53 protein-coding genes (1 of these 53 running past the window's edge) are annotated in these 57,671 nt (G+C 57.0%); 29 read left to right on the top strand and 24 right to left on the bottom strand.

Features of this window, described 5'->3' with window-relative positions:
* From cpdA to parE, 3 genes are all read left to right on the top strand, one after another.
* Positions 1-273 carry the 3' end of a 3',5'-cyclic-AMP phosphodiesterase gene (cpdA, locus tag FCN80_RS16360; RefSeq protein WP_136991245.1) on the top strand. 555 nt of this gene lie to the left of the window's left edge, so only the last 273 of its 828 coding nucleotides appear in the window; its start codon lies beyond the left edge, outside the window; the stop codon is at positions 271-273.
* The gene (yqiA, locus tag FCN80_RS16355; RefSeq protein WP_136991244.1) at positions 273-854 is read left to right on the top strand and encodes an esterase YqiA; all 582 of its coding nucleotides are present in this window, start codon (positions 273-275) and stop codon (positions 852-854) included. Before cpdA ends, yqiA begins: the two co-directional genes overlap by 1 nt.
* Positions 855-948: 94 nt before the next feature.
* On the top strand, positions 949-2,844 hold the full coding sequence (gene parE, locus FCN80_RS16350) for a DNA topoisomerase IV subunit B (protein WP_136991243.1): 1,896 nt from the start codon (positions 949-951) through the stop codon (positions 2,842-2,844).
* Positions 2,845-2,930: 86 nt separating this feature from the next.
* Here the strand turns inward: parE and FCN80_RS16345 are convergent, their stop codons facing one another.
* The 7 genes from FCN80_RS16345 to dgcN (FCN80_RS16315) all read right to left on the bottom strand — a co-directional run bounded on the left by FCN80_RS16345 (position 2,931) and on the right by dgcN (FCN80_RS16315) (position 11,253).
* On the bottom strand, positions 2,931-3,752 hold the full coding sequence (locus FCN80_RS16345; protein WP_136991242.1) for a M55 family metallopeptidase: 822 nt from the start codon (positions 3,750-3,752) through the stop codon (positions 2,931-2,933).
* A gap of 13 nt (positions 3,753-3,765) precedes the next feature.
* On the bottom strand, positions 3,766-4,824 hold the full coding sequence (locus FCN80_RS16340) for a DmpA family aminopeptidase (RefSeq protein ID WP_136991241.1): 1,059 nt from the start codon (positions 4,822-4,824) through the stop codon (positions 3,766-3,768).
* Positions 4,825-4,828: 4 nt separating this feature from the next.
* Positions 4,829-5,725: an ABC transporter permease subunit gene (locus FCN80_RS16335; protein WP_136991240.1), complete on the bottom strand. Its 897-nt coding sequence runs from the start codon at positions 5,723-5,725 to the stop codon at positions 4,829-4,831.
* The gene (locus tag FCN80_RS16330) at positions 5,722-6,654 is read right to left on the bottom strand and encodes an ABC transporter permease (RefSeq protein ID WP_136991239.1); all 933 of its coding nucleotides are present in this window, start codon (positions 6,652-6,654) and stop codon (positions 5,722-5,724) included. The genes FCN80_RS16335 and FCN80_RS16330 overlap by 4 nt, the downstream gene beginning before the upstream one ends.
* Before the next feature lie 53 nt (positions 6,655-6,707).
* Positions 6,708-8,249 carry a glutathione ABC transporter substrate-binding protein gene (locus FCN80_RS16325; RefSeq protein WP_136991238.1) on the bottom strand — a complete coding sequence of 514 codons (1,542 nt, stop codon included), beginning with the start codon at positions 8,247-8,249 and terminating at the stop codon, positions 6,708-6,710.
* Positions 8,246-10,126: an ABC transporter ATP-binding protein gene (locus tag FCN80_RS16320; RefSeq protein WP_136991237.1), complete on the bottom strand. Its 1,881-nt coding sequence runs from the start codon at positions 10,124-10,126 to the stop codon at positions 8,246-8,248. Before FCN80_RS16320 ends, FCN80_RS16325 begins: the two co-directional genes overlap by 4 nt.
* 119 nt (positions 10,127-10,245) lie before the next feature.
* On the bottom strand, positions 10,246-11,253 hold the full coding sequence (dgcN, locus tag FCN80_RS16315; RefSeq protein WP_136991236.1) for an N-acetyltransferase DgcN: 1,008 nt from the start codon (positions 11,251-11,253) through the stop codon (positions 10,246-10,248).
* Positions 11,254-11,582: 329 nt separating this feature from the next.
* Here dgcN (FCN80_RS16315) and FCN80_RS16310 point away from each other — a divergent pair, with 329 nt between their 5' ends.
* From FCN80_RS16310 to FCN80_RS16265, 10 genes are all read left to right on the top strand, one after another.
* Positions 11,583-12,539: a LysR family transcriptional regulator gene (locus tag FCN80_RS16310; protein ID WP_136991235.1), complete on the top strand. Its 957-nt coding sequence runs from the start codon at positions 11,583-11,585 to the stop codon at positions 12,537-12,539.
* A 315-nt stretch (positions 12,540-12,854) separates the two neighbouring features.
* The gene (locus tag FCN80_RS16305; RefSeq protein WP_136991234.1) at positions 12,855-13,619 is read left to right on the top strand and encodes an IclR family transcriptional regulator; all 765 of its coding nucleotides are present in this window, start codon (positions 12,855-12,857) and stop codon (positions 13,617-13,619) included.
* A 27-nt stretch (positions 13,620-13,646) separates the two neighbouring features.
* Entirely contained in the window at positions 13,647-15,266 is a 1,620-nt protein-coding gene (locus FCN80_RS16300; RefSeq protein WP_136991233.1) for an OPT/YSL family transporter, read from the top strand.
* Positions 15,267-15,287: 21 nt separating this feature from the next.
* Positions 15,288-16,226 (top strand): DUF1177 domain-containing protein, encoded by a 939-nt coding sequence (locus FCN80_RS16295; RefSeq protein WP_136991232.1) that lies wholly within the window; start codon positions 15,288-15,290, stop codon positions 16,224-16,226.
* Position 16,227: 1 nt separating this feature from the next.
* The gene (locus tag FCN80_RS16290) at positions 16,228-16,908 is read left to right on the top strand and encodes an AroM family protein (RefSeq protein ID WP_136991231.1); all 681 of its coding nucleotides are present in this window, start codon (positions 16,228-16,230) and stop codon (positions 16,906-16,908) included.
* Positions 16,909-16,931: 23 nt separating this feature from the next.
* Entirely contained in the window at positions 16,932-17,624 is a 693-nt protein-coding gene (pepE, locus tag FCN80_RS16285) for a dipeptidase PepE (RefSeq protein ID WP_136991230.1), read from the top strand.
* A 12-nt stretch (positions 17,625-17,636) separates the two neighbouring features.
* Positions 17,637-18,275: an aspartate/glutamate racemase family protein gene (locus FCN80_RS16280; RefSeq protein ID WP_136991229.1), complete on the top strand. Its 639-nt coding sequence runs from the start codon at positions 17,637-17,639 to the stop codon at positions 18,273-18,275.
* 239 nt (positions 18,276-18,514) lie between these two features.
* Entirely contained in the window at positions 18,515-19,129 is a 615-nt protein-coding gene (locus FCN80_RS16275) for a methylthioribulose 1-phosphate dehydratase (protein WP_136991228.1), read from the top strand.
* On the top strand, positions 19,126-19,815 hold the full coding sequence (mtnC, locus tag FCN80_RS16270; RefSeq protein WP_136991227.1) for an acireductone synthase: 690 nt from the start codon (positions 19,126-19,128) through the stop codon (positions 19,813-19,815). Before FCN80_RS16275 ends, mtnC begins: the two co-directional genes overlap by 4 nt.
* Complete coding sequence (locus FCN80_RS16265) at positions 19,812-20,357, top strand: 1,2-dihydroxy-3-keto-5-methylthiopentene dioxygenase (RefSeq protein WP_136991226.1); 546 nt, start codon at positions 19,812-19,814, stop codon at positions 20,355-20,357. Before mtnC ends, FCN80_RS16265 begins: the two co-directional genes overlap by 4 nt.
* An 80-nt stretch (positions 20,358-20,437) precedes the next feature.
* On the opposite strand, the gene mtnA is transcribed toward FCN80_RS16265, so the two are convergent.
* Positions 20,438-21,466 (bottom strand): S-methyl-5-thioribose-1-phosphate isomerase, encoded by a 1,029-nt coding sequence (mtnA, locus tag FCN80_RS16260; RefSeq protein ID WP_136991225.1) that lies wholly within the window; start codon positions 21,464-21,466, stop codon positions 20,438-20,440.
* A gap of 99 nt (positions 21,467-21,565) precedes the next feature.
* Here mtnA and mtnK point away from each other — a divergent pair, with 99 nt between their 5' ends.
* A complete protein-coding gene (mtnK, locus tag FCN80_RS16255; protein ID WP_136991224.1) occupies positions 21,566-22,765 on the top strand; it encodes an S-methyl-5-thioribose kinase in 1,200 nt (399 codons plus the stop codon).
* 169 nt (positions 22,766-22,934) lie between these two features.
* Positions 22,935-23,018 carry a small membrane protein YohP gene (locus FCN80_RS27610; RefSeq protein WP_445081508.1) on the top strand — a complete coding sequence of 28 codons (84 nt, stop codon included), beginning with the start codon at positions 22,935-22,937 and terminating at the stop codon, positions 23,016-23,018.
* A 121-nt stretch (positions 23,019-23,139) separates the two neighbouring features.
* On the opposite strand, the gene glpT is transcribed toward FCN80_RS27610, so the two are convergent.
* The 3 genes from glpT to FCN80_RS16240 all read right to left on the bottom strand — a co-directional run bounded on the left by glpT (position 23,140) and on the right by FCN80_RS16240 (position 26,780).
* Positions 23,140-24,495, bottom strand: coding sequence for a glycerol-3-phosphate transporter (gene glpT / locus FCN80_RS16250; RefSeq protein WP_136991223.1), 1,356 nt, complete (start codon positions 24,493-24,495; stop codon positions 23,140-23,142).
* A 520-nt stretch (positions 24,496-25,015) separates the two neighbouring features.
* Complete coding sequence (locus tag FCN80_RS16245; RefSeq protein ID WP_136991222.1) at positions 25,016-25,990, bottom strand: leucine-rich repeat domain-containing protein; 975 nt, start codon at positions 25,988-25,990, stop codon at positions 25,016-25,018.
* 478 nt (positions 25,991-26,468) lie between these two features.
* A complete protein-coding gene (locus tag FCN80_RS16240; RefSeq protein WP_136991221.1) occupies positions 26,469-26,780 on the bottom strand; it encodes a putative quinol monooxygenase in 312 nt (103 codons plus the stop codon).
* A gap of 239 nt (positions 26,781-27,019) precedes the next feature.
* Here FCN80_RS16240 and parC point away from each other — a divergent pair, with 239 nt between their 5' ends.
* The 3 genes from parC to ftsP all read left to right on the top strand — a co-directional run bounded on the left by parC (position 27,020) and on the right by ftsP (position 31,716).
* Entirely contained in the window at positions 27,020-29,308 is a 2,289-nt protein-coding gene (gene parC, locus FCN80_RS16235; RefSeq protein WP_136991220.1) for a DNA topoisomerase IV subunit A, read from the top strand.
* 145 nt (positions 29,309-29,453) lie between these two features.
* Complete coding sequence (locus FCN80_RS16230) at positions 29,454-30,191, top strand: 1-acylglycerol-3-phosphate O-acyltransferase (protein ID WP_136991219.1); 738 nt, start codon at positions 29,454-29,456, stop codon at positions 30,189-30,191.
* 106 nt (positions 30,192-30,297) lie between these two features.
* Positions 30,298-31,716, top strand: coding sequence for a cell division protein FtsP (ftsP, locus tag FCN80_RS16225; protein ID WP_136991218.1), 1,419 nt, complete (start codon positions 30,298-30,300; stop codon positions 31,714-31,716).
* 51 nt (positions 31,717-31,767) lie between these two features.
* Here ftsP and dkgA read toward each other — a convergent pair whose 3' ends face one another.
* On the bottom strand, positions 31,768-32,604 hold the full coding sequence (dkgA, locus tag FCN80_RS16220; RefSeq protein ID WP_136991217.1) for a 2,5-didehydrogluconate reductase DkgA: 837 nt from the start codon (positions 32,602-32,604) through the stop codon (positions 31,768-31,770).
* A 245-nt stretch (positions 32,605-32,849) separates the two neighbouring features.
* Here dkgA and FCN80_RS16215 point away from each other — a divergent pair, with 245 nt between their 5' ends.
* The gene (locus tag FCN80_RS16215) at positions 32,850-33,761 is read left to right on the top strand and encodes an AraC family transcriptional regulator (RefSeq protein ID WP_136991216.1); all 912 of its coding nucleotides are present in this window, start codon (positions 32,850-32,852) and stop codon (positions 33,759-33,761) included.
* Between the two features lie 68 nt (positions 33,762-33,829).
* On the opposite strand, the gene FCN80_RS16210 is transcribed toward FCN80_RS16215, so the two are convergent.
* Both FCN80_RS16210 and metC read right to left on the bottom strand, forming a co-directional pair.
* Positions 33,830-34,495 (bottom strand): DedA family protein, encoded by a 666-nt coding sequence (locus FCN80_RS16210; protein WP_136991215.1) that lies wholly within the window; start codon positions 34,493-34,495, stop codon positions 33,830-33,832.
* A gap of 108 nt (positions 34,496-34,603) precedes the next feature.
* The gene (gene metC, locus FCN80_RS16205) at positions 34,604-35,812 is read right to left on the bottom strand and encodes a cystathionine beta-lyase (RefSeq protein ID WP_136991214.1); all 1,209 of its coding nucleotides are present in this window, start codon (positions 35,810-35,812) and stop codon (positions 34,604-34,606) included.
* A 573-nt stretch (positions 35,813-36,385) separates the two neighbouring features.
* On the opposite strand from metC, the gene exbB reads away from it, so the two are divergent.
* The 3 genes from exbB (at position 36,386) to alkB (ending at position 38,504) form a co-directional block, all read left to right on the top strand.
* A complete protein-coding gene (exbB, locus tag FCN80_RS16200) occupies positions 36,386-37,309 on the top strand; it encodes a tonB-system energizer ExbB (RefSeq protein WP_136991213.1) in 924 nt (307 codons plus the stop codon).
* A 6-nt stretch (positions 37,310-37,315) separates the two neighbouring features.
* Positions 37,316-37,741, top strand: a complete 426-nt coding sequence (gene exbD, locus FCN80_RS16195) for a TonB system transport protein ExbD (RefSeq protein ID WP_136991212.1) — start codon at positions 37,316-37,318, stop codon at positions 37,739-37,741.
* 112 nt (positions 37,742-37,853) lie between these two features.
* Complete coding sequence (gene alkB / locus FCN80_RS16190) at positions 37,854-38,504, top strand: DNA oxidative demethylase AlkB (protein ID WP_136991211.1); 651 nt, start codon at positions 37,854-37,856, stop codon at positions 38,502-38,504.
* Positions 38,505-38,531: 27 nt separating this feature from the next.
* Here the strand turns inward: alkB and FCN80_RS16185 are convergent, their stop codons facing one another.
* Together FCN80_RS16185 and FCN80_RS16180 are read right to left on the bottom strand one after the other, a co-directional pair.
* The gene (locus tag FCN80_RS16185) at positions 38,532-39,431 is read right to left on the bottom strand and encodes an SDR family oxidoreductase (RefSeq protein ID WP_136991210.1); all 900 of its coding nucleotides are present in this window, start codon (positions 39,429-39,431) and stop codon (positions 38,532-38,534) included.
* A gap of 290 nt (positions 39,432-39,721) precedes the next feature.
* Complete coding sequence (locus FCN80_RS16180) at positions 39,722-40,369, bottom strand: carbapenam-3-carboxylate synthase domain-containing protein (protein ID WP_136991209.1); 648 nt, start codon at positions 40,367-40,369, stop codon at positions 39,722-39,724.
* A gap of 224 nt (positions 40,370-40,593) precedes the next feature.
* Here FCN80_RS16180 and FCN80_RS16175 point away from each other — a divergent pair, with 224 nt between their 5' ends.
* The gene (locus tag FCN80_RS16175) at positions 40,594-41,223 is read left to right on the top strand and encodes an acyl-homoserine-lactone synthase (protein ID WP_136991208.1); all 630 of its coding nucleotides are present in this window, start codon (positions 40,594-40,596) and stop codon (positions 41,221-41,223) included.
* A gap of 214 nt (positions 41,224-41,437) precedes the next feature.
* Here the strand turns inward: FCN80_RS16175 and FCN80_RS16170 are convergent, their stop codons facing one another.
* The gene (locus FCN80_RS16170; protein WP_170975424.1) at positions 41,438-42,178 is read right to left on the bottom strand and encodes a helix-turn-helix transcriptional regulator; all 741 of its coding nucleotides are present in this window, start codon (positions 42,176-42,178) and stop codon (positions 41,438-41,440) included.
* 629 nt (positions 42,179-42,807) lie between these two features.
* Here FCN80_RS16170 and FCN80_RS16165 point away from each other — a divergent pair.
* Positions 42,808-44,406, top strand: coding sequence for an EAL domain-containing protein (locus tag FCN80_RS16165; RefSeq protein WP_136991206.1), 1,599 nt, complete (start codon positions 42,808-42,810; stop codon positions 44,404-44,406).
* Positions 44,407-45,549: 1,143 nt separating this feature from the next.
* Positions 45,550-46,422 carry an alpha/beta hydrolase gene (locus FCN80_RS16160; RefSeq protein ID WP_136991205.1) on the top strand — a complete coding sequence of 291 codons (873 nt, stop codon included), beginning with the start codon at positions 45,550-45,552 and terminating at the stop codon, positions 46,420-46,422.
* Here FCN80_RS16160 and FCN80_RS26485 read toward each other — a convergent pair.
* Positions 46,419-46,571 (bottom strand): hypothetical protein, encoded by a 153-nt coding sequence (locus FCN80_RS26485; RefSeq protein ID WP_170975423.1) that lies wholly within the window; start codon positions 46,569-46,571, stop codon positions 46,419-46,421. The genes FCN80_RS16160 and FCN80_RS26485 overlap by 4 nt on opposite strands.
* 7 nt (positions 46,572-46,578) lie before the next feature.
* Positions 46,579-46,875: a putative quinol monooxygenase gene (locus FCN80_RS16155; RefSeq protein ID WP_136991204.1), complete on the bottom strand. Its 297-nt coding sequence runs from the start codon at positions 46,873-46,875 to the stop codon at positions 46,579-46,581.
* A gap of 273 nt (positions 46,876-47,148) precedes the next feature.
* Here FCN80_RS16155 and FCN80_RS16150 point away from each other — a divergent pair, with 273 nt between their 5' ends.
* From FCN80_RS16150 to FCN80_RS16135, 4 genes are all read left to right on the top strand, one after another.
* Complete coding sequence (locus tag FCN80_RS16150) at positions 47,149-47,334, top strand: con-10 family general stress protein (RefSeq protein ID WP_445081507.1); 186 nt, start codon at positions 47,149-47,151, stop codon at positions 47,332-47,334.
* A 214-nt stretch (positions 47,335-47,548) separates the two neighbouring features.
* Positions 47,549-48,958, top strand: coding sequence for a bifunctional threonine/serine APC transporter ThrP (thrP, locus tag FCN80_RS16145; RefSeq protein WP_136991202.1), 1,410 nt, complete (start codon positions 47,549-47,551; stop codon positions 48,956-48,958).
* A 607-nt stretch (positions 48,959-49,565) separates the two neighbouring features.
* Positions 49,566-50,558 carry an N-acetyltransferase DgcN gene (gene dgcN / locus FCN80_RS16140; protein ID WP_136991201.1) on the top strand — a complete coding sequence of 331 codons (993 nt, stop codon included), beginning with the start codon at positions 49,566-49,568 and terminating at the stop codon, positions 50,556-50,558.
* A 19-nt stretch (positions 50,559-50,577) separates the two neighbouring features.
* Positions 50,578-51,435 carry a D-amino-acid transaminase gene (locus FCN80_RS16135; protein WP_136991200.1) on the top strand — a complete coding sequence of 286 codons (858 nt, stop codon included), beginning with the start codon at positions 50,578-50,580 and terminating at the stop codon, positions 51,433-51,435.
* 190 nt (positions 51,436-51,625) lie between these two features.
* Here FCN80_RS16135 and FCN80_RS16130 read toward each other — a convergent pair whose 3' ends face one another.
* The 5 genes from FCN80_RS16130 to FCN80_RS16110 all read right to left on the bottom strand — a co-directional run.
* On the bottom strand, positions 51,626-52,321 hold the full coding sequence (locus tag FCN80_RS16130; protein ID WP_136991199.1) for a hypothetical protein: 696 nt from the start codon (positions 52,319-52,321) through the stop codon (positions 51,626-51,628).
* Between the two features lie 267 nt (positions 52,322-52,588).
* Positions 52,589-53,632, bottom strand: coding sequence for an Ig-like domain-containing protein (locus FCN80_RS16125; RefSeq protein WP_136991198.1), 1,044 nt, complete (start codon positions 53,630-53,632; stop codon positions 52,589-52,591).
* Between the two features lie 114 nt (positions 53,633-53,746).
* A complete protein-coding gene (locus FCN80_RS16120) occupies positions 53,747-54,439 on the bottom strand; it encodes an Ig-like domain-containing protein (protein WP_170975422.1) in 693 nt (230 codons plus the stop codon).
* Positions 54,440-54,506: 67 nt separating this feature from the next.
* A complete protein-coding gene (locus FCN80_RS16115; RefSeq protein WP_136991196.1) occupies positions 54,507-55,544 on the bottom strand; it encodes an Ig-like domain-containing protein in 1,038 nt (345 codons plus the stop codon).
* Between the two features lie 165 nt (positions 55,545-55,709).
* The coding region (locus FCN80_RS16110; RefSeq protein WP_170975421.1) for a beta strand repeat-containing protein at positions 55,710-57,671 on the bottom strand (1,962 nt) is incomplete at its 5' end.

Raw genomic sequence — 57,671 nt, 5'->3', positions numbered from 1 at the left:
CTGTCGGCGTTGCTGGACAATTTTCCCCGGGTCGGAACGTTGCTGTGCGGGCATATCCACCAGGAATTGGACTTGCGATGGCAAGGCCGGCGCGTGCTGGCTTCGCCCTCCACCTGCGTGCAGTTCAAGCCCCACTGCACCAATTTCACCATCGATTCGCTGGCGCCGGGCTGGCGTTATCTCGATTTGTACCCGGACGGCACGCTGCGAACCGAGGTTCACCGCCTGGAAGGCGCCGAGTATCTACCCGACACCGATTCGGAAGGTTATTGATGGCCGCACTGCTTTATCTGCATGGTTTCAACAGCTCTCCTTTGTCCGCCAAGGCGACAGCCTTATCGGCCTGGCTGCGCCGGCATTATCCCGCCATTAACATCGTGGTGCCGCAATTGCCGGTCTATCCCGCTGAGACCGCCGAGCTGCTGGAAAAGCTGGTATTGGGGCTCGCTGGCGAGCATTTGGGTATCGTCGGTTCCTCCATGGGGGGATTTTACGCCACCTGGCTGTCGCAGACGTTCAAATTGCCGGCGGTGGTGGTCAATCCGGCGGTGCGGCCCCATGAATTGCTGACCGGCTTGCTGGGCGTTAATGAAAATCCCTATACCGGCCAGCGTTATGTGCTGGAATCGCGGCATATCTATGAACTGAAAGCGCTACAGGTGGAAAAGCTGTCGTCGCCGGACCTGATCTGGCTGTTGCAGCAAACCGGCGATGAAGTGCTGGACTACCGCCAGGCGCAGGAGTTTTACACCCTTTGCCGGCAAACGGTGGAATCCGGCGGCAACCACGCTTTTGTCGGTTTTGAGCATTATTTCTCCCCCATTGTGGACTTCCTGGGATTCTCCGCCCCCTGACGCCGCCGCGGGTCGTCGCAGCAATAAACGCTTCCCCATCAGGTATCCTTTGCGGTAGGCTTCCCAACAATTTGTCACGATATACGATTAAGCCATGACACAATCAAGCTATAACGCCGATGCGATTGAAGTGCTCAGCGGACTGGAGCCGGTGCGCCGTCGCCCCGGCATGTATACCGACACCACGCGGCCCAATCATCTGGGCCAGGAAGTCATCGATAACAGCGTCGACGAGGCGCTGGCCGGCTATGCCCGGCGCATCGAGGTCATCCTTTATGCCGATCAATCCCTGGAGGTCATCGACGATGGCCGCGGTATGCCGGTGGATATCCACGCCGAGGAAGGCGTGCCGGCGGTGGAGCTGATCATGTGCCGCCTGCATGCGGGCGGGAAATTTTCCAGCAAGAATTATCAATTTTCCGGCGGCTTGCACGGCGTGGGGATTTCGGTGGTCAACGCCCTCTCCAGCCGGGTGGACGTCACAGTGCGCCGCGATGGCAATATTTACGGCATCGCCTTTGAAAATGGCGATAAAGTCGAGGATTTATCGATAAAAGGCACATGCCCGAAACGCAACACGGGCACCAGCGTGCGTTTTTGGCCTGACCCGTCGTTTTTCGATAGTCCCCGGTTCTCCGCCTCACGCATGGCCCATTTGCTGAAAGCCAAGGCGGTGCTGTGTCCGGGCGTGGAAATCATTTTTAATGATCAGGTGAACAACGCCGAACAGCGCTGGTGCTATGAATCCGGCCTGACCGATTATCTTCGCCAGGCGGTGGACGGGTTGCCGACGCTGCCCGAGTCGCCGTTTGTCGGCGCTTTCGCCAGCGATACCGAGACGGTGGACTGGGCGGTGGTCTGGCTGCCCGAAGGCGGCGAACTGCTCACGGAAAGTTACGTCAACCTGATCCCCACCCCGCAAGGGGGAACCCATGTCAACGGCTTGCGCCAGGGGTTGCTGGACGCCATGCGCGAGTTTTGCGAATACCGCAATATCCTGCCGCGCGGCGTGAAATTGTCGGCCGAGGATATCTGGGAGCGCTGCGCTTTTGTCCTCTCGGTAAAAATGCAAGACCCGCAATTCGCCGGTCAGATCAAGGAACGCCTGTCCTCCCGGCAATCCGCCGCCTTCGTTTCCGGCGTGGTGAAAGATGCCTTCAGCCTCTGGCTGAACCAGAATATCCAAGCGGCGGAACACCTGGCGGAACTGGCTATCGCCAGCGCGCAGCGGCGACTGCGGGCATCCAAGAAGGTTGTGCGCAAGAAACTCACCAGTGGTCCGGCATTGCCGGGCAAGCTGGCCGACTGTACCGCGCAGGATTTGTCCCGGACCGAACTGTTTCTGGTGGAGGGCGATTCGGCCGGCGGATCGGCCAAGCAAGCCCGGGACCGTGAATACCAGGCGATCATGCCGCTGAAAGGCAAAATTCTTAATACGTGGGAAGTCTCGTCCGATGAAGTGCTGGCGTCTCAGGAAGTGCATGACATTTCCGTCGCCATCGGTATCGATCCCGACAGCGACGATTTAAGCCAGTTGCGTTATGGCAAGATTTGCATTCTGGCGGACGCCGATTCGGATGGCCTGCATATCGCCACCTTGTTGTGCGCGTTGTTTGTGCGGCACTTTCGCCCGGTGGTCAAGGAAGGCCATGTGTATGTGGCCATGCCGCCGCTGTATCGCATCGACTTGGGCAAAGACGTGTATTACGCCCTGGACGAGGACGAGAAGGCCGGCGTGCTGGAGCAGCTTAAACGGAAAAAAGGCACGCCGAACGTACAACGCTTTAAAGGGCTGGGCGAAATGAACCCGCTGCAATTGCGCGAGACCACGCTCGATCCCAATACCCGCCGCCTGGTGCGGTTAACCATCAATGACGAGGATGTGGAACAGACTCTGACCATGATGGATATGCTATTGGCGAAAAAACGCGCGGAAGACCGGCGCAACTGGCTACAGGAAAAAGGCGACGAGGCCGAAATCGAGGTATAAAGCCGCCTCGGCCGGCGGCGATAACCGCGGGTCGGGATAACGGCCGGCGCCGTCGGCGATAACCGCGCCGCCGTCTCGGCCGATGTTCAGGATTGGGTCGTGGCGAGATATGAAAATACGCTTAGCAGGCGGATAATGTCGTGCATGGCGGCGGCCTGATAACTGACGGTCATGCCGTCTTCCCGCGCCACTCCGGGGACCAGCGCGAACAGATCGGCCAGCACGGGGCGGCTGGCTTGCAGCACAAGCCGATAGGGCGGCGCGATATGCCGCGTCGCGGGCGGGCACGCCGTTTTCAGCGCCTGCCGGACCGTCTCGCGGATCAGATCCTGCGCCGCCTGGGGGCTGAGCGATTCGGCCGTGGTGTGGGCGATGGCGCGTTTGACGGTGGCAAAGGCGGTTTGCGGGTAGCGTTGCGCCACCCAGCGTTGCAACTGGTCGTCGCCGGAGACCATGAGTAGCGGAACCCCTTGTTCGGCCCCTGCCGCGGCGTAGATATCCGTTTCCCCCATCACTTCGCCGTTAATCATCACTCGCCAAAAGGCGCGGCCGTTAATGGTGTGCGACAATACGCCGAACTCGCCGGCCGCGCTATGGTATCCAATAAACAACATGCCGTCGTAGCGTTGGTGCTCAACGCCCTCCACCATCGACAGCATCCGAGGTTTCCCCTGCACCAGCCGGGCGCGGCAATCAAGGTTTTCGGCCCGCAGATTGGTCATTTGCCCATGGCTGTCGGCTACCGTCACGCCACTGGCCCCGCCCAGAAACGCCCCCTCGATGGCGGCATTCACTTCCCGCTCCATCAGTCCGCGGGCGATATGATATTCGGCATGGCTTGACGAGCATTGTTCCGGGCGCATAACGCCGGCGACGCCCTCGATATCGGCCGAAATGAAAATTTGCATAGGATTATTGCCCTCAATGAGACCGTGTTTGTTTTGCCAATTGATCGAGCAACACCCGCAGCGAGGGGCGGCAGTGTTGCCGAAAACCCGTCACCGCCTGCGCGCTTAGCAGCGCATCCAGCACGGCGAATTCCGTGGATTCCGCGGCGGCGGCCAGCAGCGGATCCAACTGCGCGTCGTCGGGCGGCGCGGGATGCGCGCGGGTGGAAAATGCCACCGCGATATCCCCGGAACCGTGCCCCCAATAACCGCCGGTACGGCCCAGCCCCGCGACGGCGCGGCGGGCGATGCGTTTAAGCTGACGGGCGTCCAGCGGCGCGTCGGTGGCCATGATGACAATAATGGAGCCGGCGTCTTTTTGCGGCGCCAGTTCCGGCAGCAGCGGCGCCAGCAATCCTCCCAGCGGGACACCACCGGGCGTGAAGGCGCTCAGCGCGCCGAAGTTGGCAAGAACCAGCACGCCCAATGTCGCGTTGAGTGAGCTTATACGACGCGAGGCGGTACCGATGCCGCCTTTCAGCGCGAAACAGCTCATACCGCGTCCCGCCCCGACGCTGCCGCGGGAGAAATCGGCCCGCGCGTCGCGCAATGCCGCCTCCGCCATGGCTTCGTTGGTCGCCAGTGCTTGAATATCGTTAAGCCAGCCGTCATTACACTCCAATACCAGTGGATTCACTGTCGGCAGCGAGCGGCCCAGTTCCGGGTTGCGCAGGATGGCATATTTGACCAGCGCGGTAAACAATGTGCCCACCGCCAGTGTATTGCCCAGTAAAATGGGTGTTTGCAACTGGCCCAACTCCTCGATTTGCACCAGCCCGGTGGGTTTGGCGAAACCATTGAGGACCGCGACGCCGCAAGGCAATGGATTGAGAAACAGATTTTCACCGGGCGGCAGGATAGCGGTGACGCCGGTTTGGCATTCACCGTCGGCCAATGTGCTATGGCCGACCCGCACCCCCGCCACATCGGCGATGCTATCGGTTGGTCCGGCCGGCAGGCGCGGATGGCCTAGCACGCCCTCTTGCCGCCATTGCCGCAATAACAGGCATTGCTGTTGATAAAGCATGTCCATGGTGTCAGCCCCGGATTTTCGGATCGAGCGTATCGCGCAATGCGTCGCCCAACAGATTAAAGGCCAGCACGGTCAGGAAAATCGCCAGCCCCGGAAAAACGCTGACATGCCATACGCCGGCCATCATGGTACTGCGGCCCATGGCCAGTATATTGCCCCATTCGGGCACATCCGGCTCCGGACCAAGACCGATAAAGCTCAACCCGGCGGCGGTAAGGATGCTGGTGCCGATGCGCAGGGTGAAGTAAACAATGACGCTCGGCAAGGCGCCCGGCAGGATATGGCGTAACAATACCACCCGGTCGCCGGCTCCGGCGCAGCGCACCGCTTCCACATATGCCGCCTGTTTTAGCGACAGCGTCGCGGCGCGGACGATGCGGGCGAAGACCGGCACGCTGAACACCGCCACGGCGACGATGACATTATTGAGCCCCGGACCGAGAATCGCCACCACCGCGATGGCCAGCAACATGCCCGGAAAAGCGAAAAGTACATCGCAGCCGCGCATGATCAGCATATCTGTCCAGCGGCCATAATAGCCGGCCAGCAAACCGAGCAGAACGCCCGCGATCATGCCCAGCGTCACCGACAGCACGCCGATGTACAGCGAGATACGGGCGCCATAAAGCAGACGGCTTAATATGTCGCGCCCCAGTTCATCGGTGCCCATCCAGTGGGCGGCGGAGGGCGGCGCCAGGAGCGCCGTCCAGTCCGGCGCCAGGGGATTATAGGGCGCCAGCCAGGGGGCGAAAATCGCCGCCAGCAACAAAAGCAGAATAAAACCGCCGGATAACAGCGCCATCGGATGACGGATAAAGGTTTGCCAGAAATCGCGCCACGGTGATCGGATTGACTGCGGGGTCGCCGGCTCGGCGGCCACCGGTAGACCGGAAGGACTCATGACGACTCCTGTTGCAAACGGATCGCCGGATTCACGACCGCATACAGCAGATCCACCAGCAAATTGATCACCAGAAACTCAAACACGAACAGCATCACCAATGCTTGGATCACGGGCTGATCCTGGGTTTTGATCGATTCGATCAACAGCCAGCCGAGCCCCGGCCAGTTGAAAACGCTTTCCACCACAATAGAACCGCCCAGCAGAAAACCGAATTGCAGACCGAGCATGGTGATCACCGGTATCAGCGCGTTGCGCATAATATGTTTCCACACCACCAGACGCTGACGTAATCCCTTGGCGCGGGCGGTGCGTACATAATCCTCCCGGGACACATCCAGAAAGGCCGAGCGGGTGAACCGGGCCATCACCGCCGCCACGCTGGATCCGAGGGTAATGGCCGGCAGCACGATATCGGCGGGCTTGCTGAACCCACCCACTGAAAAGACGCCGAACGGCATGGCGACGAACTGGATAAGCAGCAAACCCAGCCAGAACGGGGGCATGGAAATGCCGCCCACCGCGCCGCTCATCAGCAGCCAGTCCAACCACTTGCCGCGGTTTAGCGCCGAGAGTACGCCGGTCGCCAGGCCAAGGCACACCGACCATGAAAACCCGGCCAGCGCCAGCCAGAATGTGGGCATGAAGCTGTCGCGGATCACTTCCAGCACCGGTTGCTGAGTGCGGAATGTGACGCCCAGATCACCGTGGAACAAGCGAATAATCCAATGCAGGTATTGGGCGGGTAACGGCGCGTTCAGCCCGAGATGCTGGCGCGCCGCCTCTATGGCCTCCCGCGTGGCGTCTTGCCCGGCATAAATCATGGCCGGGTCGCCGGGCAACAACTTGATAAACCCGAAGACCAGCATCGAGACCACCAGCAGTACCGGGATCATTTCCACCAGGCGCCGGATAACATAAGTGACCATGGCGATATCGTCCTGTGCAAAGACCGTGATCGGTTAAGCGATCACGGTAATGATCATGACTTGAATGCCGCTTGGGCATACAACAGATTGCCGTCGGGCAGCATGGAAACGCCGGTCAGGTTCTTGCGTTTGCCCACCAGGTTATCGGGGGTGCCGAGAAAGACGATGGGCGCGGCCCGCCAGATAAGCCGTTGCGCAACAGCGTAAGCCGCCGCGCGCTTTTGCGGATCGGCGGTTGCCAGACCGGCGGCAATGGCTTTATCCACCGCCGGGTCGCTGAAGTAGGAGACATTGTACGACTTCGGCACCCAGGATTCGGTGGCGAACAGCGGACGCAAGGCCCAGTCCGCGTCTCCGGTGGAGGTTGACCAGCCGCCGTAATACAGGTCGAATTCAGCCTTTTTCGGATCCGTGACGCTCCACAGCTTGCTATCGCGGGTACCGGAATCCATTGGCGTTACCGTGACGCGGATGCCGGCGGCGGCCAACTGCGCTTTAAGAAATTGAGCCGCCCGCACGCTGGCGGTGGCGTTGGTACACCACAATTTCAGGCTCAGGCCGTTGGGATAACCCGCCTGCGTCAACAGCGCCTTGGCTTTGGCCGGATCGTAGCTGTAGCGGGGTTCGGTCTGTTTCTGGTAAAACTGTACCCGCTCGGGAATGGCGGAAGTGGCCGGGGTACCCATGCCGGCGAAAACCACTTTCAGCCACAGATTGCGATCGACCGCATAGTTCAGGGCTTGCCGCACGCGGGTATCGGCAAGGGCTTTTTTACTGTTATTCACCGCCAGGTAATAGAGATAGATGCCGGGATCGCGCTGAATGCTTAGCTTGTTGTCTTCCCGCACGCTGTTGACCAGATCGGAGGGCAGCGGAAAAATGGCGTCCGCCTGGCCCGATTTAAGCGCCGCGACACGGGTGGCGTCTTCCGGGCTGGGACTGAAGATCACGTTATCCACTTTCGGCCAGCCTGCCCGCCAATAATGATCATACTTGGCCAGGCGCACGGCTTTACCCGGCTGCCAACTGACGAAGGTAAACGGGCCGGTGCCGATGGGATGCAAGCGAAGCTCGGCTTCATTCGGATAGCGTTTCAGCGCGGCCGGGCTCCACATGACCGCCGATGGGTGGGCCAGGGTATTGATAAATGCGCCGAACGGCCGGTTTAGCTCGATTTTGACTTGGTCCGACGCCAGCACGGTCACTGTTTGAATCATGTTATACAGGCTATTGCGCTTGAGGCCTTTTGACTGATCGGCCAGACGATCAAGATTGGCTTTTACCGCCGTCGCGTTAAACGGCGTACCGTCCTGGAATGTGACGCCGCGGCGCAGGGTAAGCGTGAACTCGGTGGCGGCGTCGTTATGGGTATAGCCGGTGGCCAGCCAGGGAATAAGCTTCATCGCCGGGTCGAACTGGAACAGTCGCTCAAAAATACCGCTTTGTACTGAATAACTGACATTGTCCGAGGTATCTTGCGGATCCAATCCGGTAATGTCGGCATACATGGAAATGCGTAAATCCTGCGCATGGGCGAAGGCGGTAAAAAAAACGGACAGACCGAGCATAAGGGCATTAAGGCGTAAAGGTTTCATGGGGTCTCCTGATGCAAAGAAAAAGAGCTGGCGTCTTCGGCGACCCAATGTTGAGGGCCTATCCGACGGTATCGGGTTTTGGCCGCCGTCGTCGCGACGGGATAAAGCGGCGAGGGCGGCGTTATATCTTCGAACCGGCGCGTCGGTCTCCTGGCGGGATCCGCTGTCGGCACCGACGCCAGCAGACGGCGCGTATAAGGATGGGCGGGCTGGTCAAATACCGCCTGGCGGGGGCCGGATTCCACAATCCGGCCGTGATACATGACGGCGACGCGATTGGCGATACGCTCAACCACCGCCATATCGTGAGAGATAAAGATCCATGCGACGCCGGTCTTTTCCTGCAAATCCATCATCAAATTGATGACTTGGGCCTGAATGGAAACATCCAGCGCGGAAACCGCCTCGTCGGCGATAATGATTTTCGGTTGCAGGGCCATGGCGCGGGCGATGGCGATACGCTGGCGCTGGCCGCCGGAGAATTCGTGAGGGTAGCGGCGGGCATATGCCGGCGGCAGCCCCACGCTTTTCAGCAATGCCTCGACTTGCGGCGTCGCCGCGTCCAGCGATGCGGCCAGCCCGTGAAGCAAAAGCGGCTCGGCGATAGTGAAGCCGACGGTCAAGCGAGGGTTGAGCGTCGCATAAGGATCTTGAAACACCATCTGGATCTCACGGCGCAACGGCAAAAAGTCCGCCTCATCCAGCGTGGAAATCTCTTTTCCCTGAAAATAGAGGCTTTCCGCCTCGCTTTTCAACAATCGCATCAAGGCGCGGCCCGTGGTGGATTTTCCACAACCGCTTTCGCCGACGATGGCCAGGGTCTCGCCGGGCCACAGAGCGAAATCTATCTGCTCCACCGCATGCAACTGGTGGGTCGGCGCCGATAACACGCCGCTGCGCACCGGAAAATACACTTTCAGCCCACGCACATCCAGCAGGGGCTTTTCCTCATAGCGGGCGGTCATATGGCTTTCTTGCCGGCGGTCCTCCTGGCCGGGAACAGGGAAGCGCTCCGGCCAAAAGCGGTTTTTCATATCCCCCAGTTTGGGTACGGCCGCCAGCAGTGCCCGGGTATAGGCATGCCGGGGACGATGAAATATCTCCGCCACGTCGCCGTGCTCAACCACTTCGCCGCGCAGCATCACCACCACACGATCGGCCACTTCCGCCACAACGCCCATATCGTGGGTAATGAACAGCACCGACATGCCGGTTCGTCGTTGCAGCCTGGTGAGAATTTGCAGAATACGCGCTTGCACGGTGACATCAAGGGCAGTGGTCGGCTCATCGGCGATAAGTAATTGCGGTTCGCAGGCCAGCGCCTGGGCTATCATCACCCGCTGGCGCATCCCGCCGGAGAGTGAATGCGGATAGCTTTTCATGACCCGGTCGACATCGGCGATCCGCACTTCACTTAACAGGTCGCGGGCACGGGCGCGGGCGATTTTACGCGAACAGAGGCGATGGTCCAGCAACGCCTCGGTCAGCTGATCTCCCACCCGCAGCACAGGATTGAGCGAGGTCATGGGTTCCTGGAAAATCATGGCGATTTCCCGTCCCCGGCGCTGGCGGCGCTGCTCTTCCGTCAGTGTCAGCATGTCGTCCCGCCGCCCCTCGCGGCTAAGGTATTCCACGGAACCGCGATTGATCGAGGCGTTGTCGGCTAGCAAGCCCATGACCGCCAGCGACATTACCGATTTACCGGAACCGCTTTCGCCCACGACCGCCACCACCTCGCCGGCCCGGATATCCAGGGAGACCCCGTGCAACGCCTGCCGGGCGCCGTCGCGACTGGCGAAGCTAACATCCAGATCGCGAATCGAGAGTACCACCGGAGCATCGCCGTAAGCGGTGCTGGAAGAGAATGCGTCCGTCATGACATGTCCTCGCAGCGCGATAGCCGGATTGGGCCGTGTGGTTCAGTTGGAAATGGCGGGTTGCCGGCGCTTGGCCGGGAAGAGTCGCGATATCCGCTTGCCTGGTACACATCCTTTGCCTATCCCTGTTCCTTCAGGAACCGGGCTATGTCATTGATGCCGAAACGGACCGGATCGGTGGCCGGCACGCCGAATCGCGCGGCGATGGCGTCCAGATAGCCGCGCGCGTGCTGCTCGTCATGACCCGAGGTATTAATGGAAAAACCGGCCAATCGCACCTTATCGCTGGTTACGCCGGCAACCCTGAGGTTGGCGTCGACGCATTCCTCCAGGCCGACCATCGGCTGATGGGGTAAATGGCGCATGTGCGTGCGGCCCATTTCATGGCACATCACCAGCCAGTGCGGTTGGGCGCCGTGCAGCAAGCCGGTGCTGACGCCCGCGTAGGAGGGGTGAAACAAAGAGCCTTGGCCCTCGACGATATCCCAATGATCTTCCGCATTGGCGGGGGCGAGCAATTCGGCGGCGCCGGCGATAAAATCAGCGATGACGGCGTCAATGGCAATGCCCGTGCCGGCCACCAGAATACCGGTTTGCCCGGTGGCGCGAAAATCGGCCAACATGCCTAACCCGCGCATGGCGGCTTCCAGCGCCAGCGATGTGTACATCTTGCCCACCGAACAGTCGGTGCCCACCGTCAAGATACGCTTACCGCTGCGTTTTTTCCCGTTGCCCACCGTCAGCGCCGGGCGCATATGGCGAATGTCGAACAACGAGACGCGGTAGCGTTCCGCCAAAGCGCGCAGCGTCGGATCCTCGGCTAAGCGATAGTGCAGACCGCTGGCGACGTTCATCCCCGCGCGAATGGCCTCATGTACCGTGGCTTTCCAATGGGGAGGGAGAAACCCGCCGGCATTGGCGGTGCCGAGCACCAGGGTTTGCGCGCCTCGCGCCTGTGCTGCGGCAATAGTCAGCTCATCGAGTCCCAGCGACACCGTGCCGCCCGGCAGGCGCATTTCGCCAACGCACTGCTCGGGACGCCACACGGCGATGCCGCGGGCGGTTTTCGCCGCCAGAGGGTCGGTAACGTCGCCGAGAAACAGCAGGTAGGGTTGGGGAATAGTCATGGTATGTCTCAGTTGATGCGTTCAGGTGATGTTATTGACCATTTCACTTTTGCGCGCGGCAGACAAATTCCAAAATGAATGAGGGGCATAGCTTCCGGTTATGGGGACCTGGCATGGCTGCCCCGTAAAGTCGGCGCAACAAAACGCAATTGCCCGGATTTGATGCGGTTCGGTCAATGCACCTCGCCTTTTCGCCGGTTTGAAGCTGGCGAGTATTTTGCATAGTTTTTTTGCCTGAGTGTGGTATACGTTTTTTGACGTGTGGTTAATGGGCTTGCAGCGAGTTTCCGTTTGTCTCGCCGGAATTCGGATTCATGGAGGGGTATTCCATGCGGCTACGCCATATCGAAGTTTTCCAGGCCATCGTACAAACCGGCACCATTAGCGCCGCCGCGCGAATGTTGAACGTTTCCCAGCCCAACATCAGCCGCGTGCTGAACCATGCGGAACAACAATTGGGTTTTACGTTGTTCGAACGCGGCGCCCAGGGGCTTTGCGCGACGGAGGAAGCCCGTCAGTTGATGCCGCTGGTGGACGATCTTTATTGTCGTTTGCAGGCAATCGACACGATGACGGAAAATCTTCGCCGGACCCGGTGCGAGACGGTTAGGCTTGGCGCGGCCCATGCCTTTGGCCAGATGATTGTCGCGCCGGCGCTGGTGGCGTTTCATCGGCAGGCGCGCAGCGTCAACGTGGAGTTGGTGACCGAACATTTCGCCACGCTATGTCAGAATATTCTTCAACGGGAACTGGATTTCGCGCTGGTGTTCGGCCAGCAGGTGCCGATGGATCTCCTGGCCGAGCCTTTGTTTCAATCCACTATGGTTGCGGTGCTGCCAAAGAACCATGCGCGCAACGATCCCGTGTCGCTAAAGTGGCTGTGCGACAATAATTTGCTGATGATGCAACAGCAGGATCCGCTGGGTCAGGTGTTGCACCGGGCTCTGCGGCTCAAGGGCTTGCAACCGGCGGTATCCCTGTCGATTAAAACGTATTCGGTGATAGCCGATATGGTGCTGGCCGGCGGGGGGACAGGGATCGTGGATCTGTTCACCGCCTGCCGCTACGCCGATCAGTTGAAAATCCTGCCTGTCGATCAGCCCTTGCCCTTCGAGGTCATGATCATCGGCCGCCGCGACACGCCACCGTCCCGGGAAGCGCTCAGGTTGAAGAAGGTGCTCAAGCAGACATTTCGCGCGCAGGCGTTACGCTATTCGGCGATGTTGCACTGTGCCCCCGTCGAGTTGGGCACGCCTGAAACCGCGCTATTGTCCGCTAACCGCTAACCGCTAACCGCTTATCATTACCCGCCATTCGGCCTTTCGTCGCGCGCTATGCGGTTCGGTTACGCCGCTGACCGGTCCCTTTATCGTCTTCGCCGCGCGCCGCGCGGGCCGGCTCCTCCGCTGGCCGGCCGCTTTGTCGCCTTTGGCGCGCGTCGCCCGCCCACTTTTACCGCATTGCGCCATCATGGTGCCCTATTAGGGTGCAATAACCCGATGAAAGAATACTCAACCTAGGAAAATGAAGGGATTAACTAACGGCATGTTTTTTGCTATCCCATTTAGTGAGACCGAGTCCTATTTTATGAGATAGCTGTCATGTCCATTTTGGAAACCACCGCTCGAATATTGCAATTGATGGCCGAACGTCAGGGGGGGATACGTGTCAGTGACGTCATCACCCACCTGGGAATGCCGAAAAGCACCGCCTCGCGGGTTATGAGCCAACTCGAATCCTACGGCTATCTGGAAAAAGACGAGGCGCAAGGCGGTTTTTTGCCCGGACCGCTGTTGCTGGCAGCCGCCCATCAGGCCGGCCGCCAACTGACGCTTAGCGATCATGTCGATGGCGCGCTGCGCGTATTGTGCGAACGCACCGGCTATACCGGCTATATCTCCATGCTCGACAACCAAGAAATTTTGGTGCTGCGCGTCATCCACGGGCGCCAGGCGCTACCGGTCGTTACCTGGCCGGGATCGCGCTCGCCGGCCTGGGGAACCTCCACCGGCCGCGCGCTGCTGGCGCGTTTGTCCGATGAACAATTGCATGATTTTTTCACCAGCCCCCGGGTGGTTTCGCAACTCAGCGGCGGGCGATTGGACGCCGATTCCCTCAGGGCGTCGGTGCTGCGCGTCCGCGCCGACGGTTACGCTTGCGCCGTCAATGAATCGGTGGCCGATACCGCTTCGGTAAGTTGCGCCGTGGGCGACCCCGCTACCCATGAGGCGGTGGCGTTCTGCCTTTCGTTTCCCCAATCGCTCGCCACGCCGGAAGAATTACGGCGTCTCGCCGCGCTACTGAGCGAAGCGGCCCAGGCCATAGCCCGAAAAACCGGCGATAAGCGGGTTATTCATCATTCTTAACGTTTTGCCCAGATCAGGAGAATTACCGTGAGTCAGACCGCTCATTCCGAAACCGCGCACGATGGCGGTCAAGCGCATCCGAGCAGTTTCGCGCCCGCAACGCTGTTGCTTTTGCTGGCGCTCAGCGTGTTTGGCGCCATTATCGGCGTACAACTGCTTACCACGTTGGGTGTGACGCCCAATACGTCCATTATCGGGGCCATGGCGGCGATGATCATCGCCCGCATTCCCCTACGCTGTTTTGTCCGCTATCGCTCGGTGCATGTTCAGAACCTGGCTCAAAGCGCCACATCGGCCGCCACCTTCGGCGCGGCCAATTCGCTGTTGCTGCCCATCGCCGTGCCCTGGCTGTTCGGCCGGCAGGATATGGTGATGCCGATGTTCCTCGGCGCGGCGCTGGCGATGCTGCTGGACGGTTATCTGCTTTATCGATTATTTAATACGCGCATCTTCCCGGCCGAAGGCGCCTGGCCGCCCGGAATTGCCGCGGCGGAATCCATTAAGGCCGGCGATCAGGGCGGCAAGCAGGCGGCGTTGCTCGGCACCGGCATCGTTATCGGCGCCATCGGTTCCTGGTTCAAATTTCCCATGGCGGCCATGGGAACCGCGTTTATCGGCAATATCTGGGCGCTGGCGATGCTGGGCGTCGGCTTTTTGCTGCGCGGCTATTCCCAGTCGTTGTTCGGCATAGATATCAATAAACTGTACATACCCCATGGCGTCATGGTGGGCGCCGGGGTGGTGGCTTTGTTCCAGATAATCAAATTGATTCGCCGCAACAGCGCGACGCAGCCGGCGCCGGACGAGACGAAACCGCTATCGGTTGAACAGGACGCCGAAATCGGCAAGGCCATTCGCTTCGGCGCGCTGGGATTTGTGGCGATTTCGGCGCTGGTCGCCTTCGGCGGCGGGCTTTACGCCCATATATCCTGGCCATGGCTGTTGGCGTTTGTGATCTATGCCGCTTTTGCCGCCTTTCTGCACGAAATGATAGTGGGACTGGCCGCCATGCATTCCGGCTGGTTTCCGGCCTTCGCTGTGGCGTTAATCACTTTGCTGATCGGCATACTGATCGGTTTCCCGCCCGAGGCGTTAGCGCTGCTGTGCGGATTTTCCGCCGCCACTGGTCCGGCTTTCGCGGATATGGGATACGATTTGAAAGCCGGCTGGATCCTGCGGGGCAAAGGGCGGCTCAGCCATTTCGAGCTGGAGGGCCGTCGCCAGCAACTGTTGGCGGCGATGCTGGCTTTCGTGGTGGCCATACCGGTGGTGCTGTTTATCTTTCACGATTATTTCGCCAAAGGGTTGGTACCGCCGGTGGCGAAAGTGTATGTGGCGGCCATTAACGCCGGAGTCTCGACAAATATCGCCACATCCCTGCTGTTATGGGCCATTCCCGGCGCCATTATCCAGCTGGTCGGCGGCACGGGCCGCCAGATGGGGGTACTGCTGGCCACCGGCTTGCTGATTAACAACCCGCTGGCCGGTTGGGCGGTAATGATCGGTATCGCCATTCGCGCCCTGGTCTTGCGCATGGGCGGCGAATCGGCGCGAAACAAAATCGAAGTACTGGCCGCCGGCCTCATTGCCGGCGACGCGCTGTTCGGTTTCTTCCATTCCGTTTTGCCGGGCGGCAAAAAGTCGTGACGACACATTAGGATAATCATTATGAGCTTACAACAAACATTGCAGGTCTTTGAATTGCTTGATAGCGCCCATGCCAGCGGCGAAAAGGTCAAAAACCTGCTGGAAGGCTACCCTTTCGTCCAGGTCAGCGTGAAAAGGATCGAGGGACCGAAAGGCGGTACGGATTTCGTGAAAATCGTCATTCCCGGCTCTCGGGGCAAACGCGGCGGCGGCGACGCGCCGACCCTGGGTATTGTCGGTCGCTTGGGCGGCGTCGGCGCTCGTCCGGGACGTATCGGGCTGGTTTCCGATGCCGATGGCGCGATAGCCGCTGTCGCCAGCGCGCTGAAACTGGCTGAGATGCATCGTCAGGGGGATACCCTGCCGGGCGATGTCATCGTGACCACGCATATCTGCCCGGATGCGCCGACCCGTCCCCACGAACCTGTCGATTTCATGGATTCGCCGGTGAGAACCGAAGACATGAACGAGCAAGAGGTCGCTGGGGAAATGGATGCCGTGCTGTCTATCGATACCACCAAAGGCAACCGTATCGTTAATCACAAAGGCTTTGCCGTTTCGCCCACGGTCAAGGAAGGATATATTCTGCGCGTCTCAGAGGACCTGTTGCGGATAATGGAAATGACCACCGGCCAATTGCCGGTGACATTTCCTATCACCACGCAGGATATTACCCCCTATGGCAACGGGGTATATCATTTGAACAGTATTCTTCAGCCATCCATCGCCACCCGCGCGCCGGTGGTCGGCGTGGCGATCACCGCCGTCGGCGTCGTACCGGGCTGCGGCACGGGCGCCAGCCATGAAACGGACATCGCCCTGGCCTGCAAATACGCCGTCGAAGTGGCCAAAGAATTTACCCGAGGCACGTGCCGGTTTTATGATGAAGATGAATATCAGCGCCTGATCGACCTTTACGGTTCGCTGGCGCATTTGCAAAAACGTCAAACGAGGGACTGATATGGCCATAGGGAAGATCGGGACGTTGACCATCGGCCAGGCGCCTAGAAGCGATATCACCCCCATTCTTGACGCGGCGCTGCCAGGACATATCGCCTGTCTGCACGCCGGCGTGCTGGATGGTTTGGATGACGAGGCTATCGCCGCCCGTTTCGCCCCCCGTCCCGGGGATGCCTTGCTGACATCGCGGCTGCTGGACGGCCGCGCCGTGGTGATGGGCAAACCGGCGGTGGGCGTGGCCGTGCAGCAAAAGATCCATTGGCTGGCAGCGCAGGGCTGCCAGATTATCATCTTGCTCTGCACGGGGGAATTTCAGGGGCTCAGTTGCGAAAACGCCTGGCTTATCGAGCCGGATCAGCTCTTGCCGCCCACGCTGAACGCATTGGTGGGATCGCGCCGCGCCGGTATTCTGGTTCCCTTGGCCGCGCAGATCGCCAGTGAAGAGACAAAATGGCGGGGTGCGAAAGTCCCGCCGGTCTTTGCCGTCGCGTCGCCCTATACCGCCGGCGAGGCGGACGTGGCGGCGGCGGCCCGCGCGCTGGCCGAACAAGGCGCCGAGCTGATCGTCGCCGATTGCATCGGCTATACCGGCTGGCACCGGGAAATCTGCGCGCGCCAGGTCACGCAACCGGTTATTCTGTCCAATCGGCTATTGGCCGATTTGGTGAGAAACCTGCTCTGAAATACACGCCAAGGGAGGAGAAAATGGATCTGTTGTTATTAAGTAATTCCGTGTTGCCGGGTTCCGGTTATCTGGAGTACGCCTTGCCGACGCTAAAAGCGCATTTGGCCGGGCGCCGCAAGGTCACGTTCATTCCCTTCGCCGGAGTGACCCAGACCTGGGACGATTACGCCGACAAGGTCGCCCGGTCGCTGGCGGAACTGGATTTGACCCTAAAACCCCTTCATGCCGAGGCGAATCCGCGCGAGGCGATCGCGTGGGCGGACGTCATTATGGTGGGCGGCGGCAATACGTTCAATCTGCTGAAAAATTGCCGCGAGCGCGGGTTGCTGTCGCCCATTCGCCAAGCGGTCCGGCGGGGCGCGTTGTACGTAGGCTGGAGCGCCGGCGCCAATCTGGCTTGTCCGACTATCCGCACCACCAACGACATGCCGATTACCGATCCGGGCGGCCTGGATGCGCTGGATCTCGTTCCGCTGCAAATCAATCCGCACTTTACCAATGCGTTGCCGGCCGGACACCAGGGGGAGACCCGCGAGCAACGTCTGCGCGAACTGCTGGTTGTGGATCCGCAGTTGGACATCATCGGTCTGCCGGAAGGCGGTTGGATCTCGGTACAAAACGATCATGCGCGGCTGGGCGGCGGTAAACCCGCGTGGCTATTTAAAGCCGGCGAGCCGGCCGCGTCCCTGGCCGCTGATCACGTCTTTTTCTAACAGGAGTGGAAAATGCTGGGAATCATCCGCGTATTGACCCATGACGATCCGCGTTTCATCGAAGAGCACGGACGCCTCATAGGTCAGGAGTATGGCATCGAATCCATCAGCCGCTGTATTCCCGATCAACGCCGCGGCATTTTCGATGCGCAAAGCGAGGCGATAGCGGTGCCGAAAATTATCGATCTCGGCAGCGCGTTGGAAGCCGAAGGTTGCGACGCGCTCTTTCTGAGTTGCGCCGCGGATCCCGGTCTGACGGCGCTGCGCCAGGCAGTATCGATTCCCGTGGTCGGCGCGGGCAGCGCGGCGGCCGGTATCGCCGGGATGCTGCGGCGTCCGGTGGCGGTGATGGGGATAGGCGCGCGGGCGCCCGCGCCGTTTCGCGCGTTGTTGGGACAAGATGTCCCCTATGCCCGGCCGCGGGGGGTATCCAACACCACTGATCTGCTCAGCGAGGCCGGGCGCGAGCAGGCGTTGATTTGCGCCGATACCCTCTACAAGGAGGGCGCGGAAGTGATCGCCTTTTCCTGCACCGGTTTATCCACCATTGCGCTGGCGGATGCGATTCGCTCGCGACTGGGAAAAATTGCCATTGATGCCGTAAGCGCGGCGGGATTATTCCTCAGTCAGTTGGCGCCGGCGGCGCGTTAACTCTCTTTAGTTGTCCTTCCCACCGTTGGCCCCATCGCCGCGGTCACTCCGGCCCATGGCCTCCCCCTCCCGGGGACGCCCGCCACCAACGCGCCGCCAAGGCGGGGCGGCCGGGTCCCGCTGTCCTGGGTTGTCGTCGCCACAGGCTGATGTTAGTATCTGGCTGTAAAGACATATGGACGGTTACACGGCTGGATGTTCAAAATGAACAGCCAGTCCGCGAAGGGAGAACAAAAGCAATGACGATACCTGCGCAATTGGCCGAACTGGTGGATGCCTGCCGATGGATCGGCGGGCGGGGCTGGTGTCCCGCCACGGGCGGCAATATGTCGGTGCGGCTGGACGCGCTGCGCTTTCTTATCAGCGAGTCGGGCAAGGATAAGGGCGGTCTGGCGGCCGGGGATTTCCTGCCGGTGGATCTTGAGTCCCTCCAGTCGCTGGATCAGCGCAAACCCTCGGCGGAAACCCCGCTACACGGCTTGATTTATCGACGCGATCCCTCTGTGGGCGCGATATTGCATACCCATTCGGCGCCCGCTACCACGCTTTCCCGCCATGAAAGCCGAGATGAACTGACGCTGGTCGGCTATGAAATGCAAAAATCCCTCAGCGGCGTGACCAGTCATCACACCCCCGTGCATATCGCGATATTCGATAACGATCAGGATATGGCCGCGCTGGCGGAACGGGTTGCCTTGCGCGCCGCTCGGCGGGAGCTGCGCCACGGTTTCCTGGTGCGCGGCCACGGCGTGTATTGCTGGGGCAGGGACGTCGGCGAAGCCCGGCGCCATTTGGAGGGGCTGGAGTTTTTGTTTCAGTGCGAGTTGCAGCGCCGTTTGCTGGGGGTGGAATGATCAAGGCCGTCGTCACCGATATTGAAGGCACCACCAGTGATATCCGCTTTGTGCATCAGGTCCTTTTTCCCTATGCCCGCCAACGGCTGGTGGAGTATTTACGTCGGCATGCCCATAAGCCGGAGACGGCGGCGGCGCTGGACGAACTGCGTCGCGAACTGGCGCGTCCCAAGGCCGATCTGGCCGAATTGTGCCGTGCTCTGTTTGATTTTATGAATGAAGACCGTAAATCGACCGCCCTTAAGGCGCTCCAAGGCCAGATTTGGCGGGAGGGCTACCGCGCCGGGGATTTCCAGGGACATGTTTACACCGATGTGGCGCCTTGTCTGAGACAGTGGCGGCGACAGGGCCTGGCCTTGTACGTTTATTCCTCCGGGTCGACCGAGGCGCAGCAATTGCTGTTCGGCCATAGCGAGTCGGGGGATTTGCGGCCGCTGTTCAGCGGATATTTCGATACCCGCGCGGGGGCCAAACAGCAGGAGACGTCTTACCGGAATATCGCCGGGCAAGTGCGGTTATCCCCCGCCGATATCCTGTTTCTCTCGGACAGCGAACAGGAGCTGGATGCCGCAAGGGCCGCCGGTTGGCGGACCTGCCAACTGATCCGGGATAAAACCGTTTCAAGCGGTCGGCATCCCTGGGTTAGGCAATTCAATCAAATTGACACGGGGGACGATACCCGATGAGCGCATTGACCATTTACACCGATACCGATGCCGGCCGGCCGGTTTGGCACAGCCGGGACGCCGACGCCATACGCCGGGAACTCAATGCCGTGGGCGTGCGTTTCGAACGCTGGCGGGCCGATCGGCAGTTGGGCGACAATCCGGACCCGTCGACGGTACTGGCGGCTTATCGTCATGCCATCGAAAAGCTGGTGGCGGAAAAAGGCTATCAAAGCTGGGATGTCATCAGCATGCGGGCGGATCATCCCCAGCGTGAGGCCCTGCGGGCCAAATTTCTTGCCGAACATACCCACGGAGAGGACGAAATACGGTTTTTCGTCGAGGGTGCGGGTTTGTTTTGCTTGCACATCGGCGGAAAAGTGCTGCAAATATTGTGCGAGAAAAACGATTTGATATCGGTACCGGCGGGGATGCCCCACTGGTTCGATATGGGCGCCGAACCGCATTTTACCACCATCCGCGTGTTTGATAATCCCGAGGGCTGGGTGGCCCGCTTTACCGGGGACGCCATTGCCGAGCATTACCCGCGCCTAGGGATCTGATTCCGCTGGCGCATTTCCTACCCCTGCGCCGGCACGGGCCCCATGCCGGTCGGCGTGCATGAAATGCCTCACACCGTCCCTTATTGCCGGCGATGGCGTAATGCCCCCGCCAGAACCTGCGCGGGCGTAACGATGCCGGTATCCAGGACCCAGGCATCAATCAGGGCGGCGGGCGTGATGTCGAACGCCGGGTTATAGACCTCGGCGTCGGCCGGCGCCCAGCGGCAACGGCCGAAAGCGCCGGCCACGCCGGTCACTTCTTCGGCATCGCGCTGCTCAATGGGGATGGCGCCGCCGTCGGCGCAGTCCGGATCATGGGTGGTGTGCGGGGCGGCGACATAAAAGGGGATGTGATGGAATCGGGCCAGCACGGCCAGGTTATAGGTGCCGATCTTATTGGCCACATCGCCGTTGGCGGCTATCCGGTCCGCGCCGACCCATACGGCGTCGATTTCGCCGCGCGCCATAAGACCGGCCGCCATGCCATCGCAGATTAGGGTATAAGGGATGCCGAGTTGCCCCAATTCCCAGGCGGTCAGACGCCCGCCTTGCAGCAGCGGGCGGGTTTCATCCACCCAGACCCGTTTTACATTGCCCTGTTCATGGGCCAGGCGTATAACGCCCAATGCGGTGCCGATGCCGGCGGTGGCCAGGCCGCCGGTGTTGCAATGGGTTAATAACCGGCTGCCGGGTTTGACCAGTGCGGCGCCGTGCCCGGCAATGGCGCCGCACTGGCCGCGATCTTCCTCCACCAATCGCCAGGCTTCGCGGCACATGGCGGCGGCGTAATCCTCCGCTGTCAGCGCCCGGCCCATCCGTGCAAGGTTGTTCATCAGATTGACCGCGGTCGGCCGCGCCTCTTGCAAGTCCGTCAGGGCCGTCTGCAAATCCGCCCGGGATAGCCCCTTTTGCGCCAGCAGCGCCAGCAACAGGCTGGCGGACAGGCCGATAAGCGGCGCGCCGCGCACTCTGAGCGCGCGGATATGCGCCACCAGTGCCTGCGCGTCGGCGACGGGGTGCCAGGTTTGTTGCTGCGGCAACGCCTGCTGGTCCAATACCCACATCCGGTCATCCTGAACCCGCAGGGCGGTGGTAGAGATGTTCTGCATCAGAGGTTAAATCCTTTTGGGTTGTTGCTTTCAGAAGATCATTTTGCCAACATGACGTAAAGATGTATAGACGTCTATACGTATGAGCAAGGAGCCGATATGTCTGATTATCACACCTTTTCTCCCCAGGATGCGCTGAGTTACGCCAAGCGTCATGGCGGCCTGGAGAATCCGGAAACCCTGCACAGCGCCGAAGAAATCGGCGACGGCAATCTCAATCTGGTGTTCCGCATCCTTGATGCACAAGGCGTCAGCCGGATGATTGTCAAACAGGCTGTGCCTTACGTGCGCTGCGTCGGCGAATCTTGGCCGCTAACACTGGATCGCGCCCGTATTGAGGCGGAAACCCTGCGAATGCATGGCGGATTTTGTCCGTTGCATACCGTCAATGTACTACACCATGATGCGGGGCTGGCGGTCATGCTCCAAGAAGATCTTTCCGATCACGTTATCTGGCGGCGGGAACTGCTGGCAGGGCGCCATCACCCGCGGACTGTCCGCCAATTGGGAGAATATCTGGCGCGGACGCTCTTTCATACCTCGGATTTTTACCAGCCGCCCGAGGAGAAAAAAACATCGATCGCCCGCTTCACTAATCCGCAGATGTGCCGAATCACCGAAGATCTGTTTTTCACCGATCCTTATATCGGCCATGTCCGCAATGTCTACGAACCGGCGCTGGCCGAGACAGTGGCAAGGCTTAAGGGCGATCATGAGCTCAAGCTGGCGGTGGCGGCGCTTAAACACGTGTTTTTGACCAAGACGGAAGCGCTGCTGCACGGTGATTTGCACAGCGGCTCGATTTTCGTCGCCGGAAACAGTCTGAAAGTGATTGATGCGGAGTTCGGTTTCTATGGGCCGATGGGTTTCGATATCGGCACCGCCATGGGCAATCTGCTGCTGAATTATTGCGGTTTGCCGGGATTGCTGCCGTTACGGGAAGCGGCTGCCTGCCGGGAACAACGGTTGCAGGATACGCGAGAGCTTTGGCAGTCTTTCGCCGAAGGCTTTCAATCGCTGGCGGCGGAGACCACCCGGGATCTCACTTTGGCCGAACCGGAATACGTGCAATATTTTCTGCGCCGGGTGTGGGCTGATGCGCTGGGCTATGCCGGCACCGAGTTGATTCGCCGGACCATCGGGCTTGCCCATGTGGCGGATCTGGATGACGTGGCCGATGCCGCCATGCGCCACGAATGCAAGCGACTTGCCGTTAAATTGGGCAGGATGCTTATCCTGGGTGCGCCGCATATCGGCGACATTCCCGCCCTGATAGCCCGCGTCCGGCAGACCGGTTAGCGTAGGCCCGCCGCCGCCAGCCTGTGGTTTCCCGTTTTCTTTCCTATACTCATAGAGCTCGAACAATTTCAGCCGCACTGCGGCGGCATGCGGATAAGCCCCGGTATTGATGAATACCCTCGTGCTTCACGATCCCGCGATGTCAACCCTCTGACAAGAAGGATAAGGAATGAAAATTTTTCTCTGGATCATCGCCATCATCTTCATTGTCGGTCTGCTGACCATCACGGGTGTTCTCAAACTGATCTTTTAGGTCCGCGGCATCGCTTTGCCTGCCTCGGGGGAAGACCCGGCCAGGCAAAGCGGCGCGGACGGCGATGTGACTTCTCCCCCGAAAAGGGGGAACCGGCACCCATTGTCCCTGGCAAAAGGGCTTATTGCTGTTGGGAAGCCAGGCAACGATGTCGCTTTTTCTCGTCCTTCATGGTCAGCAACAGTAGAAAAACCGCCAGGATGCAACCACTTATCATGACGATAAATCCGCCGTCCCAGCCGAAGTAATCCACCGTATAGCCCACGATGGCGCTGGCCGCCACCGAGCCGCCAAGATAGCCGAACAAACCGGTGAAACCCGCAGCGGTACCGGCGGCTTTTTTGGGCGCCAGCTCCAGCGCGTGCAGGCCTATCAGCATAACCGGACCGTAAATCAGGAAGCCGATAATCACCATACAGATCATATCCAAACCGGGATTGCCGGCCGGATTAAGCCAGTAGACCACCGTGGCGATCGTTACCAGCGTCATGAAAAACACCCCTGTGGCGCCGCGGTTGCCCTTAAAGATTTTATCCGACATCCAACCGCACAACAGGGTGCCGGGTATGCCGGCGTACTCGTAGAAAAAATAGGCCCAGGAAGATTTGTCCAGCGTGAATTGCTTGACCTCTTTAAGATAGGTGGGGGACCAATCAAGAATACCGTAGCGCAGCAGGTAGACGAATACATTGGCCAGCGCGATATACCATAACAGCTTGTTGGGAAGGATATACTGGATGAGGATCTGCCGGGTGGTCAGTTCCCGTTCGGCGTGATCCGCATCATAATGGTCCGGATAATCGTTTTTGTATTCCTCAATGGGCGGCAAACCGCAGGATTGAGGCGTATCGCGCATCAGCAGCAGCGCGGCCAGCGCGATAAGCATCGCCGCCAATGCGGGCAGATACAGCGCGCTGCGCCAGTCGCTAAACCAGGCCATACCCAGCAATAGCAGCAGCGGCGGAATGCCGCCGCCGACATTATGGGCGCAATTCCAGGCGGAAACGACGGTTCCGCGTTCCTTATGCGACCACCAATGGACCATAATGCGGCCGCAGGGGGGCCAGCCCATGCCCTGAAACCAGCCGCAAATGAAAAGCAGGGAGAACATTACGGCAATGCTGGAGGTGGCCCAGGGCACCAAACCCATGAACAGCATGACTGCCGAGGCCAGCAGTAAACCGGCCGGCAGGAAAATTCGCGGATTGGAACGGTCGGAAATCGAGCCCATGACAAACTTGGCTATGCCATACGCCAGCGAGACGGCAGACAAGGCGATGCCCAGATCACCCTTGGAGAACCCTTGTTCAACAAGATAAGGCATCACCAGGGAAAAATTTTTTCTTACCAGATAATACGCGGCATAACCAAAAAAAATACCGCAAAAGATTTGCCAGCGCAGACGGCGATAAAGGGGGTCGACCCGCTGTGCCGGAACACGGGGTTTATGAGTGGCGGGCTTGAAAAAACGTAGCATCTTCTCTCCGATTTCGCGGTTAAAACATCTTTAGTCACCCGGATGCCAGCGTTACGACGGCTATCCTGTCCGCCATACCGGCGGCGCATTCCCGCAAAAACGCGTCCGGCCCGTTATTGGGCCGAGCGTCCGGGTTGAGGCGGCGAAAGTATGACTTAGGGAAAAAGTGATGTCGCCTGTTGTCATTGCAAAGGAGAGATGTTGGCCCAGGCATGTTCCAATGGTGATAGAAAATGAGGCTTTATTGATAAATACCACACAGCCCTTATGGCTTATGCCTTAAATACATCGAGTCGTATCGCGGCGGCAAGCGAGCAAGTCTCCAGGAGCATAGCTGACGATGTGACCGGGGTGAGCGAACGCAGCCAACAAAGAGGCAACGTGACGTATGACAAGTATAAACGGCGGGTTTGAGTTTAAGACCGCAGTCGCTTCCGCGCATCGGCGCCGGACGACGTCTCTCTGGACGCCAGGGCGCTAAACGGCCCAATGACCGCATGGCGTCCGGTCCCGGATAGCGTCAGCGCGACGGCCCGACGCAAATATCGGCCAGGCTTCGCCACCAGGAAGCGACCTGACGTAGGGATGATTGCCGCCGCATATGGCCGGCGGCCTGGTCCGGCCGACGCTCTGCGGCGGAGACCGCGATATGCGGCCCTTGATACTGAAGACATTGATGTTGCCGGCGGATGCGGGCCAGCGCTGGCCTGGCCAGCGGGTTGTTCCCGACGTCTATCTGGCTGTGCGGACCAAGGTGGCGCCACTGGACGGGGATATCGGTGAGACGGTTGTCGCGCAGAGAGATGATATCCATCCCGGTAGGCCAACGCGGGGGCAAACGGTCCAAACTGTTCCGATCCGCCCGTAAAACCTTAAGGCATGACGGCAATGTGACGGGCAGGCGTTTCAGTTTGTTCATTTCCGCCGTCAGCACGACCAGCATATCCGGCAGGCCATCGGGCAGGCGGCTCAGACAATTGAACCCGGCATGCAGTTCCCGCAAAGACCAGGGGAGCTTCTCGGGTAATCTGCGCAGCCGGTTGCGGCTGACGATAATTTTTTTTAACCCCGACGGAAGCCCATCCGGTAAAGATTCAAGCTGATTATGGCAAAGATTGAGATCTTTTAATTCCCGCGGCAGCCGGCTGGGCAGGGTGAGGAGCTGATTATGGCCGGCATCCAGAAATTGCAGCATGGCGGGCAGCGTTTCCGGCAGGCTATTTAGCCTGTTACCGCTAATGTCCAGGGAACGCAATAAAGGCGGCAATGCCGGCGGCAGACTGCTTAACTGCAACGACGCCAGCGAGAGATGGGCCTCATTCATATTCAGACACAGTATCAGTTTATCCACCGCTCTGCGGCGATAAGGTTCTTCTTGTACAGTGGATTGTTGCAGCCAGCGGCGCCAAGCGAACATTGCCGCCAGCGAAGCGTGTTCGGGGGGATTATCCGATTGCGCGTGAAATAAGGCGGGGGAATTACAGGCTATTTTCATAAAACACCTTCCAATGTGATAACGCTTTTCCTGATATACTGTTTCAAACATCCCTAGGGATATCTCTTGTTGCCGGCATAGGCACAGGACACGCGGCGCTGAAATTTCAACCTCCGAAATATCCGCTCCGGTTTTATTCCCGTCATACGTCAAGCCGCCCCATTGTCGGCCGCGGTCGTTTCCCCCCGGTCACAGCATCGGCTATGCTCCTGGGGAGACATAAGAGACATCCGTGATAATCTTCTCCGGGATAACTGTCGACTGTTGCGAACAAGGATAGTTTTATTCGAAAAGGCTAAGCCGGGAACCGATGAAATAGGCTAAACAGTCGGATAAAAGACTATTTATGTCAATAAATTAGTTATAAATAACTTTGATTTATGCTCGTCACATCCGTTGGCGGCCGCCGGCCGGTGAAAATTTCAATGGCCGGCGGCGGGCAAGGTATTACGGTAACCTGAATTTTGTCAAGAAAGCATCAATCATTACGCTTTTCGAGTATATGGAAAGTCACGTCCATCACGTCGTTTTTAATGCGGGCGCGATGGGCGTCCATATGCGGCGCTTGCTGATGCTGTTCGAGATGGCGAATGCTTTTCCATTGTTCCAGCATAAAAATGGAATCGGGGGCGGTTTTACGCCACGGCACCTGCGCCCTATAGTCCACCAACAACGTGTATTCGCCGCAACCATCCTCAGCCAATACATCGGGTCGGATAGACTGAATAGCGGCCAGAACCGCGTCGCGTCGTCCCGGTTTCACCTTGATTTCTGCAATTACCGTGATCATTACTTCCTCTGTCTTTGGAATAAATGGGCGCCTTTTAGTTAAGCAAAGGCGCGGCTGAGATGCCCGCGGTATTTTATAATGTCTTGCTCTGTTTGTGGTTATTTTCTGGCGCCTGGCCCGCAGGCGATGAACCCCTGTGACAGTCATGTACCGGATAGGGTAGTATCATGGCGTAAATCCATAGACCCGGAGGGCGGTACGCGCCCGTTCGGACGGCGGTAAAGAGGAAAGAACACACAATGAGTGATTTGGCCCATGACGGCGCGGAACGCTTGGCGCTGCATAAATTCACTGAAAACGCCTACCTTAACTATTCCATGTACGTGATCATGGATCGGGCCTTGCCTTATATCGGTGACGGGCTCAAGCCAGTGCAGCGCCGTATCGTTTACTCGATGTCGGAGCTGGGGCTGAACGCGAGCGCCAAATACAAAAAGTCGGCGCGCACGGTGGGCGACGTACTGGGTAAATATCATCCTCATGGCGATAGCGCCTGTTACGAGGCCATGGTGCTGATGGCCCAGCCTTTCTCCTACCGTTACCCGCTGGTGGATGGCCAGGGCAACTGGGGGGCGCCGGACGATCCGAAGTCTTTCGCCGCCATGCGTTATACCGAATCCCGCCTCTCCAAATATGCCGAACTGTTGCTCGGCGAGCTGGGGCAAGGCACAGTGGACTACGCCCCCAATTTCGACGGCACGCTGCAAGAGCCGAAAACCCTGCCGGCGCGCCTGCCCAATATCCTGTTAAACGGCACCACGGGTATCGCCGTCGGCATGGCCACCGATATTCCGCCCCATAATCTGCGCGAGGTCGGCGCCGGCGTCATCGCCTTATTGGAAAAACCATCCGCGACGCTGGAAGATATCCTGCAACACATCCATGGTCCTGATTTCCCCACCGATGCCGAAATCATTACGCCGCGCGACGAAATGCTCAAAATGTACCAAAGCGGGCGCGGGTCGGTGCGTATGCGCGCCGTTTGGAAAATCGAAGACGGCGAGGCGGTGATAACCGCCTTGCCCCATCAAGTTTCCGGCGCCAAGGTGCTGGAACAGATTGCCGCACAGATGCGGGCGAAAAAGCTGCCGCTGGTTGAGGATTTGCGCGATGAGTCGGATCATGAAAATCCGACCCGGCTGGTGGTGGTGCCCCGTTCCAATCGGGTGGATCTGGAACAGGTGATGAACCACCTGTTCGCCACCACGGATCTGGAACGCAGCTATCGCATCAATATGAACATGATAGGTCTTGACGGCCGTCCGGCGGTAAAAAACTTGCTGGAAATCCTCAGCGAATGGCTGTCCTATCGCCGGGTAACGGTGCGGCGCCGTTTAAACTTCCGCCTGGAAAAAGTCCTGCGACGTTTGCATGTGCTTGAGGGTTTGCTGGTCGCCTACCTGAATCTGGACGAGGTCATCCATATCATCCGCACCGAGGATGAGCCCAGACCGGTTCTCATGCGGCGATTCGCGCTAAGCGAAACCCAGGCCGACGCCATTCTAGATTTGAAATTGCGCCATTTGGCCAAGCTGGAGGAAATGAAAATCCGCGGCGAACAGGCGGACCTGGAAAAGGAACGGGAACGTATCCAGGGCATCCTGGCGTCGGAGCGTAAACTCAACAACTTGCTGAAAAAGGAAGTGGAGGCGGATATCGCCGCCTACGGCGACCCGCGCCGGTCGCCCCTGGTGGAACGCGACGAAGCCAAGGCCCTCGGTGAAAACGAGCTGGTGCCTTCCGAGCCGGTGACGGTGGTGCTTTCCACTATGGGCTGGGTGCGCAGCGCCAAAGGCCATGATATCGACCCCAATGCCCTCAGCTATAAATCCGGCGATAAATTCCTTTCAGCCGCGCGCGGCAAAAGTAATCAGCCGGTGGTGTTCATCGACTCCACCGGCCGCAGCTATGCGCTGGAGCCTTCCACCCTGCCTTCGGCCAGAGGGCAGGGCGAGCCGTTGACCGGCAAACTTACCCTGCCCCCCGGCGCGACGGTGGAGCACATGCTGACCGGTGAAAGCGCCCAGCCGCTTTTGCTGGCTTCCGATGCCGGTTACGGCTTTATCTGCACCTTCGAGGATTTGGTGGCGCGCAACCGGGCCGGCAAGGCGATGCTGACACTACCGGAAAACGCCAGAGTCATGCCGCCGCTCTGGGTCGACACGGAAATTGACGCTTTATTGCTGGCAATTACCGAAGCGGGTCGGTTATTGTTGTTCCCGCTTGTCGATCTGCCGCAACTGTCCAAAGGTAAGGGCAATAAAATCATTTCCATCCCGGCGGCGGATGCGGCGGCGGGCAAGGACCGGCTGGCATGGCTATTGTCATTGTCGACCCGGGCGTCGGTGACGTTATATGTCGGTAAACGCAAACTTACCCTGCGCCCCGAAGATTTGCAGAAATACCGAGCCGAACGGGGACGCAAAGGCACATTGTTGCCCCGGGGTCTGCAACGGATCGATCGCATCGAAGCGGACGACCCGCTGGTCGTCGCCAAGGGGGATGAAGGACAGCCGCCGTCCGTATGACGGCCCGCTCCCGCCGGCGGTCGGGCGGCGGAACGCGGTCGCCCGACGCGCTTTGCGGTTTCGCTGTCACTACGCTCAGGGAAATACCCCTGTAATTTGCCTTGTTGCCGGTATAATGGCGATGGCTGGTGGTTAAGAGGTTTCTATGTTAGCGATTATTCGCATCATACTGGTGGTGATCCTGTCCGCCTGTATCTGTCTTATCGGTCTGGTCTTCTGTTTGTTCAGCCCGCGCAACCCGCGACATGTCGCCACTTTTGGCCGCTGGTTCGGGCGCTTGGCGCCGTTGCTGGGGCTAAAGGTCGAGATCCGGTACCCGTCTTCCGTCGTTACCCGGCAAAACTGCATCTACATTGCCAATCATCAAAACAATTACGATATGGTGACCGCCGCCCGCGTCGTGCAGCCGCGTACCGTGACGGTCGGCAAGAAAAGCCTACTGTGGATCCCGCTGTTCGGCCAGTTGTACTGGCTGACGGGGAATATCCTTATCGACCGGGAAAATCGCACCAAGGCCCATGGCACGATCAACGCGGTGGTGAATCAGATCAAAAAGAAAAATATCTCCATCTGGATGTTTCCCGAAGGCACGCGTAGCCGGGGCCGCGGTCTGCTGCCTTTCAAATCCGGGGCGTTTCATGCCGCCATTGCCGCCGGCGTGCCCATCGTGCCCATCTGTGTGTCGTCCACCGCCAATCGGATCAAGCTTAATCGCTGGTCCAACGGCCTGGTCATCGTCGAGATGCTGCCGCCGGTGGATACCAGTGCCTATAGTCGCGACAAGGTGCGGGTATTGACCGAAGACTGCCACAGAATCATGGCGGCCAAGCTGGCGGAGTTGGATGCGGAAGTGGTTGAGCGCGAAGGGCGTGCCGGCAAATAATGTCATCTTATGGATGCGCGGCCCCTCGCCGCGACATCGCAATCAGCAGCGCGGCCGAAAGTCCGCGGGTACTTAAGCCAGGTTTTAGGGGTTGCATAGAGCAGATATGTCACTCAGTCGACGACAGTTTATTCAGGCCTCGGGCATTGCGCTGTGCGCCGGCGCCGCACCGCTGAGGGCTCAGGCTTCCGGGCAACGGATCGCTCTGCCGGTGCCGCCGTTGCTGGAGTCCCGCCGTGGGCAGCCGCTTTTTCTTACGCTACAGCAGACGCACTGGGAGTTCATTCCCGGCCGGCGGGCCGCCGCCTGGGGGATTAACGGCCTCTATTTCGGCCCAACGGTGCGCGTCTTTAACGGCGACGATGTCAAGCTCATCTATAGCAATCGCCTGAACGAACCGGTTTCCATGACCGTCGGCGGGCTACAGGTGCCGGGAACGCTGGCGGGGGGCGCCGCGCGCATGATGTCGGCCAATGTGGACTGGTCGCCGGTGTTGCCTGTCCGCCAGCCGGCGTCCACATGCTGGTATCATGCCAATACCCCCAATCGCATGGCGCCGCATGTGTATAATGGTCTGGCCGGCCTGTGGCTGGTGGAAGACGATCTCGGCAAATCCCTGCCGTTGCCCAATCACTACGGCGTTGATGATTTTCCCATAATCATCCAGGACAAACGTCTCGACAACTTTGGCGTGCCTGTTTACGACCCCCCGTCCAGCGGCGGCTTTCTTGGCGATACGCTGCTGACTAATGGCGTGCAAAGCCCTTATGTGGAAGTCTCTCGCGGCTGGATACGGTTGCGTCTGCTGAACGCCTCCAATGCCCGCCGTTATCGGCTGCAAGTCAGCGATGGGCGCAATCTGTATGTGGTGGGCGGTGATCAGGGATATTTGCCGGCGCCGGTGTCGGTGGCGAGCTTATCGCTGGCGCCGGGCGAGCGGCGCGACGTGCTGATCGACATGTCCAAAGGCGATGACGCGGTCATCAATGTCGGCACGGCGGCGGGGTTAATGGATCGGGTGCGCGGTTTTTTCGAACCGTCCACCATCTTGATTTCCACCGTCTTGTTGACGCTAAAACCCACTGGCCTGTTGTCGCTGATGACCGATAACCTGCCGATGCGCCTGCTGCCCGATCTGATTATCGACGGCAACATCAGCCGCACCAGGGAATTTCACTTGGGCGGCAGCCAACCCGGTATCAATGGCGCGTTGTGGGATATGAAGCGCACCGATTTCACCACCCGGCAAGGCAGCTTTGAACGCTGGATACTCTACGCCGATACACCGCAGCCGATACACATCCAGGGCGTGGCCTTTTTGATCAAGCGGGTTGACGGCAACCCTCCATTACCGGAGGATCGAGGGTGGAAAGATACGGTATGGGTGAAAAATGAAACGGAGCTCATTGTCTGGTATCCGCAACCGGCGTCCGAGCATTTCCCCTTCATGTACTACAGCCAAATTCTCGAAATGGCCGACAGGGGCACCGCCGGCCAGTTTACCGTGCAGCCCGCCGGCGGGTGACGACGGTCCGCCGCGGGCGGACCGCCATGGATCTCCATGCCGGCAGGACCGTCAGGCGCCGAGTTTGACGAAGGTGTCCGGGTTCGGCCCGAGGCGTTTACCGCTATCCAGACGGGCGATAGCGTCCAATTCGCTTTTTTCCAGTCTGAAATCGAAAACGTCGACATTTTCCTTGATGCGGGAAGGGGTGACGGACTTGGGGATCACCACGCGATCGCTGTCCAGGTGCCAGCGGATCACGATTTGCGCCGGCGTCTTACCATATTTTTTCGCCAATTCGGCGATGATCGGCTGGTCGAAAACGCCTTTGCCGCCTTGCGCCAGGGGGCTCCAGGCCTCGGTGACGATGTTATGGTCGGCGTTCCATAAACTCAATTCCCGCTGTTGCAGTAACGGATGCAATTCAATTTGATTAATCACCGGCGCTACGCCGGTTTCATCCAGCAGCCGTTGCAAATGCGGAACATGGAAATTGCATACCCCGACGCTTCTGGCGAGGCCTTCCTCCTTTAGCTTTACCATGTCCCGCCAGGCTTGCACATAAATATCCTGCGACGGTACCGGCCAATGCATCAGATAAAGATCAACATAATCGAGCTGCAATTTCTTGAGACTCTCTTCCATCGCCTTGGGCGCGATATGTTGATCGGCGTTCCAAAGTTTGGTGGTAATGAACACCTCTTCCCGTGGAAGGCCAGCGGCTTTCAGTCCCCGGCCGACCCCCTCCTCGTTGCCATAAATCGCCGCGGTATCGATGGAGCGATAGCCCAGTCTCAACGCTTCCTGAACTGAGGACGCCGCTTGTTCATTGGTCGCCTGCCAGACGCCCAGGCCGAACTGCGGCATGGTGCGGCCGTCATGAAATGTTACTGAGGGTTGCGTTGCCATCATGTCTCCTATTCATTCTTCCGACGCCGGCGCGAAACAGGCCGGCTGTAAGGTAACTTCGTTATTTGATTCTAGTTGACGCTGGGGAATACGTGACTGACGCCGGGTTCTATTGTGGTAAACCCGCGTGGGTGATTCAATGCATAATCCTCCATGCCATTTGCCTATTTCTCCACAGGGTTGGAGAAAAAAAATCAGATTGGGCAAAATCCATGTAGAAACATTCACAAGGGAGAAATGGGACGATGACAGAGAACTATTCCATCTGCACCCGGTTGTCGATACGCGCCATGCATTTGCTGCAACAGGAAAACCGGATCGCCATCCCTCATGTCAGACTGCTGTTTGCCGACAAGTATTGCGCCCGTACCCCGGTCATGTATCAGCCCGGTATCATTATCCTGTTCCAGGGACGAAAAACCGGTTATCTGGGCAACAAGACCTTCGATTACGACGCCAGCAACTATCTGCTGCTCAGCGTCCCCCTGCCTTTCGAATGCGAAACCTTCGCTTCGGCCGAGGAACCGCTGGTCGGTCTGGCCATCGGCGTAGATACGTTGATGCTACAGGATCTGATCATCGATATGGGGGACGAAATGCAATTCCGGCCGGTCAGTTCGCGCTCCAGCGGCATCAACGGGGCGCCGCTGAACGAACAGTTGCTGTGCGCCGCCGAACGGCTGCTGGATATCATGGACAAGCCCATGGACGCCAAAGTGCTTGGTCCGTCCATCGTTCGGGAGATTCTCTATTATCTCTTACAGGATAGCTGCAAAGACGCGTTATTCGCCCTGGCGAACCGGCAATCCCATTTCAACCAGATCGCCAAAATATTGAAGAAGATCGAACGGCAGTTCGCCGACAACCTGACCATTGAACAACTGGCCGCGGAAGTCAACATGAGCCTATCCGCTTTCCACCATAATTTTAAGGCGGTGACCAGCACATCGCCGTTGCAGTACCTCAAAACCTATCGGTTGCACAAAGCGCGGGTACTCATGCTGCATGACGGCCTCAATGCCGGCACCGCCGCATTACGGGTCGGTTATGAAAGCCCGTCGCAGTTCAGCCGGGAATTCAAACGTTACTTCGGCGTGACGCCCAGAGAAGACGTCGCGCGCATCAGATCGCCCGGCGCGGCCGTCACCTTGGCCTAAAACGGCGATCTGGCGGGGCGCGGGGTCAGCCGCGCGGGGGGGAACCGCGTAATCGGGGCGGACATCGGTCAGGCGGTGTCTTTCACCTTGCGTTTGCGCCACAGCAACACGACAGAACCTATCAGGCCGGCGCACAACAGAATCAACGGCAGGATCATCAGGATTGCCATCACCTGGTCTTCATGATGTTTAACCAGCGGAACCTGGCTGATGGAATAGCCGAGGGTCATCAGCACCGTGACCCAAATCAGCGCGCTGAGCCAGTTAAACAACTGGAAGCGGGTGTTGCCCAGTCCGGAGATGCCGGCGATGGTCGGCAGCATCGTGCGCACGAAAGCCAGGAAACGTCCCGCCAGCAATGCCATCAAGCCGTGCCGGTTAAACATGGCGTAGGCGCGTTGATGATAGTGGGCGGGCAAATGCAGCAGCCAGCTTCTGACCACTCGGGTATCGCCCAGCCAGCGCCCTTGTAGATAACTGAACCAGCAACCCAGGCTTGCGGCGACGGCGAGAACCAGCAGGGTAGGGAAGAAGGCCATGACGCCTTTGGCCACCAGGGCGCCGGAAAGCAACAGTAAACTGTCCCCTGGCAGAAACGACGCCGGCAACAGGCCATTCTCCAGAAACAACATCACGAACATGACGCAATACACAACACTGATCACCCGCGGATTCGCCAGGGCGGCGAAATCTTGCTGCCAGAGGGCGCAGACGATCTCATGCAATACACTCATCAGGACCTGCTTATTTCGTTTTGAATCAGCTTATCGGCAAAACGGCATATTGTCCCCGATCATCCCCCGAATCGGACAATGTTTATTAACTAATTTAGATCTCCTTCACTAAATGCCGGATACGGGGGTGTCCCGGAGACGTGCGAATCCGGCATCCAGATCCGCTATCAGATCGCTGACATTTTCCAGTCCGATATGCACCCGGACCAGCGTACCGGAAAAATCGACACCGCCGGCCGGGCGAATCGCGGCGATTTCCTCCGGCTGATTGGCCAGGATCAGCGATTCGAAGCCGCCCCACGAGTAAGCCATGCTGAAGTGTTGAAAATGATCGAGATAATGCGCCAGTTGCGCCTGGCTTAAGCGTTCGCGCAACACGAAGGAAAATAGCCCGCTGGCGCCGGCGAAATCGCGCTGAAAAAAGGCGTGCCCCTTGCTGCCGGGCAAAGCGGGATGATTAACGGACGCCACTTCCGGACGCTTGGCCAGCCATTCGGCCACCCGCAAGCCGTTTTCCTCATGCCGCCTTAACCGGACCCCCAGCGTGCGCAGACCCCTGGCCGCCATATAAGCCGTATCGGCATCCACCATCTGGCCCATCAAATAGCTTTGTTCCCGCAACTGATCCCAGCAACGGGCATTGGACACGGCGGTACCCAGCATGGCGTCCGAATGGCCGATGATATATTTGGTCCCGGCCTGTATTGAGATATCCACGCCCAACGACAGCGCCGGCAGCAAAATACCGGCCGCCCAGGTATTATCCAGCATCACGACAATGTCGGGGTTCACGGCGCGCACCGCTTGCACTATGGCGGGAATATCCTGAACTTCCATGGTGATTGACCCAGGGGATTCAAGGAAAACCACTCGGGTATTTTCTTGTATCAGCGACGCGATGCCGGCGCCGATCATCGGATCGAACCACGTGGTGGCGACATTCAGTTTGGCCAGGATATGCCGGCAAAAATCGGTGGTGGGCTCGTAAACCGAACCGGTGACCAGAATATGATCTCCCGCCGAAACAAAGGACAAGAGGGTATTGGCGATGGCGGCGGCACCGCAGGGATAAAGCGCGCAACCCGCCCCGCCCTCCAGTTCCACCATGGCCTGCTGTAGGGAGAAGTGCGTCAGCGTGCCGCGCCGGCCGTAAAATAATTCGCCGTCCGCGCGATGCGCGGTGGCGTATTTTTTGGCTTGCACGGAATCAAACACCAGCGAGGAGGCCCGCTGAATGACCGCATTAACCGAGCCTTGGGTGAATTTTTTATTCCTACCGGCGCGAATCAGCGCCGTTTCGATGTTTTTCTCGGCCATTGTCTGCGTTAAACCTTTAGCCCATGGTTTTAGATAGGTTCTGCCGCGGCACGCGGCCAGGCCGCGTGCCTGGCCTGACGGACTCGCCAAACGCATGGCGGTGGATCACGCCCTGCGCTGCGATAGCGTTATGCCGGCCAGCCGCCGTCGCCACAAATCATTGCGGGACACAGCCTAACATGAATGCATAATGGCGGCAGGCGTTTTGACGGAGACAAATGGCGCGTCGTCGCGTGTTCGCTAACGCAAAACTCCCCTTTTGCCAGAGGATTCAGGGAAAAAACGCCTTACGACCGGGTTTTTGTTGGTATTGACCCTTCGTTACAGAGAAAACCATCATAATTGACAGAGATTGATATAAGGCAAATCACAGCGGAAATAGAGATAAATAATAATGAGAACTACTATCAATTCACGTCCTGTTTGTTATCATTCCCACTAATTTTTCTCAGCATACGTCGGTGGAGGCTTTGCTTGCAGATGGTGTTCAAAACAAATTACCGGGTCCTTTTCCCTGCGGCGAGGAAGGGTTTGCCCTTCCTCATCCTGCGGAGTTTGGCCGCGGCGGCGCTGATGGCGATGAGCTTAGGCGCATACGCCGCGCCGTCCTCCCAGGCCGCGATGACGGGACCCGCTACGGCGTCGCAATCTTCCGTCGCGGCCGACGACGGCCCGGCGTTGCAAAATACGGCGGCGGATCAACCCGCCGACGAAACGCCGCGGCCCGTCGCGACATCCGATGCGCGGGCAGCCGCCGCCATGGCGGCGCAGCAGCAGTTCGTCCAGATGGATTTGTCGGTTTTGGGCATGTACCGTCACGCCGATGTGGTGGTAAAGACCGTCATGATCGGCCTACTGCTCGCGTCCATCATCACCTGGGGCTTGTTCTTCGGTAAAAGCGTGGAGCTGTCCTCGGCTAAGCGCCGTTTGCGCCGCGAACAAGCGGCGCTGGTCAAGGCACGAAGTCTGGATGACGCCATGGCGGCGGCCGAGGGGTTCTCCGCCAACAGCATCAATGGCGCCATTTTGACCGAGATGCAGGATGAACTGATGCTTTCGGCCGAGGCCGCGGATAGCGCCGGCATCAAAGAACGCGCCGCCTTCCGCCTGGAACGACGGGTGGCGGCGGCTGGCCGGGCCATGGGCAAGGGCAATGGTTTTTTGGCCACCATCGGCGCCATATCGCCGTTCATTGGGCTGTTCGGCACTGTCTGGGGCATTATGAACAGCTTTATCGGTATTGCGCATACCCAAACCACCAATCTGGCGGTGGTCGCGCCGGGTATCGCCGAAGCCCTGCTGGCCACCGCCATCGGTCTGTTCGCCGCCATTCCCGCCGTCGTCATCTATAATGTTTTCGTTCGGGGCATTGCCGGCTATAAAGCCATGGTGGGGGACAGCGCCGCCCACATCCTGTTGCTGCTGGGCCGTGATCTGGACTTGGCCGCCGTCGGCGGTCGCGAAAGATCGTCGGTTGCCCGTTTTCGCGTAAGGTAATCCATTATGGCATTGCATCTCAACGACGATATGGACGGAGACGGCGAAATGCACGATATCAACGTGACGCCTTTCATTGACGTCATGCTGGTATTGCTGATTATCTTTATGGTGGCCGCGCCGCTGGCCACCGTGGATATCAAAGTGGATTTGCCCAACTCTTCCGCTGCGCCGCAACCGCGCCCGCAAAAACCGTTGTACCTATCCGTCAGGGCGGATAAGCGATTTTTCATCGGCAATCAGCCGGTTGAGCCCGATAACCTGGCCGCCGCGCTGGATAGTCAAACGCAAGGAGACAAGGACACCACGATATTTTTCCGCGCGGATAAACAGGTGGATTACGCGACGGTCATGTCGGTGATGGACAGTCTGCGCAACGCGGGTTATTTCAAGGTCGGTCTGGTGGGGACGGAAACCTCTCAGCAGCATTAGCGCCTCTTTTCGTCAAGGCTCACAATGATTGTCGTCAACTTTTCTCGCGGCAGGCGTGAGCCGCGGGGGGGCGTCTGGCATTCGCTGGCGGCGCCTGCCGCAGGAGGATTCAATGAACTCTGATCTGTTCGATTTCCCGGGGCGGTCCCTACGCCGGCATGAATCCATCGGACCCGCCTCCGTGATACTGCGCGGCTATGTTTTGCCGGACGGCGCGGCAATATTGCGCCAAATAGCGTCGATTGCCGTCCAAGCGCCGTTCCGTCGGATGACGACGCCCGGCGGCTTCACGATGTCGGTCGCGATGACCAGTTGCGGCGCCTGCGGCTGGATAACCGATCGGTTGGGGTATCGCTACAGCCGTACCGACCCGGTGAGCGGCCGGCATTGGCCGGCAATGCCCGATCTGTTCAATCAGGTCGGGGTCAACGCGGCGCGGGACGCCGGTTTCGCCGGTTTTTCCCCGGATTCGTGTCTGATAAACCGTTATCAGCCCGGCGCGAAAATGTCCTTGCACCAGGACAGGGATGAGCGGGATTTAAGCCAACCCATCGTTTCCGTGTCGCTGGGTCTGGATGCGGTATTTCTTTTTGGCGGCATGACGCGCGGCGATAAATCACAACGCATCATTCTGCGCCACGGCGATGTGGTGGTCTGGGGCGGCGAGGATCGGCTGAGATTTCACGGCGTTTTACCGCTCAAGGCTGGAACGCATCCCGCTGCCGGCGGTTATCGCTACAACCTGACTTTCCGGCGCAGCTAACGCTTTCCCCGGCGCAGGCGCGGAGCGTCAGCCCAAATGGTTTCCGCCGGTCACGCCATGCACCTCGGCAGTGACATAGCTGGACTCCTGGGACGCCAGGTAGACATAGACCGGCGCCAATTCAGCCGGCTGGCCGGCCCTCCCCATGGGCGTTTGCGTGCCGAAACCGGGCAGTTTTTCGGTCGGTTGTCCGCCGGTCACCTGCAATACCGTCCAAATAGGCCCCGGCGCCACGCAGTTAACCCGGATGCCTTTGTCCACCACCTGTTTCGCCAGCGCGCGGGTATAGGTGAGTATGGCGGCCTTGGTGGAGGCGTAATCCAGCAACGATGGACTGGGCTGGTAGGCCTGAATGGATGAAGTGGTGATAATGGCGGCGCCGGGGGGCATATGGGGAATGGCGGCCTTGGTAATCCAGAATAAAGAAAAAACATTGGTTTCAAAGGTTTTACGAAACTGCTCGGTGGTCAGTTCGGCGATATGTTCCACCGAGGTCTGTTTGCCGGCCACCAGCGCCAGAATATCCAACCCCCCTAATTGGGCCACCGCGTCCTCGACCAGCTTATAATTCACTGATTCTTCGCTCAGATCGCCGGGCAGTAGCACCGCTTTGCCTCCCGCCTCCTTCACCAGCTCGGCGACCTGATCGGCATCTTTCTGTTCGTCGGGATGGTATGACAAGGCAAGGTCGGCCCCTTCGCGGGCATAAGCGATGGCCACGGCGCGGCCGATGCCCGAATCCGCGCCGGTAACCAGTGCCTTACGACCGGCCAGGCGGCCAGTGCCGCGATAGGTATTTTCCCCGCAATCCGGTACCGGCGTCATTTCCGATTGCAAACCCGGAGAAGGCTGGCTCTGTTTGGGAAACTCATCCCGGGTATATTGGGTTAAAGGATTTTGCATTCTATATTGATCGATATCAGCCATTATATGATCTCCTTGCAATAATTAATGAAGTCTTATTTCCTTCTTAATACAGCATTGTTTTATACACGCCATGCTTCACGTTGCCGGTTTGGTGGCCACATTGGTTACCGGCGAATGGGTCGCCCGCCTGACGTCGCGATGCAACGTGAATTATTTAGAGTATAAGACTAGTTGATTTTGACATTTTGTCTAACCACCAAGATCGAATCATCATTCATTATTAATGAATATGCTCATCGTGCCTGGCGTCGTATCGTGGCCGGCGGTGTTCGCCTTCCCCATTATCAGCATCAGGGGGGAGAGCGGAAACTTCTGATAAAACAGAGCCGTTCCTCTCGCCAGCAAACAAGCGATACCTGCCGTCCGGCGCAATAGGCGCAAGCCGGCTGATGGCAGTAAAGCTTGCGAGCGGGGCAAGGCGGCCCACCGTCGCCGAGGGAAATGACCGCCGCTTGGCGCGCTGCGGCGTCATGGGCGGAATATCCGACCGGGCCGCGCGGCGATGCCGCCCAACGCGGGACCCGTGGCCGGATTGCCGCGCGGGAATCCGCCAGCCCTGCTTTAATGCCTTGGCCATTGTCCTCGGTCACCAGGGTGAGATTACCTTCACCGTCTTCGTAAACGACGCAGAAATTTCCCATGAGTAACTCGATAATGCTTAGGCCATAACGTTTGATGGCTCGCCAAACTATCTCTGTATCAATGACTTCATTGTTAGATGGATAGTGACTGAATAATAAATAATTTAATAAATGTAGATTATCAATATGACCAATAATATGCCATGTTTCATCATATTGGCTGAAAACAGAATAAGGTGTATCATTAATAATAAGTAAATGCCCTTGCTTGAGCGGATAGACTTTATCATTTGAACGAGGGCTGTATATTAATGAATTGTTTCCTTCGTTCAAAAAAATACAAAAATGGTTGCTCATTCATTCCCTCATAACTATCATATGCAATCATAACGATTGGTGTATCGAGAACCTGGCGAAATACAATACACCCGAATTAAATATACATAAACCTGGTATTTAGTTCAGTTTCCTCCCTAACCTTAAGTACAGGTTGTGGGCGTTTTTTTTTACTGATACCATGAAATTAAGATGTATTTAGTTTGAGTTAAAGCACTTCATTAATAATGATAAGAGGGTGGGGTATGTTTAATTTGATTAGTGTGGATTACCAGGATATCATTAACGATAGGCTTGATGAATTATATTTGCTCAGAAAAAAGACTTTCAAAGATCGTCTGGATTGGCAGGTAACCTGTGTCGGCGATAGGGAATTCGACCAGTATGACAACGAACACACGCACTACTTGCTGGGATGCTACGACGGCTATATCGTCAGCAGTGTCCGTTTTATCAGTATGGATAACCCCAACATGATTACCGGACCGTTCAAGGTGTTTTTCGACTACCAGGCGCCGGAAGATGTCGAGCTACTTGAATCCAGTCGTTTTTTTGTCGACAAGGAACGCGTTAAGTCCTTAACGGATACCAAACTGCCATTTTGTCATCTCCTGTTCCTGGGGATGATCAACTATACCCGGATGATCGGTAAGAAGGGGATATTGACGGTATGCAGCAAATCCATGTACACGCTTTTGAAGCGGAGCGGCTGGCATACCACTATTGAGAGCTTGGGGCAGTCAGAAAAAAAAGAGCCGGTTTATTTGCTGAGATTGGGGATTGATGACGATAGTCAGGATAATCTCATTAAATATATTAAAAAATATCATTATTGCGAAGAACAATATTTGAAAAAGTGGCCGATTTATCTTTGACCCATTGCGAGTGAAAATTGACTATCCTGAATAAATTTTCCCTTTAAGCATAACCACCCCAAAGCGGATTAGCCCATGTTCCTGGTTGGGCGACTGCCATAGACAATGACATGGATATGTTGCATGCGCGATATTATAAAAGGTTTTGAGAAATGAGACTATTCATGTCATTATTATCATTCTTAGTAATTTCTTGTTTTGATATTAATGTATGTTAATCATGATAATTTAGTAAATGTAAATCAGAGGCTTTTTTGATGGCATGTTTTGCATTGGCGACTTCAAGCTTGGCAATAAGATTACCGATATGGAACTTAACCGTGCTTTCCGTTATTCCCATGATAATGGCAATCTCGCTGTAGGTTTTTCCGATACTGGCCCATTGCAGGGTTTCTATTTCACGGGAGGTTAGTTTTCGTTTATATTTGAGGCGTAATTCATTGTAATTGTTGCGACGCTCTTCCATAAAGTTTTCATGAATATAAAGAAGCAGCTCATGGAAATGGTTTTTATTGTCGTCAATAAAATGACAAAAACGCTCGAAATCGCCCTCGCTATACAGACTTAGCGTTGCCAAATTATTTTCCGGATCATGCAGCGGAAACGCGAAGCCCGCATTGATGTTATATTTTTGCGCTTCAATAAAAATGTTTTTTGCTGTTGTATGTTGGCCTCGTCCGGTATTATCACCCCAACTGAAGGGAAGTATCCTTTGCAGTGCCAGGGTAATGACCGGATCATATTTATAAAGCGTTGTGTGTAAATATCTTTCAATCCATTTTTCCGGGTAATTGGAAAAAATGACAGGCGCCTCTAAAAACTGTTTATCAATGACGGAATAAGCAAATCGGATATGTTCCGGAGAATGGAGTTCGTGATGTATGATATCATTGATTTCGTCTGTAAATGAGCTGTGCATGTTATTTCTGACTGTTTTGACCGTAATAGGCATCATTTTACTCATTATGCAAGATATGTTAAGGCTAGAGCAAACCGGCATTGAATGATCGGGCAGAAATAGAAAATGGGCATTTGCTTTAGTTGATAGTAAAACAAATAACAGGTTCGGTCAATAATAAATTATTACGTATTAATTAAATGATTAGCTATTTAATTGGTTTTCATTCTATACTCTCTATACTTCGCGTTGCCTCGCGGCGGCAAACAAACGCTCTTGCGCCGCTAACCAGTGTGAGTCGCCAATAACGGGCATTCGGTGAAGGGCAATCTGTCTTCCCCCTTTTCAGGGCTGGAAAATACGCTCTGACCAGGGGCAAACACCGCTGAAGGTGTGAGGGAGACAACCGCCATCTCCTGATTGCTGCATGCCCCTGAGCCAACAGAACTGCCGATGTCCGCGTGCGCCAAGGGATTGCGCTGGCGCGAAGAAAAACCGCCCGCCGGCGACCCGAGGTCTGGCGGGTATAGTGCGTTTTTTATCCCTGGGATGTGCGCCTGTTGCCAGGTACGAGTTGAAAAAAGGCGATGAGCTGTATATTCTTCATGCAATGTAATGCCTTAGCCTATGTCGGCATGCGGGATGTCTCTTTGCCGCGATGATGGATCGATAAGAAGGGGACATGAATGCGTTCGCCACTGGATGTACCCGTTCTAGCGAAGCTGAGCGATAAGCATCTGATGTTGCTATGGGTTATTCTCCCTTTGTGTTTTTTTATTTTCTCGCTTTGCATTGTGGGTTATTACGCCCAACTGAATTTAAAGAAACAAGCGGACCGCGACATCAATAGTACCATCAAATTTATCGACAACGTGCTGAACGACGCCGGCGAAACGGCGGAACTGGCATTGCCGCTCATCGGCAAGCCTTGCGCCGCCGTGGTCGATCAATTACGGATCCTTAGCGTGAAACATTCACTGGTCCGGGCCGTTACGCTGTTCCATAATAACCAGGTTTATTGCGGCCCGGTGCCGTTGCCTCTTTCTTGGCGGGCGCTCGCACCCGTGTCGCGCGATTCGGATAATTCGCCGATTATTGCTTTGCGCCGCGGCACCAGCCTCTTCCCCGGGGTAGCGGTGATCCTGTTCAACAAATACCGCGGCGATGACGGCGCCAGCGCCATTGTCGATACCGAATATCTGCATTATATGATGAATGTCGCCGGCAGCGATAACCGGATCATGATGATCATTCATGACCGCTATCTGACGTCGCAAGGAACCCTGGTTGGCACGGCACACTTGACAAACGATTTCATCACGGTGTCCGGCACGTCGCGCAACTATCCCTATCGGCTACAGATCAATATCGACCGAGGGCGTTTTTTCGACTATATCCTTGACACCTACGGCACCATCATCTTGTTTTCGGTCATTGTCTCCCTTGCCATCTCGCTGCTAATCCGTAATTGGTCAAAAGCACTGACCTCAATCCGTTCGTCCATGGCGCAAGGGTTGAAACGCAACGAATTCGAGGCGTTCTTCCAACCCGTGATGGATGCATCCGAAAATTATTGTATCGGCATTGAGGTATTGGCACGGTGGCGTCATCCCACCGATGGCGTGGTCTCCCCGGAGATTTTCATTCCGTTGGCGGAGGAATCCGGCCTGGTCATCCCCCTTACCCGACATTTGATGCGCCAGGTGGCGACGACAATTGCTCGTTCGCCGATTCGGTGGCGGGCACACCTGCATATTGCCGTCAATATTTCCGCCATCCACCTTACCAACTGGCAAATCGTGGAAGATTGCCGGGAATTCCTCAGCAGCGTGAAGGATAAGCATATCGCGTTGCTGCTAGAGCTGACTGAACGGCAGTTTATTGATGTTACCGAAGACGCTTTACTGATCCTGTCGGCTTTGCAGCAGATGGGTGTCAGTATCGCTATCGATGATTTTGGCACTGGATATTCCGGGCTGTCTTATTTGAGCAAAATGAACATTGATTACTTGAAGCTGGACAAATCGTTTGTTTCCATGATTGAGCATGAAAGCAGCACTAAAATCATTGTGGATGTGGTGATCGACCTGGCCAAGAAACTGAATATGGAAATCATCGCCGAGGGTGTGGAAAATAGAGTGCAACGAAATTACTTGTTGGAGAAAAAAGTTATTTACCAACAGGGCTTCCTCTATGCCAAGCCATTACCCATAGCACAATTTCAACAATATTTCTCGCAATATCTCGATCGAGCCCCCCCAAACTATCGAAAGCATAAGCCCTAGCGTCTTTTCAGGGCGGGCCGCGTGGGTAATGCGGCACATACTGCCCCGCCTCAGGACTTCAGTCCGCTGTCCACCGTTGTTTCGCGGGGATGCGCCGCGTGGCCGCCGCTGTGACAACGTTATTGGCGCATTAATCGGTCGAGCGCCATCCGTAGCGCAAGGCAAACGAATATAATGTTAATTAATTGACATATGCAATTTTAATACTATTATAATTCATAAATTATCTATACTCTAAATACTTCGCGTTGCCTCGCGGCGGCAAGTGAGTGACAAATTCGCCGGGAACGAATTTGAACCGCCAACGGCGGGCCTCCGGTGAGAAACAGAATGTCTCTCATGCCTCCCCAGGCGCATACCTCACCATGTGACTGGGATGCGCGAGTGCAACCAATAAAGGGGCAATTTGAAGTATGACGAGTATATACGGAATATGATGATTGGAAAGCTTTGTACCGACGGAATCTTTCGTAACGGGTCTTGATGGCTGGATAGACTTTGGTATTAAAAATAATTAATGTGATAATTATTTCATTTTAAATATAAATAAACTATACCTGACAGGTTGAGCGATAATAACTTGCTGGATTAGAATGGATTGATATTAGTGGAATCGATAAGTGCAACTTGTAAGTAATTTTATGTTAATCTTTTAGGCCTGAACTGGGTGTGAAGTTATTAACTGTAAAGGGATGGGCGTGTCAGAAAGACAACCTGCCCGATCCAGCGCTAAGAAACCATACATGATAATTGCTACCTAAATTTATAAAAAATCAAATAATTCACCTGCTTTATATTCGGTCCTTTTCCGAAAAGGCCGGGCTTTGTTTTTTCTCAGGGAAAGTTGAGGCGTGACAATGCGATAACCGATTCATACATACCCAATCCTATTGACGTTCCCCTATAGTGAACGCCGCTAACAATGAGGCTACGTGCAGTATGACGGGTATAGCTTAGCTCGTGCGCTTTGCGTCGCGATGGTGGATAAGCCAGCCCGAGAGCATAGCCGACGACTATGTGACTGGGCGGGTAAGCGCCGCCAACCAAGAAGCAACATGCGTTATGGGGGTTATTTTCATTGTCCACGCATCTTTGCATCACCATCAGTACTGCAAGGTTTTTATTATCTAAGGAGAAAAAACGATGGACATAAAACAACACGCTATCGTATGCCAAAACGATAAGCTGGCGGTCCGGGTTTACCATTGCAACGGCGAGACAGGGACGCCATCGCCCACCATCATATTGTGCAATGGTTTCTTTGGGATTCAGGATCTTTTGTTGCCGGCGTTCGCCCGGTTATTTGCCGAGGCCGGCTACACCGCCGTGACTTTCGATTACCGGGGCTTCGGAGAAAGTGAAGGTGAACCGGGCAGAATCATACCCGCAAAACAAATTGAGGATATTATCGCCGTTTTGGATTGGTGTCTGACTTGTTCGATGATAGATGCGCGGCGGATTGCCTTATGGGGAACCTCGTTGGGGGGGTGCCATGTGGTGGAAGCCGCGGTTCGGCGTCAGGAGGTAAAATGCGTTGTCAGCCAGATGGCGTTCGCGGATGGCGAGCAATTGGTAACAGGCGATATGGGGGCCGATGAAAAAAAAAGGTTTTTGAATACCATGGAACGAATGGCCGCCAAGAAAAAACTGAGCGGCAAGGAATTATTCGTGCCCATCATCAAAGTCATGACGGATGAAGAATCCCGCGTCTTTTTTGGAAAAAACCAAAAGCTGTTTCCGGCGCTGGAGCGTAAAGTGCCTTATCTGACAGTCTGGGAAGCCATAAAATACCGTCCAGCCACTGCTGCGGCCAAAATAACGCAGCCTGTCCTGATGGTGTTTGCGGAAAATGACAAAGTTATCGCGTTGGAATACGGGCTGGCATTCTATCAGGCCATCGCATCGGAAAAACGTTGCCACATCCAGTCCAAAGCGCGGCATTACGATCTCTTTGTCGGTGAACACTTCACTCAGGTTGCGCAACGGCAATTACATTGGCTGCGTGAGTATCTCTAGCGTTCATGGCCGTCAAACGGCTCCAGGCGGCCGAAACCGATAATCAGGCAAGCTTGGCCAGGCGTCGGTTTGCGGCGCAACACGCCGCCCGCCAGCGGTTGCGTCGCGGGACCCGGAGCGCTGTTTGCGGGCGGCTTCCGTGTCGGCATCGGGGCCTTAGAACAGTTTGGCGAGTATGGAGACTTCCAGCGGCTGTATGGACAGCGGCGCAAGCGCATCCACAAGGGCCTTGAGGTGCGCGCTACGGCCATGCCGTTCCAACAGCGCCTCGCTGGCCCAATGTTCGACGAAGATGAAATGATCGGGACGCTCACGGTCCTGATGAACGTCGTATTTCAGGCAGCCTTCATCTTTGCGGCTCGCTTCCACGCAAGGCGCGAGGATGGCTTTGATAGTTTCCGCGCTGCCCGGTTTCCCCTCGATAACGGCAACCACATGAATATCGGCGGACATGGCAATCTCCTTGTGAAAAAAACGACCCGGCGAAGGCGTCGGGGGTTTGCGTCATTATAGCGTGATGAACCGCGAAATTTTAGTGATAAAGTCAGACCGCCGGATGACTGTGCCGGGCCACCGGCCGGCAACGCCGGGAAAATCCGTTGGCGGCCGGCGGCGGATTTTGGTCGGTTTTCTGTATCAAGGTGTAAATCAGCCTTGCCAGTCAAGGCTTGACGTCTAGAGTTGAACGTAAGGTTAAACATCCCAGATACCAGATAAGCGGAGGTGATGATGGCGACGCATCGTGGCGGAACGGGTAATTTTGCGGAGGATCGCGAGCGGGCGTCCGCCGCCGGCCGAAAAGGCGGTCAAAATAGCGGCGGTAATTTCAAAAATGATCCGCAACGCGCCGCGCAAGCCGGCGAGAAAGGCGGGCGCAACAGCCATGGCGGTGGGAGAAAACCTTCCCGTTGAACATCGGACGTTTTACGACGGCTTGTCTTAACCGCCTTTGAGGGGCGGTTGTGGTGGCCCCAAAAAACCGGTAATGGGAAATTTTCCCGCAGATCAGGTCGTAAAATTACCTTAAAAAACTAACACAATGTGGAAAATGCGGTAAGCTTCTACCCTTCGACGGGAATTCGAGCCGTTGCCGCCGCAACGGAAAGTGTTGGCGTGAGGGGTAAAAGTGAATTCGAATCAGGAGTTACAGCGCGGTTTACAAGGACGGCACATTGAATTGATCGCCCTGGGGGGCACGATCGGCGTCGGTCTGTTCATGGGCGCGGCCAGTACCCTGCGATGGGCGGGTCCGTCCGTTTTGCTGGCGTATGCCGTGGCGGGTTTGTTTGTGTTTTTCATTATGCGCTCCATGGGCGAAATGCTCTATCTTGAGCCGATAACCGGTTCGTTCGCCGTCTATGCCCATCGCTATCTCAGTCCGTTCTTCGGCTATCTGACCGCCTGGAGCTATTGGTTCATGTGGATGGCGGTGGGTGTCTCGGAAATTACCGCCATCGGTCTGTACATGCAGTACTGGTTCCCGGATTTGCCCCAATGGATCCCGGCGCTGGTGGCGGTGGGCCTGGTGGCCGGGGCGAATCTCGCGGCGGTGCGGCTTTATGGCGAGATTGAATTCTGGTTCGCCATGATCAAGATCAGCACCATCATGGTTATGATCGTCGTGGGGCTGGGCATTATTTTCTTCGGTATCGGCAATCAGGGTCATCCCCTTGGCTTGGCGAACTTGACCGTCCATGATGGTTTTTTCGCCGGGGGCTGGAAGGGCTGGGCGGTGGCGTTGTGTATTGTCGTCGCATCCTATCAGGGGGTGGAACTGGTCGGCATTACCGCCGGCGAGGCGCGCGATCCCCGCACGACGCTACGGCGGGCGGTGGGCAATATTCTCTGGCGAATACTGATCTTTTACATCGGCGCTATTTTTGTCATCGTCACGCTCTATCCCTGGAACCAGATAGATACCGGCGGCAGTCCGTTTGTGCTGACTTTTGCCAAAATCGGTATCACCGCGGCGGCCGGCGTCATTAATTTCGTGATCCTGACCGCTGCCTTGTCGGGCTGCAATAGCGGCATGTACAGTTGCGGACGCATGTTATATACCCTGGCGCAGAACCGGCAACTGCCGGCCTGGGTGGGACGCGTATCCCGTCAGGGCGTCCCGGTGGCCGGCGTGACCCTCTCCATAGTGGTGTTGTTGGCCGGATCCGGGCTTAACTATATTATTCCCAATCCTCAACGGGTGTTCGTTTATGTGTATAGCGCCAGCGTCTTACCGGGGATGGTGCCCTGGTTCGTGGTGCTGTTAAGCCAGTTGCGGTTCCGGCGACAACATCAAAGCGCGATAGCCGGCCATCCGTTCCGCTCGGTGTTGTTTCCCTGGTCGAACTATCTCACGGTGCTGTTTTTGCTTTGCGTATTAGCGGGCATGGCCTGTAATTCGGAAACCCGAATGTCCCTTGGGGTGGGGATTATCTTTCTGGCGGCCGTATCCCTGCTGTATCGGGTGCTAACGACGGGAGACCGCCGAAGCGCGCCCCTGATCACGCCGGCGGATTCCGCTGGCCGGCATGCCGACTAACCTTCACGCGAAATGACCCGATCCCGCGGATTGTCGTCCGCCGCGTTTATCCGCCGGCCCGTTACCCTCTGACGGCGGCGGACAAACGGCGTGGATTTCAAATCCGGCCTTCACTTCGGGGGCGCCCCTCAAACTTATCATCGGCAAAAACCGGCCCACTGGCTATCTTCCGCATATTCGGCCAAAAAAAATTGGCGAAATATCACGTCACCCTATTACCGGCGGTTATGTGGAAAAACGCGGATATTTGTGCTAACCGCTCAGGTATTTTCCAGGGGTGATATACTGCCTATCACTCAATGTCCGGTGTATTATCGGGGTATTTGTTAATACATTATGAAAAAATCGCCAAAATGGCGCAAAATACCGGTATTAATGCCTGATATCGGTGCAGGGGCCGGGTAAAGGGTGGGGTTTGTGTCCATTCATAGGCGGAAATTTTTACACTTCTTTGTTTAATATAGGGAATTTTTACTGCCCAATTTTGGCATGGCCTATGCTTGATAATGTTATCAACTTGACGCCGGTCGCGTGGATGATAGCAGCTTAACAAACTTGTCCTCCGGCGCGGCCGATACCCAACGTTATTGTCACGGAGGCACCCAACATGGAAATACCCAAACCCTATTTGCTATTCTTGGCCGACGCCCATGATAGGTTGGCCGCCAAAGTCGCCACCGGCATCCGCCAGTGGCATCCGGAATATTGCGTCGGCCAGTTGCGGATGGCGGATTGTCAGGTGGATTGTCAGTTACCCGATCTCGATATTGCCGCCGCCAAAGCCAAAGGCGCCAAGACTTTGGTGGTGGGCGTGGCCAATCGCGGCGGCGTCATAGCCGAAAGCTGGATTGCTCTGTTACGTGAAGCGCTGGAACAGGGTATGGATCTGGCTGCCGGGTTACACAATCGCTTGGCGGATGTGCCTGTGCTGCGGGACACGGCCGCCCGTCAGGGCCGCCGGTTATTCGATGTACGGCACACCACGGCGCCGTTGCCCGTGGGCAACGGCCGCAAACGCAGCGGTAAGCGATTGCTGCCTGTGGGTACCGATTGTTCCTGCGGCAAAATGTACACTGCGCTCGCCATCGAAAAGGCCTTGCGGGAACGCGGAATCCATGCAACGTTTCGCGCCACCGGCCAGACCGGCATTCTGGTCAGCGGCGCCGGCATTAGCATCGATGCGGTGGTCGCCGATTTTATCTCCGGCGCCGTGGAAACGCTGGCGCCCGCCAACGACCCGGAGCACTGGGATATCATCGAGGGACAGGGTTCGCTGTTTCATCCTTCGTTTGCCGCGGTCACCATGGGGTTAATTCACGGCGCACAGCCGGATGCCTTGGTGCTCTGCCATGAACCGACGCGCGCCGCCATGCGCGGCGTGGACTATCCTCTGCCGGACCTGGCCGATTGCATGGCGCTTAATCTCAAAGCGGCGCAACTCACCAATCCGCAGGCGCGGTTCGTGGGCATCTCGGTGAACAGCGCGCAGTTGTCCGAGCCGGACGCGCTGGCGTACATGGCCTCCCTGGAGCGTCGGTTTGCGTTGCCGGTTATCGATCCGTTTCGTCAGGGCGTCGGGCGGATTATCGACAAACTTTAACCGAACGGGACGATAAGACATGAGAACAGTTTATCTCAACGGTGAATACCTGCCAGAGCAGGAGGCCAAGGTATCAATTTTCGATCGCGGTTTTCTGTTCGCCGATGCGGTCTATGAAGTGACAGCGGTGCTCAACGGCAAACTGCTGGAGAATGCCGGACATCTCGCCCGGCTGGCGCGTTCCTGCCGGGAATTGCAATTGACTCTGCCGGCGTCGCCGGCCGATATCGAAGCCATACAGCGTCGACTTATTGAGCTTAACCAGTTGCGCGAAGGGGCGATTTACCTGCAACTGAGCCGGGGCGCCACCGGTGATCGGGAGTTCGACTTCCCGCCGGAGGGCACCCGCCCCACACTGATGCTGTTTACCCAGTCCCGGCCAGTCATCGATAATGCCAAAGCGCGGGACGGGATTCGGGTGGTGACGGTGGAGGATATCCGTTGGCGCCGCCGCGATATCAAAACCGTCGGTCTACTGGCGTCCTGTCTGGCAAAAGACTATGCTCATGGCCATGGCGCCGACGATGCTTTCCTGGTGGCGGATGGGCTGATAACCGAAGGTAGCGCCAGCAATGCCTGGATTGTCAACCGGCAGGGAACATTGGTCACCCGTCCCCTCAGCCGCGATATTTTGCATGGCATCACACGTCAATCCCTACTTGAATTAATACGTCGGCACGATATTGCGTTCGAGGAACGGCCGTTTAGTGTTGAAGAGGCGTACGGCGCGCGGGAGGCCTTTATCAGTTCCGCCACCAGTTTTGTCTGGCCGGTGGTGCAGATTGACGGCCGCGCGGTGGGGACGGGACAGCCCGGTCCCGTGGCCCGGAAACTGCGGCAGATCTATGTAGAGATGGCGCTGCAAGCCACGGCTTGAACGAAACGCGGAGATGGCGCAAGGGCGTGTCCCATCAGCCGGTGCGCCTGATCTATGGGCCGGGGGATAGTGAAACGGAAAAGGGATGGCGGGTTTAACCTGTCATCCCTTGGTTTGATCCCCATGGCCTGCGGGCAGGCCACTAAGACAACTTAACGGATTACTTTAACCGTCTTCGCAATAGCGATGATTAAGCGCCGCCCGGGGGAACAACATCGATATAGACTTGTTTACTGGCGGAAATCCCTTTCAAGGGTCCAGCAGCCTCACCCGTTCCCGCCGCGTTTATTTGATAATAAATGAATCCGTTCAGACCGTCCAAACCGGCGAAGGCGGCATTGCTTGCGTCCGTGTTGACGGTGGTGGTCGCCGTGTCTCCCACTGCACCCGTTTTGATGGTTGATACCACTTCGTTCGCCCGCAGGAAAAGCGTATAAATGTCAGTCGCGGCGCGACCTGAATATGCCGGAATGATGATGTTAAAACCGGCTTCCCACGTTTGCTGATTAATGATCGCCGGCGCGGTGGGGGCCGGGAAGGTTGCGACATTCACATCACTGCCTTCGACAGAGTAGTTATTGGGATCGGTCGAGCTTGCCGTGTTTCCCACATAATCCGTTATGGTATAATAAACATTATAGGTTCCGTTAACTAATGCCTGTTGTTGCGGCAAGGCGTCAATGATGTTAATGACCCAGGTATAATTGGGAAAATCCGCTGTTGTGTAGGCTCGCTGTAATTGCAAATCGCCCCAGTGAAATTCAACGAGATCGCCATATTGAGTGTCGGCGGGAATACGGAGAATAGCCTGAATCCCGGCATTGATACTGTTTTGTGTAATAACATTGCCGGGTGCATTTGTTACAATAGGATCGGTAAGTGCCATGATAACCTCACATTAGACAGTAAAAAAATAAGGAACCTTACTGCATTTATATTGTTGAATACAACGCTCAATGGAATCAATTTTCATTTTTACCGAAGTGATCTCCAAAAAAGGGTATGGGGCTGTTAACACTATTCTTGCTGGTCGGATTATGGATAGAGACTCGTATTACTTCGAGTCGCCTTTTTGTTGGCTGCACTCGCTCACCCCAGTCGCATAATGCCTATGCTTCTGGGGATGATAAGAGATCGCGTGTTTCTCAAGACATTACATCAAATGCGGCGCGACGGTATCAATGATCACTTGCGCCGCATAAGAGCGCAGCGCCGGAGCGCCGTCTTCGTTCACGATATCATAATAAAATGCGCCATTGACGCCATCGTAGCCTTGCAAATCAGGGTATCCCACCGTCACGACAACGTTTTTATTATTTCGTATTTCGCCGCTTTGTATTAGCGTGTGTTTTATCAACCCACCCTGATATGTTCTGGTGTCCAGGAATAACCGGTATTGGGCGCAAGGGCCAATCTCGGGCTGGGCGCCGGGCAAGGTTATTTCCACGCCCGTTTTGGCGGCGGCCAGATTGATAACATTATGTAACGCGGCGGGTAACAGTGGTTTTAATAATGTCGGGTTGATAACCGGATTATCAATCACTTTGACAGTGATCGGTTTGGATTCGGCAATATTACCCACATTATCGATAGCTTCATAAAATACCCTGTAGATGCCGTCATGCAATACCTTATCGCCCGGAAAAATTTTCGCTATATCGGCAACCCAGGGGAAATTATGGCCGTCAAATGCGCGCTGAGCAAAATTATCACCCCAGTAAAGAGTGGCGACATTGCCCTGCTTGATATTTTCCCAGGGATAGACCACCACCTGCACGCCGGCAGCTATGGATTCTTTGTCGATAATATCGCCGGGTTTAAGATTGATGACACGGGGTGGCGTTAGTCCTTCGCTATAAAACACCAGTTTGACGGTGTCTTCGGCACAGCGGGTGCGGGCGTATACTGTCACCATTCCCCCCCTGGGCGCGGTTTGTGGGGGATAAGGGTAAGTCAGGAGGGTCACGGCCTTGCCCTGGTGATCCGTTCGCACGACATGTTCGCTGAATCGGGCGTGCGCCGCGTGCGTGGAAAATTTCACCTCCACGTCCCGGGCGGGCCGATGATGTCTATCTTCCACCGTCGCGGTCAGTCGGGTGACTGTGCCCAATGCGCTTTGCGGCTGATCGAGGGGATCGGCGGCCAAACTCACCTGGACATCGTCGTGATGGTCAATAAATTCAGTGTGTTGAGACATAATCACTTCCTTGGCTCTAACGTAAATGGCGTGAATGTAAGAGATAAACCATCCCTACCCGTTGACTTTTTGCAATACCTCGCCGCCGATAACGACCCTACTGCGCGTACCAGGTTACATCAGGGCATCGCCACGGGCGTCCTGGACGGTGGGAGATGGAAAACGCGCGGAGACAATTTCAACATTTACCGGCTTGGCGCCGTGGGTTTGCCCCGCAGTGGTTTCCAGACTGTACCAGACGCGATACGTGCCCGGTTCCAGGGCCTTCGCCGGCAGCGAGAGGATCTGGGGCGTAACCACCCAGACACGCTCTTTGTCTGCCAATGTTTTCCTGGCGATATGCTCGCCCCAGTGAAATATTGCCTTATCGCCATCGGCGATGGTCTTGGGAAAGTAAACCAGCATCTGCAAGCCGAACGCGAGGGCCGTCTGGCCCAGGCGTACCGTACCGGCGGCGTCACACTGGCTGTTTAACACCCGGACCGGTCGGAGCGCCGGATCGAAAAAATTCACTGAAATCGTTTTTTCGCTGCCCGTGATTGCGGCGGTTACCTGTACCATACCCACCGCTGCCCGCGTTGCGGCAACGGGATAGCGAAGGGTCGCTGTGGCTGTTCCCCGGTCATCGGTGATGCATGTCGTGGCGGAAAGGCGCGCTTTGTCATGCGTGGTCTGGAAATACACCGGAATATCTTGCTGCGGGTGACCCTCGACGTCGGCGACGATGGCCGTCAATTCGCAGGTTCTGGCAGTGGTGGATAGCGCCGGTGTCAGGGGACTGGTGGTAAGGGTTAATTGATATGACATATGCGCTCCTCGCATTGAATAATCGTGTTTAGAATGACGCTGATACGCCCGCAAAAACATGACCGGCTCAATCCCCGGGAGGCACGGTATCAATATACATGCGTCTGGCTATGGAGGGCAATCCTACCGTTGTGTTGGGTAGCTGAACAGTATAAAAGAAATCGCCGAAGACGCCGTTCAAATTGGCCAGTGTGGCAAGGGGTATTTGCTGAGTGACATTAACGACGGGATTGGGGGCTATGCCAAGGAATAATTCCGTATCTTGAAGTTGTACCCCTTCACGGGAAAAAATCCGCAGCCTGGCACGATATAAACTGTTTGTAACAATAGCCGGTTGCGACGCCAGCGGCAAAGTGATTGTGACCCCGGTCTGGGCATCGGCCAGATTGATGATGCCATTAAGTCCTGCGGGCAGCAAAATAGGTGCCTGCCATACCTGATAGTTATAAGGTGAATCCTTTATTTCCAGTATCAAACTCATGGAGCCGCTTTTATTACCCGCAAAGTCCTCAATCATATACCACAATGCATATTCCCCTAGGCTTAATGTCTGTTCCGGACTAAAAGAGCTATTGACATTGATAACCCACACCAGAGGCCCGTCCTGGTAAACCATTTGTATAAATTGTTGATTCCAGAAAAAACTGACAATGTCGCCATAACGAATATCCGCAGGTAAATAGACCAGCACCTGAACGCCGTTCTGAATAATGTCGGCTGTGAGTGTATATACCTCAGGACTAGAAGTTGGTGTTGTATTAAGTACCAGTAAAGGTCTTAGCTCCGGGTCCCAAAAATTGATAATAAAGGATGTGGCGGCGCCTGATATGGATGCGGTCGCCGTAATCACCGCCGAACCGGTAATCCCTGGCCGCTGTTGATCAGGATAAGTGAGGTTCGATTGGGCTAGCCCGTTGGCATCAGTGGTTGCCGATGCGGGGGACACTTTCCCATAGACTGTATCCTGGCTGAAAGTCACCGTGACACCCGGTTGCGGCAGCCCGGTGATGCTATCGGTAACGGTGGCCCTGAGACTGGCGGTTTGTCCGGCCGGAATGGGCGGTGCCGGTGAATTAACGGCAGCAAGGCTAATGATGTTGGCCATAGAATACCTCAATTGTGAGTGATGATGGTATTTTCTAGATTAATGCCATGGCTATGGGGGAACGATCAATGTTCTTTTTTAATCCCGAAATTCCAATAATTGCTTATTGGCGGCAAGAAATTACGCAGGTGGAATAGCCGAAGGCTATTCCACCTATGGGAGGCATTAATAGAATTGCAACGTAACATCGCTGTCGAAGATGGTATTCACCTCACCTTGACCCTCATTGATGCCAGGGGCCGCCAGAACAAATACCAATCTATCTTCGGACACCGTGCTGGTGGCCGACAGTTGCGCCTGACCCTGGCTGTCGGTCGTCACCGGCGACGCCGCGGTGATAAAGGGCATATCTGCAAGGCTAGACGCAACATATCTCTTGACGGAGACATTCAACAGGGTATTGGCCAACGGCGCGCCCCGCGCCGTTAGCAACGTCATGGTTGCCGTGATGGGCAGCGCGTTACTCACACCAATAGTCGGATTGGTTAACTTAACCGTGGGGATAGTGAATGAGCCGCCGGATCCAGTCAGGGTTTGACCGGTCTCGGGCAGTGTGGCGACAACGGTGATCGGTGTGGCAAACGCCCGGGTATAGGTATAAGCGATATCGATCTCTCCTGCGGCGTTGGTGGCGGTGCCGGCCGGCGTGACCACATGGAAGGTGCCCACGCTGTTATCCGCAGTAAGGTCTACCACCACATTGGCCGCGGGCTGTCCGTTGGCGTCCACCACTTTAACCCGCACCACATTGGTTTCCAGCCCATTGGCGGTGGCGTCGTCCTCGGTAAGCGTGATACTGGCGAGAAACGCGTTGGCGCCGAAGTTGACGTTCACCGACCGGGCGGCATTGTTGGCCAGCGTGGCGGTGACGACGCTGACGCCGGCGGTGGTACTGGTTAAATTGGCAATGGCCACGCCGTTTTCATCGGTGGTGACGGTGACGTTCAGCACCGTTGCGCCGTTGGTGGCGCTAAACGTCACCACTTGATTGGGCAATACCTGGCCGAGGGCATTGGTGACCACCGCCCGTACCTGGTTTTGCGCCACGCCGTCGGAGGCGGCGTTATTGACAGTGACCGTCAGATTGGCCTCGGTAATGGTCGCGGTAGTGGTATCCAGTACAAAAGTGGTATCCACCGACGCGCTGTTGCCGTTGGTGAGCGCGGCGGTGACGGCGCTGATGCCTGCGGCGGTGTTGGTCAGGGTGGCGGTGGCCACGCCATCGGCGCCGGTGGTGCCAATCACCGTGGTGACCGTGGCGCCGTTGGTGGCGGTGAACGTGACGGTCTGGCCGGCCAGGGGGTTGCCCTGGGCGTCGGTGACCACCGCGCGTACCGCGTTGACGGCGGTACCGTTGGCCAGGGCATTGTCGGCAGTCACCGTCAGGTTGCCGCTGGCAATCTGCGCGGTACTCGCATCGGCCACGAAAGTGGTGTCCACCGTCTTGTTATTGCCGTTGGTGAGCGTGGCGGTCACGGCGCTGACGCCGGCGGTGGTGTTGGTGAGCGTGGCGGTGGCCACGCCGTCGGCGCCAGTAGTGCCGATAACGGTGGTGACCGTGGCGCCATTGGTGGCGGTAAAGGCCACGGTCTGGCCGGCCAGGGGATTGCCCTGGGCGTCGGTGACCACCGCGCGCACCGCGTTGGCGGCGGTGCCGTTGGCCAGGGCGTTATTGGCGGTGACCGTCAGATTGCCGTCGGCGATCTGCGCGGTGCCCGCATCGGCCACAAAGGTGGTATCCACTGTCCTGTTGTTGCTGTTGGACAGGGTGGCGGTCACGGCGCTGACGCCGGCGGTGGTGTTGGTCAGGGTGGCGGTGGCCACGCCGTCGGCGCCGGTGACGCCAATTACCGTGGTGATGATGGCGCCGTTGGTGGCGGTGAAGGTGACGGTCTGGCCGGCCAGCAGGTTGCCCTGGGCGTCGGTGACCACCGCGCGCACCGCGTTGGCGGCGGTACCGTTGGCCAGGGCATTATTGGCGGTGACCGTCAGATTGCCCTCGGCGATGTGCGCGGTGGCGGTATCGCCGACAAAGCTGGTGTCCACGGTCTGGCTGCTGCTATTGGATAGCGTGGCGGTGACGGCGCTGATACCCACCACGGTATTGGTGAGCGTGGCGGTGGCCAC

The organism is Martelella alba, from assembly GCF_005217455.1.
Classification (GTDB): Bacteria; Pseudomonadota; Gammaproteobacteria; order Enterobacterales; family Enterobacteriaceae; genus Acerihabitans.
This window is presented reverse-complemented; position numbering and strand designations above follow the sequence as displayed.

Coding starts and splice junctions, on each gene's coding strand:
- yqiA (WP_136991244.1), top strand. CDS start 273: ATGGCCGCACTGCTTTATCTGCATGGTTTCAACAGCTCTCCTTTGTCC.
- parE (WP_136991243.1), top strand. CDS start 949: ATGACACAATCAAGCTATAACGCCGATGCGATTGAAGTGCTCAGCGGA.
- FCN80_RS16345 (WP_136991242.1), bottom strand. CDS start 3,752: ATGCAAATTTTCATTTCGGCCGATATCGAGGGCGTCGCCGGCGTTATG.
- FCN80_RS16340 (WP_136991241.1), bottom strand. CDS start 4,824: ATGGACATGCTTTATCAACAGCAATGCCTGTTATTGCGGCAATGGCGG.
- FCN80_RS16335 (WP_136991240.1), bottom strand. CDS start 5,725: ATGAGTCCTTCCGGTCTACCGGTGGCCGCCGAGCCGGCGACCCCGCAG.
- FCN80_RS16330 (WP_136991239.1), bottom strand. CDS start 6,654: ATGGTCACTTATGTTATCCGGCGCCTGGTGGAAATGATCCCGGTACTG.
- FCN80_RS16325 (WP_136991238.1), bottom strand. CDS start 8,249: ATGAAACCTTTACGCCTTAATGCCCTTATGCTCGGTCTGTCCGTTTTT.
- FCN80_RS16320 (WP_136991237.1), bottom strand. CDS start 10,126: ATGACGGACGCATTCTCTTCCAGCACCGCTTACGGCGATGCTCCGGTG.
- dgcN (WP_136991236.1), bottom strand. CDS start 11,253: ATGACTATTCCCCAACCCTACCTGCTGTTTCTCGGCGACGTTACCGAC.
- FCN80_RS16310 (WP_136991235.1), top strand. CDS start 11,583: ATGCGGCTACGCCATATCGAAGTTTTCCAGGCCATCGTACAAACCGGC.
- FCN80_RS16305 (WP_136991234.1), top strand. CDS start 12,855: ATGTCCATTTTGGAAACCACCGCTCGAATATTGCAATTGATGGCCGAA.
- FCN80_RS16295 (WP_136991232.1), top strand. CDS start 15,288: ATGAGCTTACAACAAACATTGCAGGTCTTTGAATTGCTTGATAGCGCC.
- FCN80_RS16290 (WP_136991231.1), top strand. CDS start 16,228: ATGGCCATAGGGAAGATCGGGACGTTGACCATCGGCCAGGCGCCTAGA.
- pepE (WP_136991230.1), top strand. CDS start 16,932: ATGGATCTGTTGTTATTAAGTAATTCCGTGTTGCCGGGTTCCGGTTAT.
- FCN80_RS16280 (WP_136991229.1), top strand. CDS start 17,637: ATGCTGGGAATCATCCGCGTATTGACCCATGACGATCCGCGTTTCATC.
- FCN80_RS16275 (WP_136991228.1), top strand. CDS start 18,515: ATGACGATACCTGCGCAATTGGCCGAACTGGTGGATGCCTGCCGATGG.
- mtnC (WP_136991227.1), top strand. CDS start 19,126: ATGATCAAGGCCGTCGTCACCGATATTGAAGGCACCACCAGTGATATC.
- FCN80_RS16265 (WP_136991226.1), top strand. CDS start 19,812: ATGAGCGCATTGACCATTTACACCGATACCGATGCCGGCCGGCCGGTT.
- mtnA (WP_136991225.1), bottom strand. CDS start 21,466: ATGCAGAACATCTCTACCACCGCCCTGCGGGTTCAGGATGACCGGATG.
- mtnK (WP_136991224.1), top strand. CDS start 21,566: ATGTCTGATTATCACACCTTTTCTCCCCAGGATGCGCTGAGTTACGCC.
- FCN80_RS27610 (WP_445081508.1), top strand. CDS start 22,935: ATGAAAATTTTTCTCTGGATCATCGCCATCATCTTCATTGTCGGTCTG.
- glpT (WP_136991223.1), bottom strand. CDS start 24,495: ATGCTACGTTTTTTCAAGCCCGCCACTCATAAACCCCGTGTTCCGGCA.
- FCN80_RS16245 (WP_136991222.1), bottom strand. CDS start 25,990: ATGAAAATAGCCTGTAATTCCCCCGCCTTATTTCACGCGCAATCGGAT.
- FCN80_RS16240 (WP_136991221.1), bottom strand. CDS start 26,780: ATGATCACGGTAATTGCAGAAATCAAGGTGAAACCGGGACGACGCGAC.
- parC (WP_136991220.1), top strand. CDS start 27,020: ATGAGTGATTTGGCCCATGACGGCGCGGAACGCTTGGCGCTGCATAAA.
- FCN80_RS16230 (WP_136991219.1), top strand. CDS start 29,454: ATGTTAGCGATTATTCGCATCATACTGGTGGTGATCCTGTCCGCCTGT.
- ftsP (WP_136991218.1), top strand. CDS start 30,298: ATGTCACTCAGTCGACGACAGTTTATTCAGGCCTCGGGCATTGCGCTG.
- dkgA (WP_136991217.1), bottom strand. CDS start 32,604: ATGGCAACGCAACCCTCAGTAACATTTCATGACGGCCGCACCATGCCG.
- FCN80_RS16215 (WP_136991216.1), top strand. CDS start 32,850: ATGACAGAGAACTATTCCATCTGCACCCGGTTGTCGATACGCGCCATG.
- FCN80_RS16210 (WP_136991215.1), bottom strand. CDS start 34,495: ATGAGTGTATTGCATGAGATCGTCTGCGCCCTCTGGCAGCAAGATTTC.
- metC (WP_136991214.1), bottom strand. CDS start 35,812: ATGGCCGAGAAAAACATCGAAACGGCGCTGATTCGCGCCGGTAGGAAT.
- exbB (WP_136991213.1), top strand. CDS start 36,386: ATGGCGATGAGCTTAGGCGCATACGCCGCGCCGTCCTCCCAGGCCGCG.
- exbD (WP_136991212.1), top strand. CDS start 37,316: ATGGCATTGCATCTCAACGACGATATGGACGGAGACGGCGAAATGCAC.
- alkB (WP_136991211.1), top strand. CDS start 37,854: ATGAACTCTGATCTGTTCGATTTCCCGGGGCGGTCCCTACGCCGGCAT.
- FCN80_RS16185 (WP_136991210.1), bottom strand. CDS start 39,431: ATGGCTGATATCGATCAATATAGAATGCAAAATCCTTTAACCCAATAT.
- FCN80_RS16180 (WP_136991209.1), bottom strand. CDS start 40,369: ATGAGCAACCATTTTTGTATTTTTTTGAACGAAGGAAACAATTCATTA.
- FCN80_RS16175 (WP_136991208.1), top strand. CDS start 40,594: ATGTTTAATTTGATTAGTGTGGATTACCAGGATATCATTAACGATAGG.
- FCN80_RS16170 (WP_170975424.1), bottom strand. CDS start 42,178: ATGATGCCTATTACGGTCAAAACAGTCAGAAATAACATGCACAGCTCA.
- FCN80_RS16165 (WP_136991206.1), top strand. CDS start 42,808: ATGCGTTCGCCACTGGATGTACCCGTTCTAGCGAAGCTGAGCGATAAG.
- FCN80_RS16160 (WP_136991205.1), top strand. CDS start 45,550: ATGGACATAAAACAACACGCTATCGTATGCCAAAACGATAAGCTGGCG.
- FCN80_RS26485 (WP_170975423.1), bottom strand. CDS start 46,571: ATGCCGACACGGAAGCCGCCCGCAAACAGCGCTCCGGGTCCCGCGACG.
- FCN80_RS16155 (WP_136991204.1), bottom strand. CDS start 46,875: ATGTCCGCCGATATTCATGTGGTTGCCGTTATCGAGGGGAAACCGGGC.
- FCN80_RS16150 (WP_445081507.1), top strand. CDS start 47,149: ATGATGGCGACGCATCGTGGCGGAACGGGTAATTTTGCGGAGGATCGC.
- dgcN (WP_136991201.1), top strand. CDS start 49,566: ATGGAAATACCCAAACCCTATTTGCTATTCTTGGCCGACGCCCATGAT.
- FCN80_RS16135 (WP_136991200.1), top strand. CDS start 50,578: ATGAGAACAGTTTATCTCAACGGTGAATACCTGCCAGAGCAGGAGGCC.
- FCN80_RS16130 (WP_136991199.1), bottom strand. CDS start 52,321: ATGGCACTTACCGATCCTATTGTAACAAATGCACCCGGCAATGTTATT.
- FCN80_RS16125 (WP_136991198.1), bottom strand. CDS start 53,632: ATGTCTCAACACACTGAATTTATTGACCATCACGACGATGTCCAGGTG.
- FCN80_RS16120 (WP_170975422.1), bottom strand. CDS start 54,439: ATGTCATATCAATTAACCCTTACCACCAGTCCCCTGACACCGGCGCTA.
- FCN80_RS16115 (WP_136991196.1), bottom strand. CDS start 55,544: ATGGCCAACATCATTAGCCTTGCTGCCGTTAATTCACCGGCACCGCCC.